A 57,671-nucleotide genomic window follows, 5' to 3' on the forward strand; every position below is an offset into this window, starting at 1 on the left:
TTCCAGCGCCGATGGTACTTGGACCGAAGGGTCCCGGGAGAGTAGGACGTCGCCAAGCGAACAACCGGAAAAACCACTATCGATTGCTCGATAGTGGTTTTTTTGTTTAGTGATATATTATGCTTTGGTTCAAATCGTAGCTGCGATCGGGGAATCACTTGCATTTTAATGAAACTCTTTCCTTTTTCTCAGAGAATTCTCATAAAACTTCGGTATTATTATAGAAGTACCTATTTCGAAGCAGAAGGAGAGATCGCAGATGAAGACATTATTAGCGATAACAGTAAGCGCCATCATGTTAGTTACAGGTGGGATTAGTGCAGTAAGTGGTGGACAGCAGGCACAAGCATCGGTGCAAAACACGTCCACATCCTCTTCGATTCAAAGTGGTGAACGCGCAAGCTCAACGGATATTAAGAAGTTGCCTGAATATGAGACCCTAAAGGTAAATATTGATTTATCCAACTACAAACCAGGAATTACTGAGGATAACGCGAATAAGCGCGTGATTCTGCTAAAGGATGACAACGGCCGTAACCGTTACAAAAGTGTGTATATCAAGAGAGAGAAGCGATTGGAAATAGTTGACTTTCAAGGCGGCCTAATCTTCAATGGCTATATTAAGAAAGAAACGGATACAACAACACAAACAACGAAAGAGGCAAAGGCCTCTATTCCAGATACTATTACTAAGCTTCCAGAGTACAAAACGTTGGCAGATAAAGCGGATCTATCCGGTTATAGCGCTCAGATCGTTGAAGACAATCGTGGTAAGAGAATCATTCTGTTTAAAGACGCGAGCGGACAATCTAAATATAAAACTATCTATGTAAAATCCACAAGCATGGTGAAGATTATCAATCTATAGATAATCATCCTCATCCTCATCCGAATAGGGATGGGGATGATTTTGTTTAATGAGATATTGACTAATATCTAGAATAAAGGTAATACCTAAATACATAAAATTTGAGTCATTTATTAGTACCAAGTACTAAGCCTGAATGATATAATGATTGAAAAGATGGAGGTGTACCTTGTGACTCAGTCCAAATCGAAAATTACCGCTATTGGGACTTATGTTCCGGACAAGGTCTTAACAAATGCGGACCTAGAAAAGCTTGTTGAGACGAGTGATGAATGGATTGTACAGCGGACCGGCATGAGGGAGCGCCGTATTGCAGAACCGGATCAATATGTATCTGATCTTGCGGTTGCTGCTGTTAAAGATATGAAGCTGCGTTATGGCGTTGAAGTAAATGATGTAGATATGATTCTTGTGGCTACGAGTACTTCAGAGTATTCCTTTCCGAGTACAGCGTCGCGGGTACAATCTCAGCTCGGGATTAAGAGTACTGGAGCGCTTGATCTTAATGCAGCCTGCGCAGGATTTGTGTATGCCCTCCAGCTTGCAGACGGCTTGGTTACAAGCGGAATGTATCATAAAGTGCTGGTAATCGGAGCAGAAACGTTATCCAAAATTACAGATTATACAGATCGGACGACATGTGTTTTATTCGGTGATGGTGCAGGAGCTGTTCTCGTTGAAAGAGATGAACAGCATTCAGGCTTCCTAGCTTCCTTATCTGGCACCTTCGGTGAAGGAGGCATCCATCTTTATAAAACTGCGCTTTCTGAGAAAATGGATGGACAAGAGCTGAAGGGCGGTTGCCTGGTTCAGAACGGCCGTGAAATATACAAATGGGCTGTTCGTAATATCCCTTCAGGAATGCGTCTACTGCTTGAGCAAGCAGGTATGCAGGCGAATGAAATAGATTGGTTTGTACCCCATAGTGCGAATTTACGAATGATTGAAGCGATTTGTGAACGCGGCCCGATTCCTCTGGATCGAACTTTAACGAGTGTTGAGTATCGTGGGAACACATCAGCAGCTTCCATTCCGCTTGCAATGCAGCTAGCCATTGATGAAGGCCGTTTAAAATCCGGTGATCAAGTGCTGCTGTATGGATTTGGTGGAGGCATGACTTATGCCGGCTCCATCATCCAATGGGCGATATAATAGTTAAACATACAAAATCCCCCACGTAGAAGGTCTGCGTCGTCCTAATGAACGACATTGACCTGATAACGTGAGGGGATTTTTGCATATGCGCTTAAGTAAGTTAGACTACTCGATTAAGAGCGTCCTTTTCTCATCGAACCCATAATGAGGCTGACGATAAATACAAGCACAACTGCACCGATCAAAGCTGGTATGATGTAGAAGTCGCCAATTTCTGGACCCCAAGATCCAAGCAGCAATCCTCCAAGCCATGCACCGATAAAACCAGCAATGATGTTACCAATGACACCACCAGGGATGTCACGTCCCATAATTAGACCTGCGATCCAACCAATAATACCACCAACAATTAATGACCAAAGAAAACCCATTGCAATCACCTCGTAAATGATTTATTTGTTTGTGCTTTACTATTAACCAAAGAGAGGATTTTTAAACCGATATGTGCCATAAACTGAGCAAGTAAAATTCATCCACCTTGTTGTAGCGCGGATTTTCAGGAATTTTTTGATGATGAGAAATAGGGAGCTGAAAAACAATTGACGAAAATAACTTTCATGTTATGATTATTAATGAAATTAGTTTTCTGATTATTCGCCATTATATTACATGGGAGTGCTTAGAATATGAATAATGCACGTTTGGATGCGCTTGGATTAAGTAAAGGACTGATTGTTTCCTGTCAGGCATTAGAGAATGAACCATTGCACAGTTCTTTTATTATGGGTAGAATGGCGGTGGCTGCTCGTCAAGGTGGAGCTGTCGGGATACGTGCGAATTCAGCTGAGGACATTAAAGAAATTAAAACCCAGGTGGATCTTCCAGTGATCGGGATCGTGAAGAGAGATTATCCTGATTCGAAGGTGTACATAACGCCGACAATGAAGGAAATCGAGGAGTTGGTTGGTGCAGGATCGGATATCATTGCTATGGATGCAACTAAGGATATTCGTCCGGGAGGGCTTGAATTACCAGAGCTGATGAACCAGATTAAAGCGAAATACCCAGAACAGCTGTTGATGGCGGATATTTCAACGGTAGAAGAAGCAGTAAAGGCGGAAGAACTCGGATTTGATTTAATTGGAACTACCCTGATCGGATATACTGAATCCACGGCTGGACAGAAGATGTATGATAATGACTTTGAACTGCTGAAAAATGTTCTAGAAGCGGTTAAGTCACCTGTTGTAGCTGAAGGGAATGTGCTTACTCCTGAAATGGCGAAACGCTGTCTGGAAGTTGGGGTATATTGTGTAGTGGTCGGTGGTGCTATCACTAGACCACAACAAATTACGGAAAGATTCGTTAAACATATTCAGTCTTAAATATACAGAAGCTGACGAATGCCGAGCGGCTTCGCTACTCATTAGGAGGCGAAGCCGTTTGGCTGCAGTCAGCTTTTTTTGCGATCTTCTTTTACTTTTTCGAACAGCGTTTCAAGTGTATTTTGACGTTTCCGGTACAATTCCTCATCATTTAGTAGAAGCATGGAAAGTACATCTAACACATAAATAATAGCCAGCTGGCTGTTAATAAAATGAGTATCTCCCATACGGTGCAGACTAGGCGTAAACAATGAAATATCTGAAATATCAGTAAGAGGCGTATGCTTATAGTTTGTAATGCTGATTGTTGTCGCACCGTTCCTTTTTCCGATTGTTAGGGCATCGATAATTTCTGTAGTTTGTCCAGAGTTCGATAACCCGATAATAAGGTCATTCTCATTCAGCAAGGCAGCGCTCATAATCATCATATGAGAATCAGTTATGGCATCTATCGTAATGTTCATCCGCATCAAACGATATTTAAATTCCAGTGCAGACAATCCGGAACTACCAAGTCCATAGACCTGAACACGGTGTGCATTTTTGATCATCTGAACGACGTTCTCAAAGTCTTCTTTATGCATCATATCTGTTGTCGAATTAATGATTTCATTGTAAATATACTGCACTTTTGTAAAGCTGTTGCTGTCCCCAGAAGGTTTGTCAGCCTCTCTGCTCAGACGGATTTTGAAATCGACAAAGCTGTCACATTGTATTTTTTTACAAAACCTGGTGATGGTGGAGGTTGATGAATGCGTGTGATCAGCTAATTCGCGTATATTCATATTTTGTATGGAGTTTTTATGCTGGACGATATAATCTGCGATCTCTTTTTCTTTCTGAGAAAGATCGTGATAATGAAGCTGGAGCTCGTCCAAAATACTTCGGTGCATCTTTTCACCTTCTATATTTTAATTAACTATTCGTAGTCCACTTATTATAGCGCTTCTTTCAGCATAAGGTAAGCGGGTGTAATTTTTGAAAACAAGATGTTAATTGGTTATGATGGAGAGATCGTCATAGAGTTTAGTCGCGATAAAATGGTAAACTTCAAGTTTACTTCAGAATAAGGAGATGTATACAAGATGACTGCTAAGTGGACAGAAACAATCATGATACAATCAGACGAAGTAGATTATAAATCAGATATTCGCTGGTCTTCATTACTGAGTATTATGCAGCGTACTGCAGACGGACATATAGAGGCGCTAGGTGTCAGTCGAGAGCAAATGGTGGAACAAGGTATGGGTTGGATGCTCATTACACTGGAATTGAGTATGTCCTCTTTGCCTCAGTATAAGGACACGATTGATATTACTACATGGAGCAGAGGAGCGAAGGGTGCGCTGTGGCACCGCGACTATCGTTTTTATAATGCTACAGGTGAAGAGCTGGGTACTGCAAGTTCGATCTGGGCCTTAGTGGATATCCATAAGCGAAAAATTATGAGACCGTCCGCGTTCCCTTATGAGGTACCAGTTCATGAAGAAATGGTAGGTAGTCCATTGGACAAGAAAGTGATCCCAGAGGGAAGTTTATTGAAAGAAGCATTCTCCCATACGGTTCGCTACAGCGGTTTAGACAGCAATGGGCATCTGAATAATGCACGATATGCTGATCTATGCTGGGACACGCTTACGGAAGAAGAGCTTGAACATAAGAGCGTGAGTAATTTCAAGATTACATATCATCAGGAAGCGAGAATGAATGACGAAATAATCATAAACCGTTCATCAGGTGAGAACCATAACATCTACGTACAGGGAATATCTCCTGAGGGAACAAACTTTTTTGAAGCGGCAATCGTTTTAGAATAATGTAGAGGCTGTTTTGAATACAAGCAAGGCGGGATACAGCCTGAAGTTTTGGAGAGGGAGCATGATTGTATGTACAAAGTCATGATCGTTGAGGATGACCCTAAACTTGCTGGAATGCTGGAATCTCACATTCGTAGATATGGAAATCAGGGTGTAGTCGTGCATGATTTCGATCACGTGCTAGAACAATTTCAACAGATAAAACCGCATATAGTATTGCTAGATGTGAACCTGCCGAGTTTTGATGGTTACTATTGGTGTAGACAAATTCGTTCAATATCAACTTGTCCTATTATTTTTATATCTGCCAGAAATGAAACGTTGGATCAGTTAAGAGCTCTTGAAAATGGAGCTGATGATTATATAACGAAGCCATTTCATTACGATATCGTGATTGCAAAGATCCACAGCCAGCTCCGACGAGTATACGGTGATTATGCTGCTGTTTCAGGGGAACGGACGGTAGAGAAAGATGGACTGGTTCTTTATCCTGAAAGGATGGAGCTTCAGTGGGGGGAACAAGTCATAGTGCTGACCAAAAAAGAAACGATTCTGCTAGAAACATTGCTGGATCGCAGCCCGCGACTTGTAAGCCGGGAGACAATCTTGGAAAAGTTGTGGGATGATACTTTTGTTGATGATAACACCTTGAGTGTTAATATTACACGCGTGCGTAAACGGTTAGGGGAGCTCGGGATTGAAGGTGCTCTTGAGACGGTGCGTGGTTCAGGTTATCGCTTAAATGCAGTATGGAAGACTGAGCGAATACAATGAAAAAGTTATTTTGGCGTGAACAGCTCCCGCTAATTCTCTTTAGTGTAGTTCAAATATTTGTCGTGCTATTGGTGTTTTGGTTCGATGGATATGATCATCCACTTACTGCTTCTTACGCAATATTCCTAGGATTGTTCATCTTATCAGGCTATTTACTGTACCGGTATTATAGTCATTGGAGATTTTATAAACAGTTGTCGAGACCCATGAGATCACTCGATGAATCAATACAGCATCATGAGTCGGCTCCTTTACCTGCAGCTCTAAGTAGACTAATGGAAGAGCAGTACCGCCAATATCGTAACCAGATGCAAGAGTGGGAACGGAAACGGAAAGAGCATTTGTTTTTTATGAATCAGTGGGTACATCAGATGAAGACTCCGTTATCAGTCATTGAGATGATCACGCAGGAAGAGGATAACGAGAACTATAAGAGTATTTCCGAAGAGTCAGACAGACTAAGGCGCGGTCTAGAAATGGTGCTGTATATGTCTAGACTGGAAACGTTCGAACAGGATTTTAGTGTAGAGCCCGTATCTTTACTGGAGATGGTAAAAGAAGCTGTGCATGAGAACAAGCGATATTTTATCTATAGTCATGTTTATCCTGAGGTGCTTGTTGATCCCGAAATTACTGTGCAGACGGACGCCAAATGGCTTCGATTTATCTTGCTTCAGTTGCTATCTAATGCCATTAAATATTCAGAGGGAAGCGGGCAAAAAGTTACATTATCTGCTTCAAAGATAGAACATGAGCGTGAAGTTTGGCTAGATGTAATCGATCGGGGGATTGGCATTCCTAAATCCGATCTTAATCGCGTATTTAATCCATTCTATACCGGAGAAAACGGGAGAAAGTTAAAGGAATCGACGGGAATGGGATTATATCTGGTTAAGGAAGTCGTAGAGAAGATGAACCATCGAATTGAGCTGGAATCTGAATCTGGGAAAGGGACGAGGGTCCGGTTAATATTCACGATATAAAGTATGGATTTTATGAAGAGAATTACGTTAAAGCAAGAAACCTTTCTAGGATAATGGTTTGTATGTGCATCCATTCTCTTAGGTAGGTTTCTTTTGCTATATCTAACTGACCCACATCGGAGTAGTGGAGAGGACAGAACGATTCCGGAGAAGCGGAGCGGTCGCCTTTGTCTCTGAATTTCATCCATGTTAATAGGTAATTAATAAGAAATTTGGAGACAACAGCGATCGGAAGAACGATCCATACACGTAGTGGCTTCATACTTAATTGTATTTTTAAATAAGCGGCTGAAACCTTACACCGATGTAAGGTACATGAAAGCATGATCGATAGGTGAAAAAGAGAAGTGTAGTTACACTAATAATATAGAAACGCAGATATTTAGGAGATGAGGGATTCAATATGGAAATATTATCGGTACGTAATTTAGGGAAAGTCTATAAGGGGGCTGTGTCTCATGAAGCCCTTTCTAATATAAATTTGAGTATCAACAAAGGTGAATTCGTCGGGATCATGGGTCCATCGGGTAGCGGTAAGACGACGCTGCTGAATATGATATCCACCATTGATCGCCCCACTTCAGGTGAAATTCGGATTGGTGGAGAGGATCCATTCCAGTTATCTCAAGATAAGCTGGCTATGTTCCGCCGTCGTGAGCTTGGGTTCATCTTTCAATCGTTTAATCTGTTGAATACGTTAACGGTTAAAGAGAATATATTGCTTCCATTAGCACTCGACGGTATGGAACTAAACGAGATGAATCGACGCATCGGGATACTTGCAGAAAAACTCGGTATTACATCCATCTTAAATAAACGAACCTATGAGATTTCAGGGGGACAAGCACAGCGGACAGCTGTAGCAAGAGCCATGATTCATATTCCCAAGCTGGTGCTTGCAGACGAGCCTACCGGGAATCTGGACTCCAAGTCAGCCCAAGACGTCATGGAAATCATGGAACGTAGAAACAAGGAGGATAAAGTGACCATGCTCTTGGTTACCCACGATCCGGTAGCTGCAAGTTATTGTAATCGGGTCGTCTTTATCAAGGACGGACAACTGTATAACGAGATTACTTGCGGTGAAAGCCGTTCGGCATTTTATCAAAAGATCATCAATGTACTATCGCTACTGGGAGGGTTAGGACATGAATTTTCGCCAGTTCGCGGTTAATAATGTTCTCCGTAGTAAGCGTACGTACGTCGCTCATTTTTTGAGCAGTGCTTTTTCTGTGATGATCTTCTTTACGTATGGACTGCTCGCCTTTCATCCCAACCTTAAAGATGGAATTGTATCCACAAGCGGCACACTGAGTATGCTCGGTACAATGGGGATGACGATTTCTCAGTATATCGTATTTATATTCTCGTTCTTTTTTCTACTGTATTCGGTAGGCGCTTTTATTAAGACACGTAAGAAGGAATTTGGCATTCTGCTAATATTGGGCATGTCACGCAAGCAATTGAACCGGATGTTGTTTATTGAGAACATTCTGATCGGGGCAGCTGCAATCCTTACGGGAATCGGAATTGGAGTCGTATTTTCAAAGTTGATTCTGTTAGTTAGCTCTAAGCTACTTGCTGTTGAAAATGGACTGCCGTTCTACTTCCCAGGGAAAGCGATGCTACTTACTGCAGGCTCCTATGCCGCGCTGTTTCTGCTGATTGCCGTATTCTCATCTGTCATGCTGAGAAAGGGTACACTCATTGACCTGGTAAAAGCGGAGGAGAGTCCGAAACCTCACCCTAAAGCTTCTCCTTGGCTTGCTATACTCGCTGTTCTGCTTATTGTAGCGGGTTATGGGATGGTTATGATATTTGCAGTGCGGCAGATATTTTCTCTAACGTTACTGTTCGGTGGTGTTGCGCTGGTTATCTTAGGTACTTACTTTCTCTTCACCCAGTTCAGTGTGTTCTTTCTGCGCTGGCTGCAGAAGAAACAGGGCTACTTCTACCAGAGAACGAATCTGCTCACAATTTCAGAACTTCTGTATCGGATCAAGGATAATGCGGTGATGTTCTTTCTTGTATCGATTATTTCGGCATCTGCCTTTACCGGAATTGGTACGACCTTGTCAATTGGCGATCCGGGACTGTCAGCGATGGTTAATCCATATGCATATACGTATATCAATTACGAAGAAGATCAATCAGCGAATACAAAGGAACTACAAAAGATCAGGAATGAATTGGAAAAGGCAGGGGTTGATTATACTGAGGCTTCGGTGACTCCTTCATATGATGATAACGGAAATAAACTGATAAAGCTTAGTGATTATAACAGCTTGCTTCGAGCACTAGGACGGCCAGAGGAAAGTTTATCAGAGTCCGAAGGGATCTTAACGCCCGGGACTGTATCAGGGAAGAACAAAAATAAGGTTAATGGTATCGTAAACGATCAGATTGAAGTCATAACTAAGGATGTGCAGCAAAATGTTAAGGTGATTAAAGCAGAAACGTTTATCGCCGTACCTCTTTCATATGGAGAGTCACTGGTCGTCTCTGACGGTTTGTACGATAAGATGATGAATGCACAAGAAGAGGAAATTCTCTACCAGACATACTATACATTCTCTGTAGCTGATTGGAAGAATACAGGTGAACTTTCAAAGGCGATAGTTAATTCGATTAACGAGGGTGAAACAGAATACGGATATTATTTTGAATCCCTCTATTTCTCATGGAAAAGCGCTCAGCAGCAAAACGGAATTCTGCTTATAGTTAGCGGGCTTATCGGTATTGTGTTCTTTACGTTTGCGGCAAGCTTTATCTACTTCCGCCTTTATTCCGACCTGTCTCGGGATGAGCAGCAATATCGCATGATTGCAAAGGTGGGTTTAAGCAAGCGAGAATTGAGAAAAATCGTAACCAGACAGATGATCATCATGTTCTTTCTGCCGATGCTTATTGCAGTAGTTCACAGTACAGTTGCCTTTGTGGCACTTCAACAGTTAGTGGATTTCTCCATCTTGTCCCATACGGTAAATATCTTTATTTTCTTCCTGACGGTACAGATCATTTACTTCTTCGTGACACGTTGGCGTTATCTGAACCGTCTATATAAAACGATTGAATAGAATAGCCCTTAATAGTAGAGGGGCTTAGAATATTGCACGGTACAGACGCATAAAAAAGCACATCAACTTTGTAAAAGTTGATGTGCTTTATATTTTAATCAAATGGTTATTTATAGTTTGTTATGATTTCCAAGAATAGTCGGATAGCTTCAGGAAAAACATCTTCATCAATATCAAACTTAGGATGGTGATGAGGATACATGCTTTTCTCGCCGTTCATGCCTACATAGATGAACGCACCAGGCTTTTCTTGTAAATAATATGAGAAATCTTCAGAGCCCATGATCGGGTCAACTAACTCGAATGCGTCATGACCGAAAGCTCTTTGAATAATCGATTCAGCAAACTCAAATTCCTTAGGGTCGTTCACTAATGGAGGTGTGCCAACGATGAAATTCACGGTAGCCGTAGCGCCGAAGGCACTACAAATTCCTTCGGAAATTTGAACAATTTGGTTCTGAATCGTCTGCACAGCACCGGGCGATAAAGTTCGGATGGTACCGATGATTTTGGCTGAGTCAGGAATGATATTATACGTTGTACCAGATTCAATTTTCCCGATGGAAACGACGCTGGCATCCATCGGGTTAAGCTTCCGGCTAACAATACTATTCAAGCCCTGGATGACATGTGAAGCTACATAGATAGGATCCACGGTTTCATGCGGCATGGAACCATGACCGCCATATCCTTGAATCGTAATCTCGAAGTCATCCACCGAGGCCATCGTAGGTCCCGGTCTTAAACCGATCTTCCCTTTGTCCATTCCTTGCCAGAGGTGGATACCAAAGATCGCATCCACATTTTTGAGGACACCTTGCTTGATGAGCTGGTCGGCACCACTCGGTGAAATTTCTTCAGCAGATTGAAAAATGAGTACGATATTAGGCTCAATCTCATCTGTATGCTGTGAAATCCATTCGGAGACCGCTAATAAAATGGCTGTATGGCCATCATGCCCACACATATGTGCTACACCAGGTTTTTGTGAAATATAAGGCTTGTCACCTTCTTCAGTAATGGGCAATGCATCGATGTCAGCGCGTAAAGCTATCGTTTTATCACCTTTCGTTCCCTTAACATAACCTACAACGCTAGGAGGCTGGAAATCTAGAATTTCAATATGAAGAGCTTCTAGACGATTGCGAATAAATTGACATGTCTCATATTCTTCGCCGGAAAGCTCTGGATGCATGTGAAGATGACGACGATCTTGAATTGCTTGTTTAACTAAATTTTCATTAACCACATTAAAAACTCCTTCTCTTTAAAACGGACCATATTGAATCAATTGTGCAATAATCAGTGCAATAATCGCAATGACAAACTGAAGGATAAAGAATGGAAGAAACCACTTGACCCATTTCCCATAAGAAATCCCACCGACCGCGAGTGCTGCAATAATGTTACCTGTTGGGAAGAGTGCTTTTGAAATTCCATCTCCAAACTGATAAGCAAGTACGGCTGTCTGTCTCGTTACGCCAATCATATCGGATAGTGGTGCCATGAGTGGCATGGTTAGAGCAGCTTGCCCACTTCCAGATGGAACGAAAAAGTTCAAGATTAATTGCAGAATAAACATACCGACAGCTGAAAACGTTCCTGGTACATTACCTAACAGATTTGAAGCATGATAAAGTAATGTGTCCATTAAGCCGGCCGTATTGAAAATGACGAGAATAGCTTGCGCAAGACCGATAATCATAGCACCGCCAAGCAAATCTTTTGCTCCAATAATAAAGTTATCAGCGATACTTGAAGGAGATAGCTTCCCTAAAACCCCCATGATAATAGCAAACAAGAAGAACAATCCTGCAATTTCGGTAATGTACCAGCCGTATTTTGTAACTCCAAAAATGAGAACAATGTAGCTAATAAGGAAAGCGATCAGAACGAGCTTATGGCTTGTTGTCATTTTTTCGTCTGAATTCGTTCCTGCTTTCACTTCACCTTGCTTATATTTACCGTAAATCCCGATCGAGGGATCTTTCTTTACTTTTGAAGCATAGCGATAAACATAAATAGCTGCTGCTAGATACAGCACGATAAAAAGAACGATTCGGAAGCCCATGCCGGAGAACGTTGGCAGTTCAGCAATCCCTTGGGCAATCCCAACCGTAAATGGATTCATAACCGCGGACGTAAACCCTACCGACGCCCCGATGGTGACCATTGCAAAGCCGGTCATGGCATCAAATCCTAGCGCAATGGTCAGTGGTACAAGAATGGCGATATACACAATAATTTCATCTGACATCCCCATTAAAGAACCGGCAACAGCAAAAAACAACATCAGGATGGGGATAAGCAGCTTTTCACGATTAGCCATCTTCCGAGAAATCATAGCGATGAATGCATCGAGCGCCCCAGTGGCTGCAAATACGCCAAAAGTTCCCCCAATAATCAACACGAAGAAAATCGTACTGGCTCCGTTCACCATACCTGTATGAACACTACTGAAAATATCTAACAACCCTAAGGGTTTAGTATCAATATACTGGAATGAATCTGCTTGAATAACACTTCGTCCGTCCACTTCTACTCTATCAAATTGACCGGCTGGAACAATATACGTTAGAATGGCGGATAGAATAATAAGGCAAAATATTAATACAAAGACATTAAAACTTTTGGGCTTTTTCTCTAGTTGATCTTCTAAGCTGCTCATCTTTAAACTCCTTGTCGACTTGTTATAATGTAATTTATTTAAGTAATATATATTAATACTGAGTGTATAAATTTGGTAAACGTTCGAGAATTTTCTTATATTTTATAAGGGATCAATTTTTGAACGACTTTATAATAATACAATCATTTATATTTTTATACAATGACTTTTTGAAACCTTAAATGGGGCATCTGTATATGTAGATGAGGATCATGAAAGGCTGTCCGAATAATAATAGGTAGACATACAGTTGATAGTCTTTTATTAAGAGCAGGCTTTCCGTGGCAGATATGCTATTGGAGGCCTGTTTTTTGTGGATAAAAGGGCGGAAGGTTATAATAGAAGTTACAGAGGAAGGGGAGGGCTATGAAAGCATTAGTATTGGCGGAGAAGCCGTCGGTTGCAAGGGAAATTGCGCGGGTCATGGGGAGCCGCGAGAAGCATAAGAATTATTTTGAAGGGCCGAAATATGTAGTTACCTGGGCGCTCGGACATTTGGTGGGTCTTGCTGAGCCAGAGGATTATGATCATAAGTATCAAACATGGGCATTGGAAGATTTGCCGATCCTGCCGGATAAGATGAAGCTGAAGGTGCTTCGAGAGACCAGCCATCAATTTAAAACAGTACAGGCACTGCTTAAGCGTAAGGATATCGGAGAGATGATTGTTGCTACCGATGCGGCTCGCGAGGGAGAGCTTCTGGCGCGCTGGATATTAAATATGGCGAAATGGAATAAGCCGTTTAAACGGTTGTGGATTTCATCCCAAACGGATAAGGCAATTAAGGAAGGCTTTGCTTCACTTAAGCCTGGCAGTCAATTCGATCGGTTATATGAATCAGCTCGCTGCCGGGCAGAAGCTGACTGGATGGTCGGACTCAATGTAACGCGTGCCTTAACTTGTAAATTCAACGCTCAACTATCAGCAGGCCGTGTTCAGACTCCAACACTGGGAATGATTATGGAACGGGAGAAGGAGATTACAAGCTTCCGCTCTCAGGAGTACGACACGATCAGTGTGGACTTAGGTCATTTTGAAGCTTCATGGCGTGCATCTGGTGGAGACGGACGTCTCTTTGACAAGAACCAATCTGAGAAGTTGAAGCAGAAGTTGGATGGCCGTACAGGGAAGATTACTAGCGTGAAGAAAAGCGAGAAAGTTGAGCCTCATCCACTGGCATACGATTTAACGGAGTTACAGCGGGATGCGAACCGGCGCTTCGGATTCTCGGCAAAGCAAACGTCCAATGTACTGCAGAAGCTTTATGAACAGCATAAGCTGGTTACTTATCCACGTACAGATAGCCGTTATCTTACTTCGGATATGGTTTCGACTTTGAAAGAGCGGTTGGAGAGTGTTGCTGTCGGACCGTACGCCGGGCTAGCTCGTCCGCTTCTTCGTAAGAACCTCTCACCAGGCAAAAGAGTTGTGGATGACAGCAAGGTTACCGACCACCATGCCATTATTCCGACGGAAGAGGCCGTTCTGCTGAATAAGCTGAGCACCGATGAACGGAAACTGTACGATTTGATCGTACGCCGATTCATCAGTTTATTCTATCCACCTGCTAAGTATGATGCTGTAACGGTTACCGTTCAGATTGAGGGAGAGACCTTCAGTGCTAAAGGAACGACCGTTAAAGATAGCGGATGGCGCGAGGTGTATGGCGGCGATTATGAGGATGAAGGTGACGACGACCATCCGGATTCGAGCGGCACAGGATCAACAGGAAGATTGCTTCCCGAGCTTTCGGAAGGCGAGAAAGTTACCGTTCGTCGCTGTATCGTAAAATCAGGACGGACACAACCGCCTAAACGCTATAACGAAGCGGCACTGCTATCCCAGATGGAGAAGCATGGTCTTGGAACACCTGCAACAAGGGCAGATATCATTGAGAAGCTTGTGAGCTCAGATACGATTGAACGTCAGGGGTCGGCTCTTCATCCTACAGGAAAAGGGAAACAGTTGATCGAGCTTGTCGCTCCTGCACTAAGAACACCAGAACTGACAGCACGCTGGGAGGCAGATTTGGAGCGGATTGCGAAGGGACAAGGCAAGTCAGAGCCATTCCTGCGCGGTATTCGTGATATGACCAAGGAGCTGGTGTCTGGTGTGAAAGGCAGTGATGCGGAGTACAAACCGCATAATGTCTCAAATAGCCACTGCCCTGATTGTGGAACAAGACTACTGGAGAAGAAGACGAAGCGCGGAAAGCTTCTTGTATGTCCAAGTGAGGATTGTGGATACAAGCGCTCTGGTGAGAAGAGATTGTCCAATCGTCGCTGCCCGCAGTGTCATAAGAAGATGGAGATGAAGGAAGGCAAAGCGGGACTTTTCGTTCAATGTCTGGGATGCGGGATTACCGAAACGCTGAACAAGGACAACAAGCGTATTAACAAGCGGGAAGAGCGTAAACTTGTGCAGCAATTCAGCAAGCAGGAATCAATCGGCTCTAACTTGGGAGATCTGCTTAAGGCAGCTTTGGAGAAGAGCAAATCGGAATAGATTGAGTTAAAGTATGAGAGAGTTCTGGGAAGATAAAGATTGAGGCATAACCTGTCGTGGAATAGTTCATTCTACGAACAGGAGGTGATATACCGTGCCGCATCATAAGTCGCGAAAAACGGAGAATCAACAGAACAAATCGAGCATTCTGGAAGAGAGTAAGACACTTAAACCTAAGAAAGCCAATGATTATGTTCCGAGTCTGAATGAAATTTCTAAACAGGATTCTTAAGCTTTGCTCTAAATAAGGTGAATGATCCGGCTACCCGCGAAAAATGGACACGAAAGACAATGTGATCGTTTTTCGTGGGTGTAATGCCGGTTAATACTGCAAAAATGGATCATTGTATTCAACAATTCATAGTTCTATAATATAGATAGAAGCTATGATACCTGTCAGATTTAAGGATTTGACTGGGGATTGGAGGTGCGGATCGACCTTGAGAACCGCGCTGGGTGTCTGGTTTATTTTTATTAATGCCGTGGCCTATCTGGTCATGTCCGAAGACAAGCGGCGAGCTCGTCTCGGCAGGGATCGTGTCCCTGAGAAGACGCTATTCTTATTAGCAGCTGTTGGAGGAGCTCTCGGTGTATGGGTTGCCATGTACCGTAAAAGGCATAAAACGAGGCATCTATCGTTTAAGATTGGCGTGCCATTATTATTATTTTTGAATGCTATTTTGTATGGGTATCTATGGAAGTGAACACAAGCCTACATAATTTCTGTTTCTAAGAACTCGCGGTAGAATCGTTTCATTTCATGTGTAATGGTTTAATGTTGAGCAGTTCGTCTTAACACACAGAGAAAGAGGTGGCCTGTATGCTATTCAACAAAATTTTGTTAGCCTATGACGGCTCTAAAGCTTCTATTAAAGCGCTCGGTCGAGCTGTTGAGCTTGCCAAAGTGACGCCAGGGTCTACTCTGGATATCGTTCATGCGTTTGAATTCCCACGTTTTTTTGTCGGTGAGGGTATTGCTCCTATTCCGGCGTCGGTAAATAAAGAAATTTATGATCTAGCCGAGCAAACAACGGAAGAGCTTAAAGAGCGGATGGCAAATGCACAGGTTGATGGTAGAGTTCAAATGATTCAAGGACCTCCTGCAGAAGTTATTCTGGAATACGCGAAACAAAATGAAATAGATCTAATCATTATCGGCAGCCGCGGTTTAGGCGGTATTCGGGAGTTTGTTCTCGGTAGTGTCAGCCACAATGTGGTTCAGCATGCCAAGGTCCCCGTACTGGTCGTAAAATAATATATTTTTCAAACACAAGGGATGCTTGAGAGCATCCCTTTTTGTTATAGGGCTCCAGGACTAAAAAACGAACAATATTTTTCGAGATTATCAGAATGTTCGTGTTTAGGTTGACATGGAGTGTCAGAGATTGATAAACTGGACTTAATTAAGTTCAATTTATCTGATGAAATGTAAATTAAGTAAATTAAATACTTCTCGTATAAAGCTGGGGATATGGCCCGGAAGTTTCTACCCGAAGACCTTAAATTTTCGGACTACGAGGGAATACGGCACTGCTACTTGGGGCAGATTTCTGCTTCGGTAGCGAAGCGCGAGGTGCTTATTTTGTCTCGATATGTGATGACATCGTGATGCCGAAGCGGTATTCCCCCGAAAGTCCGGTATCCCGCACATGAATGAAGGGAAATCGGACTTTATTTTTTACGAAGAGATTGTTTTGAATATTTTAATGAAAGCAGGTGCAATCATGGCGGTGCAGGTAGCGGTCATAATGGGAAGTAAATCCGATTGGGACACCATGTCTCATGCTTGTGAGGTGCTTGATGAGCTCGGGATAGCCTATGAGAAAAAGGTTATCTCAGCACACCGGACACCGGATCTGATGTTCAAGTTCGCTGAAGAGGCCGAAGGACGCGGCATTCGCGTCATTATTGCAGGCGCTGGAGGTGCTGCGCATCTTCCCGGCATGGTAGCTGCTAAGACAGTGTTACCTGTCATAGGTGTCCCTGTTAAATCGAAAGCGCTCAAGGGACTCGATTCGCTCCTTTCTATCGTGCAGATGCCAGGCGGGGTTCCGGTTGCTACCGTGGCGATCGGTAAAGCTGGTGCAACAAATGCGGGCCTGCTTGCGGCTCAAATTCTGGGTGCGGCAGATGCAGATATCCGTGCGAGAGTGCAGCAACGGCGTGATCGAACACGTGATGAGGTATTGAAAGGCAGTGACGATCTATGACGGAAAATGTGATTCGGCGTGTTCATAAAAGCGACGAGCCACTAGCTCCGGGATCGGTCATCGGCGTTCTTGGAGGCGGGCAATTGGGGCGGATGATGGCTCTTGACGGCACTCGGATGGGCTACAAGTTCATCACACTTGATCCGCAGCCGGATTCACCGCTTGGTCAAATATCGGAGCAAATAACTGCAGCATATAACAACGCGGATGCAGCTGGAGAACTCGCAGCTAAAGCGGATGTAATTACTTATGAATTCGAGAATGTGGATGCAGGCGTAGCAGCGCTGCTAGAAGAACGGTCCTATGTTCCGCAAGGGAGCAAGCTGCTCTATACGACACAGCATCGCCTTCGTGAGAAGGCGGCTATCGAAGCGGCCGGTGTCCCGGTAGCTCCATACCGGGAAATTACAAGCTTGGAAAGCTTGCAGAAAGCGGTAGCTGAACTTGGGTTGCCATGTGTGCTCAAGACGGCTACCGGTGGTTATGACGGAAAAGGTCAGGCCGTTCTCCGGCAGGAGGAACAGCTTGAATCAGCTTATAGAGAACTTGCCTCGACAGGCGCAGAGCTTGTTCTCGAGAAGTTCATCAAGTTTACAAGTGAAATATCAGTTATTGCGGCGCGTACGCCGGATGGCGAAGTGAAGAGCTTTCCGCCTGCTGAGAATGTTCATGTAAACAACATCCTTCATCTGTCTATTGTTCCGGCACGGATACCGACTGAGGTACAGCACAAAGCATGTCAACTCGCTGAGCGGGTGGCGAAAGGCTTAAATGCTGTAGGGCTTCTAGCGGTAGAGATGTTCCTTACAGAAGATGGTTCACTTTATGTGAACGAAGTTGCGCCAAGACCACATAATTCGGGACACTACACGATGGAAGCATGCGCTACCTCTCAATTCGAACAGCATGTCAGAGCGATATGTAATCTTCCTCTGGGAGATACAACACTGCTTAGTCCAGTTGTGATGGTAAATGTGCTGGGGCAACATTTGGATGAAGTGATCGGTAGATCCATAGTGCAGGATCAGGCGGCGATATCTCTTGGTATTGTTCCTAAGCTTCATTTATATGGTAAGAGCGACAGCAAGCATAACCGCAAAATGGGCCATATCAATCTGTTATGCGGTAATGTTGAAGATGCGCTCGAATGGGTAAAGCAAACTAATATTTGGAGGCATTAAAATATGATCGAACGTTACAGCAGACCGGAAATGCGGGCTATCTGGACCGAGGAGAATAAATTCAGAGCATGGCTTGAGGTTGAACTTTGTGCATGTGAGGCTTGGGCTGAACTTGGTGTTATACCTAAAGAAGATACAGTGGAGCTTCGCAAGAACGCTTCCTTTGATATCGAGCGCATCTATGAAATTGAACAAGAAACTCGGCATGATGTTATTGCTTTTACCCGGGCTGTTTCCGAAACTCTAGGTCCGGAACGCAAATGGGTTCATTACGGTCTAACTTCCACGGATGTTGTAGATACGGCTAACGGCTATCTTTTGAAGCAAGCGAATGAAATCCTGGAGCAGGACATACTTCGTTTTATCGGCATTCTGAGAGAGAAAGCTCTTGCTTATAAACACACACCGATGATGGGCCGGACGCATGGTGTACATGCAGAGCCAACAACCTTTGGTCTGAAGATGGCGCTGTGGCACGAGGAAATGATTCGCAATCTGGAGCGCTTCCGTCATGCAGCTGATGGCGTACAGTACGGTAAAATCTCTGGCGCTGTAGGCACATACGCGAACATTGACCCTTCGGTAGAACAGTTCGTCTGTGAGAAGCTGGGAACGAAGGCTGCTCATATCTCGACTCAGACGCTTCAACGTGACCGTCATGCTGAATATATGGCAACACTAGCGCTGATCGCCACTTCGCTTGATAAATTCGCTACGGAAGTGCGTGCGCTCCAGAAGAGTGAAGTGCGTGAAGTGGAAGAAGCTTTTGCTAAAGGTCAAAAAGGATCTTCGGCGATGCCGCATAAACGGAATCCGATTGGCTCCGAGAACATTTCAGGTCTTGCTCGTGTTATCCGCGGTCATATGGTTTCTGCATACGAGAATGTGCCACTCTGGCACGAACGGGATATTTCCCACTCCTCCGTGGAACGTATTATTCTGCCAGATGCGACGATGCTTCTGAATTACATGCTGAACCGCTTCGGTAATATTGTGAAGAACCTAACCGTATTCCCTGAGAATATGAAGCGCAATATGGCACGTACCTTCGGTGTTCCGTTCTCCGGCCGCGTGATGACGAAGCTGATCGACAAAGGCTTCAGCCGGGAACAAGCTTACGATACGGTACAGCCAAGAGCGATGCAGGCTTGGGAGGAACAGCGTCAATTCCGTGAGATCGTTGAGTCGACACCTGAAATTACGGAAGTGCTAAGCCCTGAAGAGATCGAGGATGCGTTTAATCCGAGCTGGCATTTGAAACATGTAGATACGATTTTCGAAAAATTGGGCTTGAACGAATAGTAGAGCAGTCGCTTCTCTATAACTGCCAAGATTACGGCCGCTGTTAAGCGGCCCCCGTTAACAAGGGAGTGAGATGACATGGCATTACCTGCGCTTTCTACGGCTGTTGATTTAGTTAATGCGCCTTTACTTTATAAAGGCAAGGTTCGTGAACTGTATGATCTCGGAGAACACATGCTGATCGTGGTCACGGACCGGATCTCAGCGTTCGACTATGTACTGGACCCGCCTGTTCCCGCTAAAGGAACGGTGCTGAACAACCTTAGTACGTTCTGGTTTGGGCTGACGGAACAGTTGATTGAGAATCATGTCGTTCATACCGATGTGGAGCGGCTCGGTTCGATCATTAAGGACAAGGAGTTGCTCGGTGGCCGGATTATGGTTGCCCGCAAGGCTGAGCGTATCGATATGGAATGTGTCGTTCGCGGATATATTACCGGCGGCGGCTGGCGTCAATACCAAACGACCGGTGAAGTGAATGGAATCAAGCTTCCTGAAGGTATGCGTAAGAACGAAGCTTTTCCTGAGCCGATCTTTACACCGGCAGCCAAGAATGATGTCGGTCATGATGAGGATATCTCGATGGACCGTATGAAGGAGCTCATTGGCGAAGAGCTGGCGCTCGAACTTCAGCAACAGAGCTTGATGCTATATCGGTTCGCACGCGATTATTGTGCGGAGCGAGGAATTATTTTGGCAGATTGCAAATTCGAATTTGGCCTGATCGATGGAAAAGTCATCTTGATCGACGAAATCTTCACCCCGGATTCATCCCGTTTCTGGGATAAGGCGAATTACGCGCTGGACATTGAGATTGACAGTATGGATAAAGAGCCTGTGCGTACATACTTGGCGTCATCGGACTGGGATAAGAACAGTAAACCTGATCCGTTGCCTGAGTCTGTCGTTCAGGAAACTACCAACCGTTATACCGATATTTACCGCCGGATTACGGCACCTAGTTTCACGAGTCAATCATAGCAGGCAATTATTCATATACGATACCGAGGAGGAACAGATAACGATGTTGAAAGCTAAGGTCTATGTCACCATCAAGCAAAGCGTATTGGATCCACAAGGGGTAGCAGTTCAAGGAGCACTTCATTCTGTAGGGTTCAAGGAAGTGGAAAGCCTTCGGATCGGAAAGTATATGGAACTCGAGCTGGACACTGATAACCGCAAGGAAGCGGAAGAGCGTCTGCAGCAAATGTGCGAAAAGCTTTTGGCCAATACGGTAGTTGAAGATTACCGTTATGAATTGGAGGGCTAAACATGAGATTTGCAGTACTCGTCTTCCCTGGCTCCAACTGCGATATCGATTGTTATAAAGCAGTGGAAGCTATGGGAGAATCAGTGGATTATGTGTGGCATACAGAAACAGATCTGTCGCCTTATGATTGCATCTTGGTGCCTGGAGGCTTCTCTTACGGGGATTACCTTCGGTGCGGTGCGATTTCCCGGTTCGCCCCGGTCATGAACGAAGTGGCCAAAGCGGCGGAAGAAGGAAAATTCATTCTTGGGATTTGTAACGGATTTCAGATTTTGACAGAAGCAGGCCTCTTGCCAGGCGCACTTCGTCGTAACGAATCTATGAAATTCCGCTGTCATGATAGTGTGCTTAAGGTCGTTAATCATGAAACACCGTTTACAGATAGTTATTCAGAAGGACAAGAGATTGTCATTCCTATTGCTCACGGTGAAGGTAACTATTATTGCGATGAAGCTACACTTCAGCAGCTCCGGGACAACCGGCAAATCGTATTTACGTATAAGGATAATCCGAATGGATCGGTCGCAGATATTGCAGGAATCTGTAACGAGCGCGGCAATGTGCTTGGCATGATGCCTCACCCAGAACGGGCTATGAGCAGCCTGCTCGGATCGGAAGACGGAAAGGCAATGTTTACATCCATCATTCAGACATGGAGGGATCGTCATGGCGCAGCAACAAGTGTCCGCTAAAGAACCAACCGCTGAACAGGTCGCGGAGTTTAAGTTATATGAGCAAATGGGAGTATCGGACAGCGAGTACGATCTGATCTGTTCGTTTATGGGACGTAAACCTAACTATACAGAGATTGGCGTATTCAGCGTTATGTGGTCTGAGCACTGTGCGTATAAGAACTCGAAGCCTTTGCTTCGCAAGTTCCCAACTAGTGGTCCGCGCGTTCTTATGGGCCCGGGTGAGGGAGCAGGTATCGTAGATATCGGTGATAATCAAGCGGTTGTGTTCAAAATCGAAAGTCATAACCACCCATCAGCTGTTGAGCCATATCAAGGTGCAGCTACGGGTGTAGGCGGCATTATCCGTGATATTTTCTCCATGGGTGCAAGACCAGTGGCCCTACTGAACTCGCTTCGTTTCGGTAAGCTGGAGAGTGACCGTGTTAAATATTTGTTCGAGCATGTTGTATCCGGTATTGCCGGTTATGGTAACTGCATCGGTATTCCTACCGTTGGCGGAGAAGTTGTCTTTGATGAGAGTTATGAGGGTAACCCACTCGTTAATGCGATGTGTGTAGGTATTATCGATCATGATAAAATCCAACGCGGTGTAGCAAAAGGTGTAGGGAACCCCGTGTATTATGTTGGTCCTCCAACGGGTCGTGATGGTATTCACGGTGCAACCTTCGCTTCCGTTGAGTTAACAGAAGAGTCTGAGGCTAAACGTACAGCGGTTCAGGTTGGCGATCCGTTCATGGAGAAGCTGGTTATGGAATCTTGCTTGGAGTTGATTGATACCGGCATCGTGCTCGGTATTCAGGATATGGGCGCAGCGGGTCTGACCTGCTCAAGTGCAGAGATGGCAAGTAAGGCCGGTAATGGACTCGAGCTATACCTTGATCAAGTACCACAGCGTGAAGAGGGTATGACCCCGTACGAAATGATGTTATCTGAATCCCAGGAGCGCATGCTGTTCGTGGTAGAACCTAAGGACGAAGCGCAGGCGCTTGAAATATTCGAGCGTTGGGGTGTCATCTGTGCAAAAGTCGGTAAGGTAACGGATGACGGACGATTGAAACTGATTCATCATGGTGAAGTGGTTGGCGATATGCCGGTTAAAGCGCTGGTGGATGAATGTCCGGTATATAACAAACCTTCAGCTGTACCTGCTTATTATGAAGCTCAAGCTGAGGTGGATACACTTCGTTATGATGAAGTGAAAGATCTTGGCGGCGCATTGAAGCAAATTATTGGATCCCCAAGCCTTGCAAGCAAAGCATGGGTTTACAATCAGTATGATTATATGGTTCGTACCAGCACGGCAGTTCGCCCAGGTTCCGATGCGGCAGTAGTTACAGTGGACGGTACACGCAAGGCACTTGCGATGACAACAGACTGTAATGGACGTTATGTTTTCTTGGATCCTGAGCTTGGTGGAAAAATTGCTGTTAGTGAAGCAGCACGTAACATCGTCTGCTCCGGCGCTGAGCCACTCGCGATTACCGACAATTTGAACTTTGGTAGTCCTGAGAAACCGGATATTTTCTGGCAGATGGAACGTGCAGTGGATGGTATGGCAGAAGCTTGCCATGAGCTGAACACGCCGGTTATCGGCGGAAACGTCAGTCTGTACAACGAAAATGCGAAGGGTGCTATTTACCCGACTCCGGTTGTAGGTATGGTGGGCTTGATCCATGATACGGATCATATTACAACACAAGGATTCAAGTCAGAGGGCGATGTGATTTATCTGCTGGGCGAGACATTTGCTGAACTTGGCGGAAGTGAATTCCAAGCAATCTTGCACGGAGTTTCGGAAGGCAGACCTCCTGAACTGAATCTGGATACAGAGAAAAAGCTTCTGAATGGCGTACTCACTTCCATTCAGTCCGGTTTTGTTAGCTCTGCTCATGATGTGTCCGAAGGTGGACTTGCAGCAGCCTTGGCAGAAAGCTGCATTAGCGGTGGCGTAGGAGCTAGCGTGAACCTGACTACAGAGCTAAGAAATGATATTGCACTCTTCAGCGAAAGCCAGTCCCGTATTATTCTTTCTGCATCCCCTGGCAAACAGTCGGATCTGGAACAGCTTCTGAAGGAAGCGGCAGTTCCATTCGCTGTCATCGGTCAGGTGGGTGGAGACCAATTAAGCATCAACATTAACGGTACTTCCGCTATTCAAGAACCGGTGGAGGCTTTGAAATCCGTCTGGGAGGATGCCATTCCATGCCGAATGAAATAATACCGGAAGGATTATGGACTGGCGATTACTATAACGAAGGAACAGGACAGAGCGATATTTTTGATACGCTCAAAGAGGAATGCGGCGTGTTCGGGGTGTTTGGACACCCTGATGCCGCTTCACTGTCCTACTACGGGTTGCATGCACTGCAGCACCGGGGAGAAGAAAGCGCCGGCATTTGTGTGGCAGATGGACGTGAGTTCAACTATCACCGGGGTATGGGGCTTGTAAAGGAAGTATTCGATAAGGATGTGCTGGAATCCTTAACTGGTGATATGTCCATCGGACATGTTCGTTACTCCACCAGTGGAGATAGTAAGTTATCCAATGCACAGCCGCTTATTTTTAAATACCGCGAAGGTAATCTCGCCATTGCAACGAATGGTAACATCGTGAATGAACCACAGCTTAGACAAGAGTTGGAGAATGCGGGTTCGATCTTTCAGACAACGAGTGACACGGAAGTAATCGCTCATTTGATCGCACGCTCACCGAAAGACTTTGTCGAGGCGGCCAAGGATGCAATGCAGCGCCTGGTTGGTGGATTCGCATTTTTGATTATGACCAATGATAAAATGCTTGTTGCTTCAGATCCAAATGGACTGCGTCCTTTAACAATGGGCAGGCTTGGTGATGCGTATGTGTTCGCTTCGGAGACGTGTGCGATGGAAGTGATCGGAGCTGAAGCTGTGCGTGATATTGCGCCAGGTGAGCTGCTTGTGCTGGATCGGAACGGCTTGCATGAAGACCGTTATACAGAGGCTGGTCAAAAAGCATTGTGTGCAATGGAATACATTTATTTTTCCCGTCCGGACAGTGACCTGAACGGTTCGAACCTGCATTCGGCGCGTAAACGCATGGGGAGCAAGATGGCTCTTGAATCATTCGTTGATGCAGATGTTGTAACGGGCGTTCCCGATTCCAGTATTTCTGCAGCCATTGGATACGCGGAGCAGACTGGAATTCCTTATGAGCTTGGACTTATCAAGAATAAATATACCGGCCGGACATTCATTCAGCCGAGCCAGGAGCTACGTGAGCAGGGCGTTAAGATGAAGCTGAGTGCCGTGCGACGTGTTGTAGAAGGCAAGCGTGTAGTTATGATTGATGACTCTATTGTTCGAGGAACAACATCACGGCGGATTGTGAATTTGCTGCGTGAAGCGGGAGCTTCAGAAGTACATGTTCGGATCACTTCCCCACCATTTAAAAATCCTTGTTTCTACGGAATTGATACACCGAATCGAAAAGAGCTTATAGCTTCCGAGAAAAGTATAGCGGAAATATGCAAGGAAATTAATGCAGACTCCCTGTCTTTCCTTAGCACGGAAGGGTTGATTGCGGCAATTGGTGGCTATGACGAGAAAAGCCCAAAAGGCGGACTATGTCTAGCTTGCTTTGACAATGAGTACCCGACACAGATCGATTTTAAAGGTGAAGAAAAGATGGGCTGTGGCTGCTAATTTTATTCATTCCGGAGAGGCCTTTTCGAGAATGATGGTTATCTCCGGATCCTTTTCATTTATCTGGTGAGTCATTAAGGGCATTGAATATAACATGAATTGATTCTTTCTATTTAAAAAGGAGTGTTAAGCACGTGTCTGATACTTATAAAAACGCCGGTGTGGATATTGCAGCAGGTAACGAAGCTGTTGAACGGATGAAAAAGCACGTTAAAACAACTTTCAGACCTGAAGTTATGACGGATCTGGGCGGTTTTGGAGCTTTGTTTCAACTGAATAAAGACCAATATGAAGAGCCGGTTCTCGTCTCGGGCACCGACGGCGTCGGCACAAAGCTGAAGCTCGCATTTGCAATGGATCGTCATGATACCATTGGAATTGATGCTGTGGCCATGTGCGTAAACGACGTCGTGGTACAAGGGGCAGAGCCGCTCTTTTTTCTAGACTATTTAGCGTGTGACAAAGTGATTCCAGCTAAGATTGAGTCCATAGTCAAAGGAATTGCGGATGGTTGTAATCAAGCAGGATGTTCCCTGATCGGCGGCGAAACGGCTGAAATGCCTGGTATGTACGCTGAGGGCGAATACGACATTGCTGGCTTCACGGTCGGTATTGTCGACAAGAGCAAGATGATCAATGGATCAACGATTACTTCCGGAGACATCGTTCTTGGTTTAGCATCGAGTGGTGTACATAGCAATGGATTTTCACTCGTTCGCAAGCTTCTTCTGGAGCAATCCGGATATGCACTCGATCAGGAGCTGCCGGAGCTTGGCGCACGTCTTGGAGATGTGCTGCTTGAACCAACAAAGATTTATGTAAAACCACTGCTTGCTCTTCTGAAAGAGATTCAGGTGAAGGGTATGGCCCACATTACGGGCGGAGGATTTATTGAGAATATTCCACGTATGCTTCCAGCTAACGTCAATGTCGACATCGAATACGGCTCATGGCCGATTCTGCCGATCTTTAAACTGATGCAGGAACAAGGCAGCATTTCGAATAAAGACATGTTTACGACATTTAATATGGGTATTGGCATGGTTATTGTCGTTGCAGAGCAGGATGCGGATACAGCAGTTCAGTTGTTACGTTCTGCAGGTGAAGAACCCTATGTTATCGGACGTGTTACGGAGGGTGAACGCGAGGTTACCTTTACAGGAGCGAATGTGTAATGGGAGTGTTCCGGATTGCGGTATTCGCTTCCGGTAGGGGAAGCAATTTTCAAGCGCTTGTTGATGCACAATCAAACGGTTTGATAGACGGAGAGATTAGTCTCCTCGTGTGTGATAAGCCGCAGGCGGCCGTTGTAGAACGTGCCCGTAAGGCGGGTGTTGATTGTTTTTTGTTTCAGCCGAAGGATTACGCTTCGAGAGAAGACTACGAGCGTGAGATTGCAGCAGAGCTCAGCAAACGTGGTATCGATCTGATCGTTCTGGCGGGTTATATGCGTCTTTTAACCTCGGTTCTGGTAGAACCATATAGCGGCCGTATGATTAATATCCATCCATCTCTGTTACCTTCATTTTCGGGTAAAGATGCCATCAAGCAAGCGCTCGATTATGGAGTAAAGATGACAGGGATTACCGTTCATTTTGTCGATGGTGGGATGGATACCGGCCCGGTTATTGCTCAGCGTGCAGTGGAAATCCTGGAAGGGGATGACGAAGACTCCCTTTCCCAGCGTATCCATGCTATGGAGCAGCAGTTATATCCTGAAGTCGTAACCTGGTTTACTAAGGGAATGGTAGAGCTGAATGGGCGTAACGTGGCGATTGCTGCACCTGCAAAACGATAAAACCGGACAAGAGACACCGACAACTCGACATGTTCGATATTTCTCGGGAAATACTTTAGGAATTATCTCGTATCGACAGCATTTACGTAACGCCTCAGTTGAGTATGCATTTTGCATAAACCTATAGATTGATTTGCGAATCAACAATATATTGATTGGAATGAATTGGTAGTCACTTATCCATCAATATATTGTTTTACAGAGCGTCTATAATCGAATAATGCAATGCTGAGACTTATGGGGAATTTTCCACAATGATAGGGAGGAAATGAATGTGAGTATCAAAAGAGCACTGGTTAGTGTTTCAGATAAGACGGGAATCGTAGAGTTTTGCCGCGAATTGGCTTCTCTTGGCGTTGAGATTATTTCAACAGGAGGAACAAAAAGCTTGCTCGCCCAAGAAGGGGTGCCGGTCATCGGGATTTCGGACGTAACCGGATTTCCTGAAATCATGGACGGACGAGTAAAAACACTGCACCCGGCTGTGCACAGTGGCCTTCTGGCTGTTCGTGACAACAGTGAGCATCAACGTCAGATGCAGGAGCTCGGACTCGATTATATCGATCTGGTCGTTGTGAATTTGTATCCTTTCCAAGAAACGATTGCAAAGCCGGATGTCGCATACGAAGATGCTATCGAGAATATCGATATCGGTGGCCCAACGATGCTTCGCTCTGCTGCGAAAAACCACGCATTTGTTAGTGTTGTTGTCGATGCAGGCGACTATGATGCGGTTCTGGAAGAGATTCGTGCGGATGGCGATACGACACTTGAGACACGTAAGCGTCTAGCAGCAAAAGTGTTTCGTCATACCGGAGCTTACGACACATTGATTTCCGAGTATTTGTCGAATGTGACTGGCGATCCGTTGCCTGAGCGCTTCAGTGTAACCTATGAGAAGATCCAGAATCTTCGTTATGGGGAGAATCCGCATCAGAAAGCAGCATTCTACAAAAAACCGCTGGCACCAGCGGGTACGCTGACAACTGCAGAGCAGCTTCACGGTAAAGAGTTGTCTTATAACAACATTAATGACGCGAATGCAGCACTGCAGATCGTGAAGGAATTTGATGAGCCGGCTGTTGTAGCGGTTAAACATATGAATCCTTGTGGCGTGGGTGTGGGCACAAACGTGCTCGAAGCTTTCAAAAAAGCGTATGAAGCAGATACAACTTCCATCTTCGGAGGTATTGTTGCAGCTAACCGTACGATTGATGGGGCGACAGCTGAGCTGCTGAAGGATATTTTCCTGGAGATTATTTTGGCGCCGGACTTCACACCGGAAGCATTGGAGCTTCTGACGAAGAAGAAGAATATCCGTTTGCTGAAGATGGGCGAATTCGGTTCTGCGAAAGAACGTAAAAGTGTGCTTGCCGTCACTTCGATTGAAGGCGGTATGATCGTGCAAGAGAGCGATGTCCACTCTCTCGATGTGGATGATTTGAAAGTTGTTACAGATCGTAAGCCAACAGAGGAAGAGTTGAAACAGTTGCTGTTCGGCTGGAAAGTCGTGAAGCATGTGAAATCGAATGCGATTGTATTGGCTTCGGATGACATGACTGTAGGTGTGGGTGCTGGTCAGATGAACCGTGTCGGTTCCGCGCGCATCGCGATTGAACAAGCAGGCGAGAAGGCAAAAGGCGCTGTACTCGCTTCGGACGCATTCTTCCCGATGGGAGATACGCTCGAAATCGCTGCAAAAGCAGGGATTACCGCTGTTATTCAGCCTGGCGGTTCAGTGAAAGATGAAGAGTCGATTAAAGTGGCGAATGAGAACGGCATTGCGATGGTATTTACCGGCGTGAGACATTTTAAACACTAGAGTTAGATAAAGGAATCGTATATTCGGGGTAGACCTGGCATGATGCTGATACCCCGGGCGGTTCCTTTGCTGTATAAATGATTCATTTCATTAACCTATGTAAATGATCTTTTCTAATGGAGGGGAAGCATGGATATTTTAGTAATCGGTGGCGGCGGACGTGAGCATGCAATTGTATGGGCGCTGTCCAAAAGCCCCAAGGCGGGAACGATATATTGCGCACCTGGAAATGCGGGCATTGCACAGATCGCAGAAGTTGCACCCATTGCCGTCAGTGAGTTCGAACAATTAAAAAGATTTGCTCAAGAGAAGGCTGTTGAACTCGTTGTAGTTGGACCAGATGATCCGCTGGCAGACGGTATTGTGGATGTGTTCGAAGAGGCGGGTATCCCGGTATTCGGACCTCGTAAAAATGCTGCTGAAATCGAAGGTAGCAAGACATTTATGAAGGACCTCCTTCATAAATACAATATCCCGACAGCATCCTACGAGAAGTTTGATGATTTCGAACAAGCGCTATCATATTTGCGTAGCAAACAGGCACCGATTGTTGTTAAAGCGGATGGTCTTGCCGCAGGGAAAGGCGTTACAGTAGCTCGGACTTTGGAAGAGGCAGAGCAGGCGCTTCGCGACATTATGCAGTCGAAGGTATTCGGAGAAGCGGGAAGCCGTGTTGTAATCGAGGAGTTCTTGGAAGGACAAGAAATGTCCATTTTGGCATTTGTGGATGGAGAAACGGTAAAGCCGATGTCAGCTGCCCAAGATCATAAACCTGCTTATGACGGTGACTTAGGACCGAATACGGGTGGTATGGGTACCTATTCTCCGCTTCCACATATTTCAGATTCTATTATTGAAGAAGCGATCGAAACGATTATTAAACCTACCGCGAAGGCAATGGTATCTGAAGGACGTCCTTTCCGCGGCGTACTGTTCGCAGGTCTAATGATCACACCGGATGGTAAGCCGAAGACGATTGAGTTCAATGCTCGTTTCGGTGATCCGGAGACACAGGTGGTCCTGCCGAGATTGAAGACCGATCTCCTGGAAGTATTCTTGGCTGCTGTAAATGGGACGCTTGCAGACCTTACACTGGAGTGGAGCGATGAAGCTGCAGTGTGTGTGATTCTGGCTTCAGGTGGATATCCGGCTTCTTATCCGAAAGGGCTCGTTATTTCTGGACTGGATACAGAGGATTCATCATCGATCGTGTTCCATGCTGGAACTGCGCTGGATGGGGAAGGCAGAATGATTACAAATGGCGGACGTGTACTTGGTGTTGTGGGACTAGGTTCTGATATAGCAGCAGCCCGTGCCAAAGCGTATGAGCGTGCTGAGAAAATCACATTCGAAGGCAAACAATTCCGTACAGACATCGCGGCTAAAGCGTTGATCTGAAACGGCACTTTCGCAGGATTTGTGGCTTTATTCTCTTATTCTAAATCGTATATTATTTTGTGATCTATGAAGGCCTGCATTTTATGCAGGCCTTCTGTGTTTATATAACTACGATGAAAAGCGCTAAAGTTGTAGACGAATTGTCAACATTTGGGTAATATTATGTGGTGCGTTCAGAAGAACATGCGCTTACTGTTGATGATATAAGTAATCCACGGCTTTCCTAGAAAGATTGGTTGTATAGGTACTTGAAACTGCTGTACTTCCGAGTATTCTAGTGTTTTTTTGTGCTATGGAGAGGGGGAACGATAGGAATGAGAATAAATAAGGTGATTGCATTTATTACAACGTTGGTTATGATATTATCAATTTCCGCTTGTGGTGGGAAAACAGCTGGTCCAGATAACGTACCACCAGCAGCCGTTGATGTTCCAGGAGGAGCCAATACTCCACCTCCGCCAGATCAACCAGATGGAGCTAAAACCGCCCCACCACCAGACCAATCAGGAGCTAAAACTCCACCGCCACCTGATGCAAATGGACCGGAATTCACTGCTGAAGCAGGTGCAAAGCTGGTTGTCTGGGAGAATAAAGGTGAGCAAGTTTTATCGGATGACTTCGTAAAGGAATTTGCTGATAAATATGGTGTCGAAGTCATCCGGGAAGAAGTAGAACTTACAGAGCAAGGAGATCGATTGACACAAGAGGGGGCATCTGCCGCAGATGTTGTTATGCTCTCTACCAGGGAGCTGGGGAAAGCCGTAGAAGCCGGACTTGTGCTGCCAAACGATACATTTGAAGTGGAAACGAGAAGTAATAATGTGTCTGCAGCGGTTCAAGGTGTATCTTATAAGAGAACGTTATACGGATACCCTCTTGCCGCAGAAACGTATTTGCTGTATTACAACAAAACTTTGCTCCAAGAAGCACCGAAATCTTTTGAAGATGTCATTGAATTTAGTAAGAAGTTCACGGATAAGTCAAAAGAGCGGTACGGATTAATGTGGGATATAGGAAATATATATTATAGTTATCCTTTCCTTGTATCCAGCGGCGGGTACATCTATGGACAGGATGGCACAGATATAAACGATATTGGATTGAACAGCCCAGAGGCTCAGAAGAGTATGGAGATATTGGCCAGATTAAAAGAGGTTCTTCCTGTTAAGACAGATAAGATCACGAAGGACTTTAAGGGCAGTCTGTTTACTTCTGATAAATTAGCCATGGATATTAATGATTTATCAGTACTTGGCGAGTATAAAAAGGCCATAGGTGAGAACCTAGGTGTTGCTCCGATACCCGTGATCGGCAAATACAATGCTATATCTTTCTCAGAGATTAAGGCTTATTACGTGAACGCAAAAAGCCAGTATCCCAACGCAGCACGTTTGTTTGCTCATTTTGCGTCAACGAAGGAAATGCAGCTTCAACACAGTGAGCGAACTGGAGATATTCCGACAAATAAAGAGGCACAGGCATCTGATCAGATTAAGAATGATCCATATCTATCAATCTTCGCCGAACAGTTGAACACCTCTCATGCCGTGCCATCTCTTCCTGAGATGGACAACGTATGGGAGCCTGTAGGTGCGGCGCTTACGGAGATATGGGATAACGATAAAGATATCAAAGCGGCATTGGATGATGCAGTGAAGCAGATTAAAGAACGGAACATAGCTAAGATCGCCAAGTAAGTAGCATCTAGGCTCTCATTATTCGAGATAGACCAAAGACTAGTTACAAGAACAATGATCTCGATACAACAAGAAGCACAATAATGAGAGATAGTTGTACACAGCAACCTAGGAGTAGAGTGATAGATAGGCGCAGTGCGGATGCCCTGTCACATGAGGGATGTCTGCATAATTATATTGATAGTGCTGTGAGAAAGGATACAGTTCCTACTGATATGGAATATTATCTAAACGAAATGATATTTTTTTGTGAAAACACCCAAAAATCAAGCTGACAGAGCGTTTATCTTTTGATATAATAAGGGAGTTACGGGGGAACACGTACGGTATTTACAGATTAGATATATAGAAGAGAGAAGGCCTTCCAATCATTTGGAGGGCCTTTTCCTATGACTAAGCTAGATTGCTTTGTAAGCTGGGGTTGTATTTTTCAGCAGTTGTGGTAATATAGATTAAAGAATCTTAATTTAAAGATAGTGTTATTCCGTCAAGTCTTTAATTCTAATATAGCCCCTATAGAGGGCGAGTTAAAAAGGAGATGTTAATTATGGAACATCATCATATTTATCGACAAGGGTCATCGTCCGATGCCCCAACCTTGCTGCTTCTTCATGGTACGGGAGGTAATGAGCAGGATCTTTTGCCACTGGCTGATATGATTTCACCTTCCTCCAACGTGCTAGGTGTTCGAGGAAATGTATCGGAGAACGGAATGCCGCGCTTCTTTAGAAGACTGGCTGAAGGTGTGTTTGATATAGAGGATTTGATCCAGCGTACTAAGGATCTGAAGGATTTTATTGATGAAGCTGCAGAAAAGTATGGCTTCGACCGGAACCGCGTCGTTGCGGTTGGGTATTCGAATGGCGCAAATATTGCAGCGAGTCTGCTCTTTCACTATAGTGATGCACTGCAGGGTGCGGTTCTTCACCACCCAATGGTACCGCTGAGAGACAAGGAGCTGCCGGATCTTTCTGGTGTGCCTGTGTTTATTGCAGCAGGTAAGCGTGATATGATGTGCCCTCCGAAGGAGTCGGAGGATCTGAACTCACTGCTGAGCGAAGCGGGAGCTGACGTGCTCCTCCACTGGGAGCAAGGCGGGCATCAGCTGAGCCGTACAGAAGTGGAAGCTGCAGCAGTATGGTTTAAAGAGAAGTTTGCTTAAGAAATATTCAGCGGGATATATTGCAAGGGATGACTTATTGTATAAGTCATCCCTTTTTGTGCTGTGAGAAAGAGTGTGCGTATTGAGAGAAAGAGAGACGTGTCGAGAGAAAGAGTGGACGTGTCGAGTGAAAGAGTGAACTTGTTGAGAGAAAGAGAGTTTAGATGCGCGGATCGAGGGGATACAAAACGACGTGAGTCGTGGAAGCACAGGGTGCATCTTTAGGAGAGTTCGCGGACGGACGATTCGTTATTTTAGCCATAATGGGCGATTTGAGAACCTTAACGGACAGAGGAGCCGTTATTACCTGTAAACTGAGTCGATTTAGGCGACTGATTAATGAATAGCGGATCCTGAGTCCTCCTAGTGCCAATAATGCGCTATATGTCATAAATAACGGATCGTGTGTCCGCAAAAAATCCTGTAGGCAAAAAAGAGCAAACAACCCTACACTCCAAATACCAAGAATAGGGTGTGGATGAGAAATCACCCAAGAATTTTCTGCAAAAAGTGATACAATAGGATAAATACAAGTTCAAGGGTAGACGGAAGGCATCCGCCACCCGGGCGGCGAAGTGGAGTGAGAATATGAAGGAAACGCAAACTCAGAAAAAGACAGTTGGCATGGAAGACATCGTACGTGCTCACCATGTGCTGCGAGAGGTGATCATTCGGACACCGCTACAGCGAGATGCGGTACTTTCTGCCAAATACGGTTGCAATGTATACTTGAAGCGTGAGGATTTACAGGTTGTCCGGTCCTTTAAGATCCGGGGTGCCTATAATATGATCCGTAGTTTAAGTGATACGGAACTTGCAGCAGGCATTGTGTGTGCAAGTGCTGGGAACCACGCGCAAGGTGTGGCTTTCTCTTGCAACGTTCTGAATATCCACGGCAAAATCTATATGCCAAGCACAACGCCGAATCAAAAGGTGAAACAGGTCAAGCGATTTGGCGGGAGCAGCGTGGAAGTTATTTTGACGGGCGATACATTTGACGATGCCTATGATCAGGCGATCAAAGCATGTAAAGAACAAGGGATGACATTCATCCATCCGTTCGATGAAGCCCGCATCATTGCCGGAAACGGGACGATTGGGATGGAAGTTATGGAGGAGATTGATTCTCCAGCAGATTATATGTTTGTAACCATTGGCGGGGGCGGCCTCGCTGCGGGTATATCTACTTACGTCAAAACCGTCAGCCCGATGACGAAGATTATTGGTGTAGAACCGCTTGGTGCAGCTTCCATGATTGAAGCGAAAGAACGCGGGGAAGTTGTTACACTGGATGAGATCGACAAGTTCATTGATGGTGCCGCCGTCAAAAGAGTCGGTCAGCTCACCTACGATATTTGTAATGAACTTTTAGATGACATTGTCATGGTGCCAGAAGGTAAGGCGTGCACTACCATTCTGGAACTGTATAATGAGAATGCGATTGTGGCGGAGCCGGCAGGGGCGTTAGCTGTAGCAGGGCTTGATCTATACCGAGATAAAATTCGGGGTAAGAACGTAGTCTGCGTCATCAGTGGCGGTAATAATGACATTGACCGGATGCAAGAGATTAAGGAACGCTCCTTAATCTATGAAGGATTGAAACATTATTTCATGATCAACTTCCCACAGCGTGCGGGGGCCTTGCGAGAATTCCTGGAGGAAGTGCTGGGACCGAATGATGATATTGCACGATTTGAGTATACGAAGAAACATAACAAAGAGAATGGACCGGCACTTGTCGGAATCGAGCTTATGCATCCGGAGGACTACGGCCCGCTAGTCGAGCGTATGAACCGGAAAGGCTTGGATTATACAGAACTGAATAAAAATATGAACCTGTTCAATTTGCTGATATAGTATCCGAATTGTCTGAACTTGTTCATAACGTGTAAGAAGCCTGCGATCTATTTCATAGAATGCAGGCTTCTTATATTAAACCCGAGCGTTACTTACCGGTTGTTGCTCGGAGCTGATTTTCCTTTGGTGTTTTTCTACCTGAGCCGTTAATTTGCAGCCGCTCCTGCTTTCATAGGGTCATTTTCGTGAAAATAATACCTTGGTTCCAATAAGGCCAGCGATGAAGAGCACTAAGCTTAACCAAGGCGGGATCACTAGAACTGGAAGAGCTCGGCCAAGCCATACTCCGGCAACGAGAATAACAACGACTACTGCTGTATAAATGCCAATGCCGCGAAGATGGATTTTACGTGTGTTCTCTTCTGGTTGAAAGGCTTCTCGATTTATTCGATTCATAATAAGCTTGATCAGAATGTAAGAACCACCGGCGATAAGTATAAGGGTAGATATTCTTACTTGAGATACATTTTCTACAGAACCACCAGTCCACACTGTAATGAAACCTATAAGGGCTTGGGCGAAAAAGAACCAGGTTAGCGCAACCCAGGGAATCATCAGATGGACTTGCATCTGGCTAATACCCTTAAGCTTTGGCAAGTTCTCTACAAGCTCAGCGCAATAAGCAGCTGGATCACTTCCGAATATATCTTCTGCACGCTTGCCTTTGCTCTGAGCATCCAGAAGATGCTGACCCATCTCCAGCAATAGCTCTTCTCCCCGCACTTGATTTACGGGACTTGTACGAATATAAACGACCATATCCTCGTAATATTTCAAGTTGGCAGGCGTCATTTGTTCCTGCAGACGATTATTCTCCCGTATCATCTGTTTGATCTTCATTTATTCGCTCCTCACTGTTCAAAATATGATCCACACTATACTTAAGGTTGCCCCAATGCTGTTTAAAAAGAGACAGTGAAGCCTGTCCTTTCTCCGTTAGAGTGTAATATTTCCGAGGGGGTCCACCAGAACCGGAATCTGAACGGAGCGTGCCGTCAATTAATTGCTCTTTCTGCATCCTCAGAAGAAGAGGATAAATGCTGCCTTCACTTACGAACGTCAGGCCGCTCTGTGCAAGAAGGGTACTCAGCTCGTAACCGTACACTTCCCGATTTTCCATTAGCGATAGGATACACCCCTCTAAGATTCCTTTTAGCATCTGGGTTTGCATCGTCATGAGAATCTCCTTATATTCAAGTAACTTGCATTACAATATAGGTTACATGATACTATATTGCATTGCAAGTTACTGTGAGTAAAGAGTGAACCTTTTGTCAAAAGCGAATAATCCACTGTTCGGATCTAAACAATATAAGCATTCTTTAATCAATCAAGTAAACATGAAAGGGGGATTATTCGTATGACACACGAGGAACATATCCGAAATGCAGCTGCAGATGAAGAACAAGTTCAATCTGGTTTGGGAATTAACAGTGTCATGAGGAACCAAGGGACATCTGTTGCAGCTAACCCACCCGTAGAGGAATCGGAAGCGGAGCAGTGGATGAGAGGAGGAATGGAGACATATTCCATGTTCCTTCAGAGCTACGATTAAAGAGGATACGGATAAGCTGACAATGAGCCTACCGTTATAACCAAACATCATTTCCTTATTTCATTGACAACAAGTATAGGTGATGCTAAGATAATTCCAATAATTCATATTAAACTTATCGGAATTATATAGTATTAGATATACGGAAAGTCATTTGGGGAGGAATGAGCATGGAGCGGCAAATTATAATCCGGCATCATCAGGAGGAGCTAACGGCAAGCTTACATTATCCGTCTAATGACGGACAACAGGAAGGTCAATATAATCGCGTTCCACTTGTTGTCATCTGCCACGGTTTTGTGGGGAGCCGAATTGGAGTAGATCGCCTGTTCGTGAAGACTGCAAGGGAACTTGCAGAGGATGGCTATATGGTTGTTCGCTTCGATTATATAGGCTGCGGGGAAAGTTCCGGGTCTTATGGAGCTGAGGGACTTGAGTCCATGATTGCCCAGACTCGTTCTGTACTGGATTATGCGCTTAGTTGCAATGATGTTGATCCTACCCGAGTGACACTCATCGGTCACAGTCTGGGTGGAGCGGTTGCTCTTCAGACGGCAGTTCGAGACCGGAGGGTCAAGAGTCTTGTTCTATGGTCTGCTGTAGGTTACCCATTTAATGATATTGTGACGATCACTGGTCGTACGGTATATGATGAGTCTGTGAAGTCCGGCAAATCAGATTATTTGGGATATGAATTCACTAGGACGTTTTTCGAATCGTTAGCAGCGGGACAGCCATTTCAGGAGGCGATAAAGTTCTCAGGTGATGTTCTTGTGATCCATGGAACTTCCGATGATATTATCCCTGTTGATTATGCATTCCTATTTCAGAAAGTGTTCTGGATGCGTTCGGAAGGTCGATGCGATAAAGAGATCATCTTTCAAGGAGATCATACGTATTCGGCAGGACCGCAGCGTGCTCAACTGCTGAAGCGGACGCGGGAATGGTTAAATGAACTCGATCGCAATCAGCAAGAATGGCAGCACTGGATCATATAATATGGGCTATACATGAATAAGACCTCCATATCACCTATACTCGGGTGACATGGAGGTCTATTCTTTTATCGTTCTGTTTGTTGTATTCGTATGGTTTCTCTATATATGGAACATTGGCTTTTAAAAATGATTTACTTTAGGCTGTTCTATGCTTATTGAATGTTTTCCGTTCGCCTTGGTGTGTCTTATGTCCGTCTTTCTTGAACAATCCGCGAAGGTAAGGGAGTACATAGCGATCGAGACCGATTTTTCCGGCATTAGCGGCTGCGACGATGATTAAGACTTCAAGCAGCAACATTTGTGCGTTGGTGCTCACGGTACCCGAGAAGAGGAACGCTGCGTTCATAACAAGTCCCATCAGTGCGGCAAAAGTAGTGAACGTTCCGAGAATAAGTCCGAGACCAACCAGAAATTCGCCAAGCGGTACGATGAAGTTGAATGCTTTTGCGCCTGGAAGTGCGACATTTTCTAGAAATGCAGCCCACCAGCCTTGTACTGCGGGATGATCGCCTGTCGATTTTGCAATGGCTCCTTGCAGGAACCCTGTGGTATCAAATCCACCCATCAGTTTGCCCCAGCCTGCAGTCAACCATTGGTATCCAACATAGACGCGAATTACGGTCAAAAGCCACATTGCGATTTTGTTCTCTCTTAGCCAAGTGTTAAACATATGAACCACTCCTTAAATAATTTATATAATTTTAGGTTATTTCCGTTGTGTGAGGAGCTTCTTGTTGTTATGTAAGATGATCATCTCTTTCATGTCTTTATTATAAGTGAAAAAAATCACATACATGTGTGATTAAAATCACAAATTTTAAATAATTATTTAAATAATTTTTTAAGTAAAATTTGAGGTGATTTTAGCCATGAATACAATCCTAGTGTTTTTCTGAGCATTTACGACAGACAAAAAATATGTTTTATGATTAAATGTAAAATATAGCAAATGTCGATAAGCCAAGCTTTTATGAAATATGAATTGGGAGTGTTATGAATTAGGGGGAAGCAATATGTCGAATAAGAGTAAATCGGTATGGAGGACAAGTGTCTTAACGATGACGGCATTATTCATGCTGTCTGCATGTGGTGGGGAGAAAAAAGCAGAACCTGTCGTTCCGGAAGTGCAGGCTCCGGTAGAATCACCGGTAGAGGCACCACCTGAGACACAATCCGCTGCATTTACCGCACCCCTTACAGGGATGCCGCTTGAGGAAGCATCTAACCGGAGACCGTTAGCTATTATGATCAACAACGCGCCTGCAGCACGGCCGCAGTCGGGTCTCAGCAAGGCCGATATCGTATATGAAGTGCTGGCTGAAGGTGGCATCACGCGCCTGATTGGTATTTTCCAGAGTCAGACGGATATTGAGAAGATTGGGCCTATTCGCAGCATCCGGCCTTATCTGATTAATATAGGGGAAAGTTATGGCGGTGTACTTGTTCATGCAGGTGGTAGTCCTGAAGCGTATTCTATTATAAAGAATCAAAGAAAACAGGATTTGGATGAGATCGGAAATGCAGGGGCATACTTTTGGCGTGATAAAGATCGCAAGGCTCCGCACAATCTGTACTCGAGCGATGAGAAGCTTCGTGAGGGAGCGGACAAGTACAAGTACTCAGAGGAAGTAACGATACCGCAGTACACTTTTATTAAGGAAGAGACAGGGGAAGCTGAGGCAAGTGATTCAGCTGCAGAGATACGAGCTGGTGAACCTGCTGCGAAAGTAGACATCACTTTTTTGCTGAAAAATTATGTCGTGGGATATACCTATGATCCAGAGTCCAAGCTGTACCAAAGATCTATTAATGGTGAACCGCATATTGATCTGAATGACAATTCCGTGCTTACCGCTGCTAATGTTGTTGTGCTTGGAGCGAATCACAAAGTGCTTGATGATGTCGGGAGATTGTCGGTCGATATTAACACGGGCGGGGAAGCCATGCTGTTTCAGCAAGGAAAGATGATTAAAGGACAGTGGGTTCGTTCTGAAGGAGATGCCATTCGTTTTATGAAAGACGGCAGCGAGGTTCCTTTAGCAACAGGCACGACATATTTTAATATCGTCCCAAATAGTCCTGAATTTGCAACACATGTGACCGTAACGAATCCTTAATTCCGCTTAATTGGGATAAACAACACCGAAGCGGGTAATGTAAAGTCATAGTGTTAAAAAACATACCTGAGCTACACCCTTTTAAATGTACGAAATTGATGATTTTAAGCAATCGTTTATGTACACCGCTTCTTAGGATGTGATAAGATAGTCAGGGTTGTCTTTCCTTTCATTTCGACGTTCTTGGCAATTTTACGTAAAGGGGTTAGAGTATGAAATTGAAGAAAAAGGATATATTCTTTCAGACTTTGGAGAATATGGCCGACACAATCGTGCAAGCAGCAGATTATTTCTCACAGCACGTTTCTAATCTAAAAGATGTCACAGAATTTGCTAATGAAATGAAAAAATTTGAGTCTCAGTGCGATACATATACGCACACGATCATTACTGAACTCAACAAAACATTTATTACGCCAATTGAACGCGACGACATCATGGATCTGACAACCAGCATGGATGATGTAATGGATGGTCTCGAAGCCACTGCATCCCGATTTTATATGTATCAGTTAGGACAACCTGACGAGTATATCGTACAGTTTGCCGAGATTTTGCGTCAGTCTTCGTACGAGATACAAAAGGCAATTCACTTGCTATCGCAAAAGAAATTACTGGCTATCCGTGAGTACACGATTCGCCTGAATGATCTTGAGAACCAAGGTGATGAATTGCTTCGTATTTGTATCAAAGAACTATTCGCTAAGGTATCTGATCCGATTGAACTGATCAAACGTAAAGAAATTTACGAACGTCTCGAAACTACCACGGACACTTGCGAAGACGTGGCAAATATGCTCGAATCCATCATTATGCGTAATTCGTAAGGGGTCCTGAACTATGGATACAACTATGCTCGTATTAGGGATTGTCGTATTTTTGGCACTCGCATTCGACTTTATTAACGGGTTTCACGATACAGCGAATGCCATTGCAACTTCCGTTTCGACAAGGGCCCTAAAGCCGCGGACGGCGATCATTATGGCAGCGTCGATGAACTTTGTTGGTGCAATGATGTTTACTGGCGTAGCAAAAACGATCGGCGGAAGTGTAGCGGACCCGACAACACTCGACAACGGGATTGAGGTTGTTATTGCAACCCTCATTGCCGCAATCATATGGAACTTGGTGACTTGGTGGTTCGGAATTCCGTCTTCTTCTTCGCACGCGCTGATTGGTGCTTTGGCAGGGGCCGTATTTGTGGGAGCGGGCAGTGATAAACTGAACTATTCCGGATTTACTGATATTGTGCTTGCACTCATTCTATCGCCTATCATCGCTTTTGTGGTTGGTTATCTGATTATGCAGCTGCTTAAAGTGATATTTGCCAAAAGAAGTCCGCATACGGTAAACAAAGGTTTCCGTTCCATGCAGATTTTCACGGCGGCACTCCAATCTTTCACGCATGGTACGAACGATGCGCAGAAAGCGATGGGGATTATCACATTTGCACTCGTGACCTCGGGTCAGCTTTCTGAAATGGAAGTTCCGCTCTGGGTTAAAATATCTGCAGCTACTGCGATGGCGCTTGGTACTTCAGTAGGTGGATGGAAGATCATCAAAACCATGGGTACTAAAATATTCAAAATTGAGCCGATTAACGGGTTTGCAGCCGACTTTACAGGGGCGACTGTTATTTTCTCGGCTACATTGCTTCATTTGCCAATCAGTACAACCCATGCCATTACATCCGCTATTCTCGGTGTTGGCTCAGCCAAACGCTTCTCGGCGGTTAAATGGTCTCTAGCGGGTCGTATTGTGGTGACTTGGTTTATAACGATTCCGATCACAGCCATACTTGCAGGGATTATCTTCAAGATTTTATTTTAGAATTTTGTAACACCTAGACATATAGATAAGATAGTTGTGGAGCCAATCATATAAGATTGGCTTTTTTTGTTTAATATAGAATAGAAGTAGGGATGATGAGAGAAACAAGGGATGAGGACCCAGGAAGTGGAGGGCAGAGTATATGATACGAACGTTAGCGGTTACTCGAAGCCATGAGGCGATTATCGGTCTACCTTTGGAAGAGATGAAGATGGAGGAATATGAATGGGTCTGGGTTGACTTTGTTGCTCCTACACCGGAAGAATCTCGAATGCTAGAGACATATTTTCATTTTCATCCCCTTGCTGTGGAGGATTGTCTCCATGTATTGCAAAGACCGAAGCTCGATTATTACGATGATGTACAGTTTCTTGTTCTGCATGCACTGGATCCGAATACTCTCCAAGCGGTAGAGGTTGATTTCTTCCTGTCTCCATCTTTGCTTGTGTCTTTTCATATGGAACCTTTGAGTGAAGTGGAGGATGCGTGGGAACGGGTGTCAGAGAGTGTGAAGAAAAGAGCTGTGAAGGCGAATGGAGCTACGTTTTCTGCGTATACGGTTATGGATAAATTGGTGGATCAGTATTTCCCCAGCCTGTTTGCGATCGAAGATGAACTAGCGGAGATTGAGAGCAAGGGCGGTAATGAATCCGTAGAAGACTTGATGCAGCAGGTGTTTGCCATACGATCCAAGCTTCTAAAGTTAAGACGGACAGTGGTACCTATGCGGGACCTGCTGTACCGGGTTGTCAACTCTCAACATGTGCAGAAGCATGGACATCACGCTTATTTTTCCGATATCTATGATCATTTACTGAAGCTAACAGATATGATTGAGGCGGATAGAGAAATGACATCGGATCTGAGGGACAGCTACATTTCTTTAAACTCCAACCGGATGAACAATATTATGAAGACACTGACGGTGATTACAACGATCTTTATGCCGCTTACGTTGATTGCTGGGATATACGGAATGAATTTTGATGTGATGCCGGAATTACATTGGCGTTTTGGATATGGGATGGTGCTTCTACTGATGTTTCTGCTCGGGGCGGGTATGGTGTTATGGTTCGTTCGCAGAGGTTGGTTTAAATAGATAATGGGGTCATTTTCGATTCACTCCTTCTTTATCGGGTAAAACGAGACATAGGGAGGATTAGACGATGATCAATAAGGCTCGAAGACATTTCAAAGGAAATCGTAAGCATCGATCAGGTGAGCCTCTACGTTCTAGAATGCTGCGAAGAGTAATTCAGAACACCAAACGAAAAAGAAGATTAACCGTGACTAATCGATATGAGACCGGCATGATCTTAAGCGAGATTGTGACGGGTTTGTTGTTTATATCAGGTAGTATACTGATGTTTTATCCCAACATGCGAAGCATTCCGACGGTATTGTATCTTATCGGCAGTATTATGATGCTGCTAAGATCCGGACTACGTGCATCCTATTGGTTTCGCCTTAAATCCCTGGATCATGATACTCCGGATGGGAATGAGGGAGCCACCGGGGGCGGAGATTGGAGCCGTTAATGATTTACGGTTGGATATATGTAATGAAGCACGGAATAGGCCAATCGAAACGGAAGGTCTATGACAGCCTTCTGTTTCGATTGGCCTATGTCCTGTATCAGTCTTGGCTGCTGTGCCATAAGACTTCATAACCTACGCACGGACCTATGGATAGAGGAATCTATTTAATAGCGTCTACGCTTCTGTCCTCTTTTTGAGGGTCTGCGTGAACCGGAGCGACGTTTAGCAGATGAGGAACGCCGTTTTTTTGGATGATATCCGCTACTATAGGAATCGAGCGATTTCGGGGAAGACCCCTTACCTTTTTTACCAAAAACACCGGTTAAAACTGACATCATGGGGGCTAGCTGCTGGAAACCTTGCATAACTTTCTGGACTTTGCCCACGTTTGCAACCAGACCGTCAATGCCGCCCATTTTCTCAATGATTCCTTTTACATCAAGGTTACTGAGGTTAAGTCCTCCGAGTAAGCTTGCTAAACCACCGGAACTGCTGCTCGAAGGAGCAGGAGCGACCGCCGACACAGGAACCGGATAGTTTCCTCCATACTCTGGTGAACCTTCGAAGGAGGTTATTGGAGGCTCTGCCGAATTGGAATAAGGAGAGAAACCGGAAGAATAATCCCCTTCTGTCGGAAAGTCAGCATATGGATTAACACCTGGATAAGGCGATGCAGGCGGCAATTCGCTGATTGCCCGCTGATTAGAGGGGCGGCGATGGTGGTGATAATGATAATGACCTGACATGTTTATCACTTTCCTTTGTTGTATGGTTTACTATACTGTATGAAATAGGCGGGCTAATGGATTAGGCTTATGCCCGTGTTTACGGGATAGGAGCGGAATCGGGCGGGTGCCTAAGAGGGAAAGTTTTTATTTTGATAGATTATTTTGACATAAAATTGTAAATGATATAGTCGTCCTGTAGTGCGTGAAATCGTTAATGCTTGAAAAGAATGCTTCTGCTCAGGTACAATGAAGGGGCGTACAAGTAACGGTAGGGGATGATCCAGTGCAGTTAAAGAAACTAAATGATAAAAGCATCGATCAATTATTTGAAGCAGTTCTGACTTTAAAGAGTGTAGAGGAGTGTTATGTATTCTTCGACGATCTCTGCACCGTCAATGAAATCCAATCTTTGTCTCAGCGGCTGGAAGTCGCGCGTATGCTCGGCAAAGGATCCACATACAACCAGATTGAAGCAGAAACCGGGGCAAGCACAGCTACCATCTCACGTGTGAAGCGTTGTTTGAACTATGGTAATGACGGATATAAAATGACGCTGGAACGCTTAGGGCGCTAAAATGAAGTTTGGAGTGCTCGTTATCAGTCATGGCTCCAGAGAAGAGTCGTGGGTAATGCTTGTGGACGAAGCTGTTAAGGAGCTAGCTAACCATGTGGATGTACCGGTAGTGGCTTCATATTTGGAGTTAGTCGAAGGTCGCCTCATTCAGGACGGTATATTTGCATTGGAAGACCAGGGTGTCACGGACATGCTGGTTATTCCATTGTTTGTATCTTCGGGCAGCACGCATGTCGATGAAATAGCATACGCTTTGGGTGTAAAGGCTGTTCCTGATAAGGAAACGGACCTTGAACCGTTTGAGGTGAAGGCATGTGTTCATTTTGGCACACCGTTCGACGACGATCCAGATGCTGCTGTTATGGTATGGGATAAGGTTCGTGAGCTGTCCGTAAAACCTTCGAACGAAGTGGTTCTGCTGGTTGGCCATGGCAGCCGTCATGAGTTGTTTCGCGCCCGCTGGGAACGGGGTATAAGTTCTTTAGCTAAGCGCGTAGCGGAAGTGAGCGGGTTGTCCGCGGATGCTGCACTACTGAATCCCGGGAATATTCGGGAAAAGGCAGTAGAGTGGGAGGAGCGCGGCTACGAGGTGATCGTGGCTCCGCTTTTTTTAAGTGAGGGATATTTTACAGAAAAGGTGATCCCGGAGCGGCTTGAGGGGATTTCGTGTCGTTATTCAGGCCGAACATTGTTACCCCATCCGCTGCTTCCGCAGTGGATGCTGCGCCAGGTTCATACTCTTCTGGAACCCTTGAAATCATGAGTACAGGTGGCGTATCGTAAATGAGAAAAGCGCGATTAATTTATAATCCCACCTCTGGGCGGGAGGAAATGAAGCGGCGACTTGCCGATATACTGCAGCGCTTGGATAGCGCGGGTATAGAGACCTCTTGTCATGCGACAACCGGTGAGGGAGATGCGACTCTCGCAGCCGCAGAGGCAGTTGAAAGAGGCTATGACCTCATTATTGCCGCCGGTGGCGACGGAACACTGAATGAAGTCATTAATGGCATGGCGGAGAAAGAGAATATACCACCACTCGGTGTGTTCCCTCTGGGAACAACGAATGATTTTGCTCGGGCGCTAGGCATTCCGAAGAACTGGGAGGATTACTGTGATTTGGTGATCCGGAATGAGACACGGCCGATTGACCTTGGTAAAGCGAATGACCGTTACTTCATTAATATTGCAGGCGGTGGCACGCTTACGGAGCTTACGTACGAGGTTCCAAGCAAACTGAAGACGATGATCGGCCAGTTGGCATATTATCTGAAGGGTTTGGAGAAAATGGTCAGTCTGACGCCGCAGGAGCTTATCATTAAGGCGAGCGGCCAGGAGACGATTCACGATGAGTTCATGGTATTCCTTATCGCGAATAGTAACTCGGTTGGCGGCTTCGAGAGGCTTGCTCCCGGTGCTAGCATTGATGACGGCTTGTTCGACGTTATTGCACTCCGAAAATGTAATCTTGCAGAGTTCGTTCGTGTTGTCTCACTCGCCCTGCGTGGAGAGCATATCAATGACAAGAAAGTCATTCACTTCCGTACCGATTATATGGAAGTTGTCTCTCCTGGACCGGTAATGTTGAATTTGGACGGTGAGTATGGCGGTATGCTGCCAGGCAAGTTCCGCAATCTGCCGCATCATCTGCGGATTTTTGCGTGAGATATGAATTAGATTGAATGTCACAAGAAGCTCCCGTATAATGATGGACAGAGCTTTTCGATAAGCTCCCTTATGGGGGCTTTTTGTTGTTTATATCCGAATTTTGATTATGGATGTGTAAGACTGAGGGAATATAGATTGATATAGAGTGAATCAGTGTATGATTCGTTTAAGTTGAAAAGGATGAAAAGCGATGTATGGGAGATGAACTCCCTTAGTGCGCATGATCATATACGAGGTTTTGGCTATACAAGTTGAATGGAAAGAAGTGAACAGTACATCATGAAGAAGAACGGCAGCGGACGCGGTCCGCGACGTAATAACAAACCTTCGCCGGTGATTGCCGGACTGCCGGTGGCCAAGAACGACGAGGTGGTCATCGATATTATCGGAATGAACCATGACGGAGAAGGCGTAGGCCGTGCCGAGGGATACACGTTGTTCGTGCAAGGAGCATTGCCGGGCGAGAAGGTACGCGTGAAAGTGCTCAAGACGAAGAAGCAGTACGGCTATGGTAAGCTCATGGAACTCGTAGAAGCGAGCGACGCTCGGACTTCGGCACCTTGCCCGATCTATAATCAATGCGGCGGCTGTCAGCTGCAGCATATGGACTATGCCGGGCAGCTGGCATGGAAGCGTCAGCTTGTCGTGGACAACCTGGAGCGGATCGGGAAGCTACGGGTAGCAGGGAGAGATGCTGAGGTCGGAGCAAGTAGAGTCTCAGAGGACACAACGGATTCCGGGGCTGCTCAGGCTGCGGGTGAGGAAGGGATTATTGTGCGTCCTACACTTGGAATGAGTGAGCCTTGGCGTTACCGTAACAAGTCGCAGGTGCCGATTGGTGTGACCGAAGGCGGTCTGGTCGGTGGTTTCTACGCCCGTGGCAGTCACCGTATTATCGATATGGAGACTTGCCTGATCCAGCATGAACAGAACGACATTGTGGTAAGCCGTGTGAAAGCGATTGGTCAGAAGCTCGGTGTAACGGCGTATAACGAAGAAACCGGACAAGGCCTGCTGCGCCATGTTGTCGTGAAGATCGGCTTCGCCACAGGTGAGATGATGATTGTCCTCGTGACAAACGGTGAGCGGATTCCACGTTTGAATGAGTGGATCGCAGCTATTCGGGAGGAGCTTCCAGCGGTTGTAAGCATTTGCCAGAATGTGAACACTCGTAAGACCAATGTTATTTTTGGGGATGTTACCCGTGTCCTGTGGGGACGTGAGGTTATCCATGATTATATCGGAGACGTGAAGTTCGCCATCTCAGCTCGTTCTTTCTATCAGGTCAACCCTGCGCAGACGGAAGTACTGTATGGCAAGACGGTGGAGTATGCTGGATTGACTGGGAACGAGACCGTTATTGATGCGTATTGTGGCATCGGTACGATCTCACTGTTCTTGGCACAGCATGCGAAGAAGGTGTATGGTGTTGAGATCGTGAAGGAAGCGATTGAAGACGCACGTGCGAACGCTGCGCTTAACGAGATGAACCATGTGGAGTTCGAGGTCGGTGCATCTGAGGATGTGATTCCACGCTGGAAAGAGCAAGGGATTGAAGCAGATGTGATCGTTGTCGATCCTCCGCGTAAGGGCTGCGATCCACGTCTCTTGGAGACTATTTTGGAGATGAAGCCGGAGCGTGTGGTGTACGTGAGCTGTAATCCATCCACGCTCGCAAGGGACTTGCGTGTGCTAGAGGATGGGGGATATCGTACGGTGGAGGTTACGCCGGTGGATATGTTCCCGCATACGGTGCATGTGGAGAGTGTGGCGGTGTTGGTGAGAAATATTGTAGATAACAAATAAACCCGTGCTATTCGTAATAAACTCGTGCTAAAAATCGAATAAAGACGTGATAAAATCGGGGAAAGGCAGAGTGGAAAGGGGAAAACCCAGCTCCAACAAGCCTTTTCCTCTGTTTTTATATAAAGAAATTATTCAGATTCTAATAAAGGCGTGATAGAAAAAGTTGGGGAAGAAATCGAGAAAATGACCGTATTGTAGCATGAGTTTATTTATATGGGCTACGGTGGAATGCGGGTTTGAGGGCTGTTAATAGGTTAAAGGGAGCATATGACAACCTTTTGACAACCAATGTTCTTATTATTTGCTGAATGTAGAAACTCGCCATCCTGAGAAAAATATATTTATAATAAGCCGAATGAGATTTCAGGAATAATACCTGAGTTTTCACTCGGCTTTTAACTATATAGTGATGGCTATTTCGGAAACCTTGTTATGCTATAATATGGAAATGCGAAAGACAAATCATTCAGGGAGTGATAGATATTGGGTATAAATTATAATTTTTCATCTTTTTTGGAGTGGGAGGGTTTGCAAGAACAATATGAGTTTAAAAAGGCGTATATTCCCGAAAAGTCTATTAACATTAATAAGATAACTATATCTCGTGACGAGGAATATAATATTAAAGGATTTATATACGGAGATAATAATCCTGACTTTCATAGTAATGATGCTAAGGGCATGGCGGGACAGAGAATTAACCCTTTGGAGATAACTGGGTCTGGAAAACATGGAATTCAGCAATTTAATCTTCGTCATTGTTACATAGGAGGGGTATCAACTTCTCATAAATTAGAAAGGGATGAACAATACACTACTCAATACCAAGCAGAGTTACGTGTCTTCGAAGTTGAAAAAAAAACATCAACTGAATCGGAAGCGAATTCATTAACGGAATGGTTCCTTAATGGTCCGAATCAGGATTTCTTATTTTGTAGATCTACCGAAAGGGTTTATTCAGAAAAATATCACCTTGAACGCTCTGAACTGAAAAATAAGGAAATAAACGGAGAATCAGTTTCGCATGATCGTGATTATTTGCTGGTCGAATTAACTGATTTCAAATTTATTATTCAACAAGTGCCGAAAGAATTAGGGCCTAAATGGTCGAATAACATTGGAATTGAATATAGAAAAGAGTTTGGCAGGATACCTAACGAAAGTGAGAGAGAAGGAATAAGTGAGATAGTTAGTTTCATTTTTGGAAAACATCTCTTAAAGGTAGGGTATACAGAATACGATGAGAACGGCTACCTTTTAAAGCAAATCTCCCAGAATCCGTGGGGAAATAATGTGGTGTCAAAATGCAGGAATTCAGGGTCTTACCCTATAAAAATAGATAATTATGACAGTTGGGGGAGGGCTGAAACTCTACTGAGTGAGTTAGTTCCGAAATACCTTGAATACAGAGAAGAGCTGAACTTGAAAAATGCATTATGGAGTTTTTGGATATCAGATGATGTGCCAGTCGGGACTAATATTCCAATAATAGCAAACGCTTTAGAAATTCTAAAAAAAGGATGGTTCAAATCGAATAAATCAAAAACGAAAGGCGTATACTTGCCAAAAAGCCAATTTGATCAATTGTTGAACGAAAGTTTTGAAGAAATTGAGAGGAAATTAAGCGGGCTTGAATATGCCGATCGAATGCTTAGAAGAATGAAAGGGTCTTTTAACATGGGGGTAAATGAGAGCTTAGATTTCTTTTTTGATGAAATAGGATTACCAATTGGAGATGTGGACAAAAAAGCAATTGCAGCACGTAATGCTATGATACACGATAAACATGGCACATCAGAAGAAGCATTAGATTTGATAATTTTCTATTCTAAAGTGTATAAGACATTATTCCATAGAGTTTTCCTGAAATTGTTATCTTATGATGGGAGTTATATTGATTATTCTATTATTGGATGGCCAGAGAAGCACATTAATGAAGTAACAAATGTAAAATAATCGATTGTTGAAAACCTTGCAGGAGAAATATAAATGTTGGAATAAGAGTGTCGAAGATTGCCTCGGTTCTTTTTTTGTAAAAAAGTGCAAATATGTGTAGTGCTAAGCAATATATATTAGTGATTTACACCTAATCTCGCACTTATGTAAAATAGATAATTATGCTGTTACAGTGCATGTGGAGTGTACAGTGTGGTTAAAATGGATGGGTAAGATTGATCCTTGTATAAGTTTTGAATGAGGAGTATTGTAATGTATCTTAATGCTTCCAAACTTTAATCTTCTGAATGATCATTTTGCTTGAGTATCCGCTCATCCTCGAAATCGAGATGTAGCAAATTCTTCACTTGTTTCTCAAAGACTTGGATGTTTGTATCCAAGTCTTTTCGTTTTTTATCTACTTAATCAATTCGGTATTTTGTTCAGAAAGTAAGGTGTTTTCATCTCGAAACCAAAGCATTTTGAGTACGCCACTTCTCTTGTGTAAACTCTCCCTCATTCAGGATCAGGTATTCTGTTTTTTTGCTAGTAAATCTAGTTTGCTTTCAACTTTTCGTAATTCTTTGTCATGGTTGTCAGCATTGCATTCTGATTCTTTTTTGAATATTCTACGAGCTTAATGGGTATTAGTCTAGTTTCCAGCAGTCAACAAGTCTAGATGCCGTTTCACTTTCTAGGGCAGGTCGCCTGTCTTTATAGTGAGAGTTAGAGCACTTTATTTATATAAATTCCCAGAAGTATATCCGCCCTATCCTTTTTAAAGTGCATTCCTATTCTGCGCAATCGCACACAGCGATGTGTTCGTTGAAGAATAGCTAAATGCTGATCCAAGCTTCTAAAGTTCTTTTGCCACAATCATATTGAACTTTTTAGCCTTAACATTGGCTATAAGTCGCTTTATAACGAGATGTTTTGAAGTTGTTCTTGACGTGATTTCAACATGAAAGTCGGAGACAGTCCAACCTCTTTCCAAAAAACATTTGAGAAGAGATTCTTATGATATTCAAGCGAATATTTCTGTTCTTTCTTTGTCAGTAGTACATACGCATCTTACCTAATTTACAGAAAAATGTCCTGTCTGGGAGGGGTGAAAGGAAGAGTGTACAGTGCATAAGTACTAGCAAAATCTTATACAAGAGAAGTGCACTAATGTGCATCTAAACTAGTTGAGCTAGAGATATGCAATGCAAACGGACAGAATGATATTTTAGGAGAATGTCCTATATGTAACTTAAACAGATCAATGTTCGGATTACTTTTTCTTCAAGAATTAATATAGTTAAAATTACCCACAAAAGAGGTATAATAGAAAAAAGGAGATGTTCATTTTAAAAAGATATTGTTGAAAGAAAACGAAATACTAGAGAAAATTAGGGGGATGGTATTAGTTGTCAGAAGTAATTGATTTTTATGTCAGTCTCTTGGACGATAAAAGTGCAAATCAAATCATAAATAAATTTAAGGAGACAGTTCCGGGGTTTTCAAAGCAGCCTCCATTAAAGTTGAAAAAGAAGTATATTAACCAGATATTTAAACGTCAAACACCTAAAACAAAAAAACTGAAAGTCGACCCATTTCTTCAACACTTTTATAATGGTCATGATCTTAATGATTTATCAGAAGTGACATCAAATGAAGAGTTTTTAGCACGTATATCTTCTAAAGACATACCTGATCATTTAAAAGTAGCTTTGACTATTAAATATGATATTAAGCTTGTTGAAGAGATATTGCCTGAGTTGCAGCGAAAATTAGAAAACAGTGAAAAACTATTCGATTTTACTTTAGAGGTCAAAACAGATGAGGAAGCACTTAAGTTATTAAGTCAGGATCTCTATCTTAGTGATCAGCAAAAAGAATATCTTTTTAAGTCAGCTTTATTATTATTGTCGAGTGAACAATCTAAACAATATAAGATAGAGCTCAATAAAGTAAAAAAGATGTCACCCAAGGAATTTTACGCTTACTATAAGAATATTCAGAATCATGGTTTATCCTCAATTGCTTATGCAGTTCAACATGATAGTTTGGATTATATTATTAGTTATGGCTTAGTTTCAAATTTTTTATATGAAATAGCTAGAAAAGGGAAAGAAGCGGTTGACGAATTAGAACAGTCACAGGTTCATAAGACTAAACTTCAGGAAGTGGAAAATTCATTAAAAGAACTTAAAGTGAGACTGAAAGCAGCGGATGAAGCCAATAAAAATATTGTTGTTGTAAAAAAAACAGTTAATACCCTCCAGAAAGAACTTGAGAATATGAAGGAAATGATTGTCGATAAAGAACTGGAAATTGCACAGTTAGTTGACATCAATAAGTCTCAAATGGAAGAGCAAAAGGTGCTATATCAAACTATGATTCAAACAAAAGATCAAGAAATTCTTAATCTGCGTCGTCAATTAGAGAGTTGGAAGGTAGATGTAACAGAAAAAATTAATGGTTTTTGTGTGCTTTACGAGTCATCAGACGTATCATTAGCCCAATATCTATTTCCCGAGGTGATTTTTGTTACTTTTAAGGATTGGGAAAAACAAAAAGATTCTCTTATTAAGAATGGTCTCACTCGAATATATATTCAACAAAATGGAGTATCCTCAAAAAAGTTGTTCGCTTTACAGAAATCGTTAAAGGGAATGAACTGTTCCACTTTTGTTTTACATGATCATAAATCATTAATTGAACTTTTATCCATTTGGAAGCGGGGAGAAGAATCGAATGTTTAGACTTGATCCAGAAGAAAAAAGACGGTATTCCAACATATCGCAATGCTTGATGCTTGGTACGTTGACAAGTAAAGACAATTTGAATGGCCCTACAGATGAACCGGTCATGCCACGGGGTCATTCTAATAATCCCCAATTTTTTATTAAGCCAGTATCTCCAGAACCAGTTCCATTATTAGAATTAAACGATATGTTACTTGAACGTAACTTAAGTCCACTTTATATCGGTTTAACTGATAATAACCTCAGGTTTCCACGTAATTTCTATCCAGCGGGATATACCTATACTTATGATCTAGACAAACGTATTGAGTCACTAAGAAGTCGATTAGAAAACAAATTAATTGTATTTCGCCCCCAGGTTAATTACATGACGGCTGCAGATGGGTACTCGGAGAAAATATTTAAAAATTTGGAGATAAAAAATATAGATGAGGGTTATAAAGAGGGGGCCGAGTATGTATCTGTTCCAAAACTCACGATGGGTATAAGTTCATGGGAATCCTCTCTTCAGTCTGGTAAGGCTCTTCGCTTTCAGGATTATTATTTTCATGCGGAAGGACCGAAGTATGTAATTTGTGGTGAGTATCTATATAAGCTGAATGGTAATTGGAAAGACTCAGTTGATCAAGGATGGGCTTATGAATCATTACTTGAAACCGTAGAAAGAGTTAAAATTGATCCGGATGCAATTTCCGAGTTTCAAATTTATGGTAGCGATAATTTAGTTTTCCTAGATAGAAAGTATTTATATGAAATAAATTCTACCTTTACTCAGGTTGGAAACTCAGAAAAGGAACGTTTGGAAGTTAAACAAGACATCACAATCGGTACTTCTTCTCAACAGAATAATGAGGATGAGGTTGATCAAGATGAAATTAATTATGATGATCTAGAAAGCCAGTTCCTCGAGCACTTGAAAACTTTGGGAGAATCCAAGGGACTGTTCTATCACATGAATGACCTTGTGAATTTCCACGTAAGTGTGAAAACTAATCCTATAACCGTTCTTGCTGGCATGTCGGGTACTGGAAAATCTCAACTAGCTTTACTGTACGCAGAGGCCATGGGACTTAAACAGGAGAAAAACACTCTTCTGGTATTACCTATTAGTCCAAGTTATACAGAACCAAGCGACTTACTGGGATATCTGAACGCTTCTACAGGTCTTTACGTACCTTCAGATACAGGCTTTGTTGAGTTTTTAAAACATGCTAAAGATCACCCTGAACAAATGCACATAGTTGCTTTTGACGAGATGAATCTAAGCCAGGTAGAATATTGGTTCGCCCCATTTATTAGTATTTTGGAGTTACCGGAAAACCAGGAACGGAAACTGAGGCTATACAATAAAGAGACGGCAACGTGTCACAATCGAGCTAATTATCCTGATTCGATTGGAATAGGAGATAACATTGTATTTATCGGTACTGCAAATATAGATGAAACAACAAAGAATTTTTCAGATCGTTTTTTAGATCGTGCTAATATCGTAACACTACGAAAATTATCTTTTAGCTCTCTGTTGGAGCGGGAGTTTGTCGAGCCTACAAAGCCACTTATTTCATTTGGGTCAAAGGATGTCTTTACAAATTGGAGTAGTAAAGATCTTGCGATAAGTGCATTTAGCTTAGAAGAGTTGAAATTTTTCGATGAGATTCATGACATAATTCAACAGTATGATTATCAAAAGGGAGTATCTCACCGTGTTATTCGAAAAATAGGGGAATACTTAAACTCTATACCACTAAATCAACAAGGCAAGCCATATTTAGATCGTAAGATAGTAATTGATCTCCAATGTAAACAACGTATTCTTACTAAAATCCGTGGTTCTTCTGAACAATTTCAGAAGTTAATTGGAGTTGCGAGTGAGAATCAAGGCAACGTGCAACAAAGTGAATTGTTTGATCTTTTCACGAGTGATAGAGCAAGGGAAATAAGCGATTTCGAGTTTACACTTTATGAAATACATCGGAAAGCTCGGGAGATGGCAATCCATGATTATGCATCCTAAAGTATTCATTGGTAGACGCTTTAATCATGAGAATTGGAGAGACGCTGAACTTACATTATTAAAATACGAAACCGGAAGTTTATTTCCATCTGTAGAAATAAATGAATATCAGGCAATCCGGATTAGGTTTGAATCTAACAGTACTTCTGATCGATTATATGTCGATCGATTTGACAGTGACGATATATTAATTCTTGAACCTGGAAGTGAAGAAGAGTTAGTTCAAATCCGTGATATTGATCACATGCCTGCCCCTGGTCATTACATGGTTCGCCTTGAAACGACGCAAGGAATTTATCATGGAATGTATACTATTAGAGGTAGCAACTTCGATGAAGATCGATTGTTTTATCTTAGAAACTATTTAGAACAAAAGATTTCAGGGTTATCTTATGATCTTGTAACAAGACGTTTTGGTGCCTACATAGACGAAGGTCAATCTTCTGTTCATATACTCAACGTATATCGGCACATACAAGAAAATTACTCGAAATTAAAGCACGCCCTTGAATCAATAATAGAATCACCTTCTGAACACATCATGCAGCAGTATAACATTCGCTCTGTATCTAAGAAGCCAGATATAAAAAGTCAGCGTTGGCTTGCTATGAAGGGTGGTAGGAACAACTCAAATCTAGACCGTCCTGAACATTATTATGAAAGACATGCCGTATTAACAACGAATGTTCTTGAGAACCAATGGCTTAAATGGTTCCTTGTATTCTTAAAACGCAACGTAAAGGGCCTTGAGAATGGATTTAGAAAGCGATATGAATTGCAAATAAATAAAATCGACCTCTCAAAAAGTCGCCTTCAGCAAGTGAATGATAGTTTATATCGATATGATCAAACTACAGTGAAATACGGAAATGAGAGAGTGGTGAGACAACTTAGGAATGAAAGGGATGGTATAATAAGAACGTTAATACAACAGGAAGACGAAGTTGCTAAAATAAAAAATGAACTTAGTAAAATATTGAAAATGGTCAGTATGTTTTCAAGGTACTTAGAGGATAGTTGGTTAAGCGATATCAAATATATACCAGTGTTTAAAAGACCCCCAACATTTGTGCTCCGAGATCAACGTTATTCAGTGCTATATCGTTTGTACAAAGAAATTCATCTTCAGATGAAACGGAATTCTTCAAATAGGGAGAGCACGTATCCATATAATCGCTCTTCAAAATTGATGGAGGTTTACTCCACTTGCTTAGTAATTGATGTTTTCAATGAATTAGGTTTCGAATGGGAAACAGGATGGCTTGCTGACCACTCCCAGGAGAGATTTATTGGGGAATTGCTTACAGGTGAGAAGATGACCTTTGTTAAAAATGGCTACAGGGTGGATCTTGTATATGATCAAGAGTTACCAAGGCGTCTGAATGAAGATGAGTATGGATTTATAGCGAATATTCATAATAGACCTGATATTCGATTGGATATATTTGATACGACAGGTAAGCTTGTTAAGGCCTTAGTTATTGAAGTCAAATATCGTAAGTACAGATATTTATGGAATACACAGTTCAATCGAGAGACAGATGATTTTATTCAAATAAGTGATTATAATCGGATACTGTATCGTTGTCCCATTGAGAGGAACCGTACCGGTAAAATAAGTAAGGTTATTGCACTCTATCCCAAACAATTAAACGGAGTTGCTTTTGAGCATAAGCACGATGGAAGTGTAACTTTTATTCAGATAGAACCCGTTGATCCAACTACGAAAGAAGTACCTTTTGGATATAATTATCTAAAGGATGAGATTAGTCAATTTATCAATCAAAACATCCTCATACACAAAAATGATGAGGTAGGAGGAGTTTTATTGTAGTTCTATTTAAAGGGTACCAGTAACAAGGGTACCCTTTAAGATTAGCTGGTAAAGTGATACGGTAAACCGTAATACCACAAAAACACCTAATTTTGTGTAGAATAGAAGCATACAAATATTTAGTTATATTAATTTAGATAATTGTAGACCTAACAAAGGCTAGATCATTAAAAAGTACGATTTGGCAGACTTAGGGGCATATTGTATAAAGTTTGTTCTCACTGTCTACTCCACACATGTGGAGAGTGTGGCGTTGTTGGTGAGGACTGAAACAGATAAGTAAAACTCTTATTATTGGTTTTCTCAGTATAAAAAAAATCCGAAATTAGCAAAAATTGCGTAGCCAGTCTTCTAATGAAAGAATATCTATATAATTTTTGCTGATAGATACAGCAGAATATTCATCTTCACATTCGTTCATTTTTCCATTAGGCTGAGTATTTTAGTTTGGTGTCATAAAATTTTTATTGAGTAATATAGATAACTTTGTTAAGATGTCTTTTGGAACAATTACCTTTAATACAGTCCAGAGAGGCTGAAAAGGGATACTTGATATGTGAAGTTATTATCTTATTAATACTTTGTTTATTCATGCCCTTTTGTCTAATCTGACGAAAGGGTATTTATTTTGCACGTTAGCTGTGATGACACAACTAGCGTATCTCTTTTAAAGGAAGTCCAGAGAGGCTGAAAAGGAGAATGGAAAATTTGGTTTTTTACAGGTACATCCGTTCATTCGTAAATAAAAGAGAATTATTTCATCTAGAACATACTTGGAGGATCGTAGAATGGATTATCGTAAAAAAACCGTGGTCGCATCGGTAGCTGGTTTAACATTAGAAGGCATGGACATCATGTTTATCTCATTTGCGATGACAATGATTATTTCAGAATTTAACATTGATTTAGCAACTGGAGGACTGATTTCTTCTATAACGAATGTAGGGATGCTATTAGGAGGAATTATTTTCGGTATTTTAGCAGATAAGTTTGGAAGGGTAAAGATCTTTACATATACTGTCTTCTTGTTTGCAATTGGTACAGCTTTAACTGGACTCGCCACTAACATTGAACAAGTA

Annotated in this window: 51 protein-coding genes and 1 riboswitch (1 of these 52 running past the window's edge); of the genes, 43 read left to right on the forward strand and 8 right to left on the reverse strand. The window is 43.5% G+C overall.

What is annotated here, in order from left to right:
* Window positions 1-259: 259 nt before the first annotated feature.
* Both ACFQV5_RS00850 and ACFQV5_RS00855 read left to right on the forward strand, forming a co-directional pair.
* Window positions 260-868 carry a hypothetical protein gene (locus ACFQV5_RS00850; protein ID WP_379242654.1) on the forward strand — a complete coding sequence of 203 codons (609 nt, stop codon included), beginning with the start codon at window positions 260-262 and terminating at the stop codon, window positions 866-868.
* A gap of 171 nt (window positions 869-1,039) precedes the next feature.
* Window positions 1,040-2,020: a ketoacyl-ACP synthase III gene (locus ACFQV5_RS00855; protein ID WP_379242656.1), complete on the forward strand. Its 981-nt coding sequence runs from the start codon at window positions 1,040-1,042 to the stop codon at window positions 2,018-2,020.
* 116 nt (window positions 2,021-2,136) lie between these two features.
* Here ACFQV5_RS00855 and ACFQV5_RS00860 read toward each other — a convergent pair whose 3' ends face one another.
* Window positions 2,137-2,394, reverse strand: a complete 258-nt coding sequence (locus ACFQV5_RS00860) for a GlsB/YeaQ/YmgE family stress response membrane protein (RefSeq protein ID WP_379242658.1) — start codon at window positions 2,392-2,394, stop codon at window positions 2,137-2,139.
* Window positions 2,395-2,649: 255 nt separating this feature from the next.
* On the opposite strand from ACFQV5_RS00860, the gene ACFQV5_RS00865 reads away from it, so the two are divergent.
* Window positions 2,650-3,348 carry an N-acetylmannosamine-6-phosphate 2-epimerase gene (locus ACFQV5_RS00865; RefSeq protein WP_379242660.1) on the forward strand — a complete coding sequence of 233 codons (699 nt, stop codon included), beginning with the start codon at window positions 2,650-2,652 and terminating at the stop codon, window positions 3,346-3,348.
* A gap of 68 nt (window positions 3,349-3,416) precedes the next feature.
* On the opposite strand, the gene ACFQV5_RS00870 is transcribed toward ACFQV5_RS00865, so the two are convergent.
* Window positions 3,417-4,241, reverse strand: a complete 825-nt coding sequence (locus ACFQV5_RS00870; protein ID WP_379242662.1) for a MurR/RpiR family transcriptional regulator — start codon at window positions 4,239-4,241, stop codon at window positions 3,417-3,419.
* A 192-nt stretch (window positions 4,242-4,433) separates the two neighbouring features.
* Between ACFQV5_RS00870 and ACFQV5_RS00875 the strand changes: the two genes are divergently transcribed.
* The 5 genes from ACFQV5_RS00875 to ACFQV5_RS00895 all read left to right on the forward strand — a co-directional run bounded on the left by ACFQV5_RS00875 (window position 4,434) and on the right by ACFQV5_RS00895 (window position 9,999).
* The gene (locus tag ACFQV5_RS00875) at window positions 4,434-5,165 is read left to right on the forward strand and encodes an acyl-[acyl-carrier-protein] thioesterase (RefSeq protein WP_379242665.1); all 732 of its coding nucleotides are present in this window, start codon (window positions 4,434-4,436) and stop codon (window positions 5,163-5,165) included.
* Window positions 5,166-5,234: 69 nt separating this feature from the next.
* Complete coding sequence (locus tag ACFQV5_RS00880; RefSeq protein WP_379242667.1) at window positions 5,235-5,939, forward strand: response regulator transcription factor; 705 nt, start codon at window positions 5,235-5,237, stop codon at window positions 5,937-5,939.
* Window positions 5,936-6,922, forward strand: a complete 987-nt coding sequence (locus tag ACFQV5_RS00885; protein WP_379242669.1) for a sensor histidine kinase — start codon at window positions 5,936-5,938, stop codon at window positions 6,920-6,922. The genes ACFQV5_RS00880 and ACFQV5_RS00885 overlap by 4 nt, the downstream gene beginning before the upstream one ends.
* A gap of 403 nt (window positions 6,923-7,325) precedes the next feature.
* Window positions 7,326-8,096 carry an ABC transporter ATP-binding protein gene (locus tag ACFQV5_RS00890; RefSeq protein WP_379242671.1) on the forward strand — a complete coding sequence of 257 codons (771 nt, stop codon included), beginning with the start codon at window positions 7,326-7,328 and terminating at the stop codon, window positions 8,094-8,096.
* Entirely contained in the window at window positions 8,071-9,999 is a 1,929-nt protein-coding gene (locus ACFQV5_RS00895) for an ABC transporter permease (RefSeq protein ID WP_379242673.1), read from the forward strand. Before ACFQV5_RS00890 ends, ACFQV5_RS00895 begins: the two co-directional genes overlap by 26 nt.
* 106 nt (window positions 10,000-10,105) lie before the next feature.
* Here ACFQV5_RS00895 and ACFQV5_RS00900 read toward each other — a convergent pair whose 3' ends face one another.
* The gene (locus ACFQV5_RS00900; RefSeq protein WP_379242675.1) at window positions 10,106-11,248 is read right to left on the reverse strand and encodes a M20 metallopeptidase family protein; all 1,143 of its coding nucleotides are present in this window, start codon (window positions 11,246-11,248) and stop codon (window positions 10,106-10,108) included.
* 18 nt (window positions 11,249-11,266) lie between these two features.
* The gene (locus tag ACFQV5_RS00905; RefSeq protein WP_379242677.1) at window positions 11,267-12,667 is read right to left on the reverse strand and encodes a YfcC family protein; all 1,401 of its coding nucleotides are present in this window, start codon (window positions 12,665-12,667) and stop codon (window positions 11,267-11,269) included.
* 366 nt (window positions 12,668-13,033) lie between these two features.
* Between ACFQV5_RS00905 and ACFQV5_RS00910 the strand changes: the two genes are divergently transcribed.
* The 19 genes from ACFQV5_RS00910 (at window position 13,034) to ilvA (ending at window position 35,245) form a co-directional block, all read left to right on the forward strand.
* Window positions 13,034-15,172, forward strand: coding sequence for a DNA topoisomerase III (locus ACFQV5_RS00910; RefSeq protein WP_379242679.1), 2,139 nt, complete (start codon window positions 13,034-13,036; stop codon window positions 15,170-15,172).
* A gap of 94 nt (window positions 15,173-15,266) precedes the next feature.
* Window positions 15,267-15,404: a hypothetical protein gene (locus ACFQV5_RS00915; protein WP_379242681.1), complete on the forward strand. Its 138-nt coding sequence runs from the start codon at window positions 15,267-15,269 to the stop codon at window positions 15,402-15,404.
* 208 nt (window positions 15,405-15,612) lie between these two features.
* Window positions 15,613-15,876: a DUF1294 domain-containing protein gene (locus tag ACFQV5_RS00920; protein WP_379242683.1), complete on the forward strand. Its 264-nt coding sequence runs from the start codon at window positions 15,613-15,615 to the stop codon at window positions 15,874-15,876.
* Window positions 15,877-15,992: 116 nt separating this feature from the next.
* A complete protein-coding gene (locus ACFQV5_RS00925) occupies window positions 15,993-16,427 on the forward strand; it encodes a universal stress protein (RefSeq protein ID WP_379242685.1) in 435 nt (144 codons plus the stop codon).
* A gap of 178 nt (window positions 16,428-16,605) precedes the next feature.
* Window positions 16,606-16,707: riboswitch (purine riboswitch) on the forward strand.
* Window positions 16,708-16,896: 189 nt separating this feature from the next.
* Window positions 16,897-17,382 carry a 5-(carboxyamino)imidazole ribonucleotide mutase gene (gene purE, locus ACFQV5_RS00930; RefSeq protein WP_379243135.1) on the forward strand — a complete coding sequence of 162 codons (486 nt, stop codon included), beginning with the start codon at window positions 16,897-16,899 and terminating at the stop codon, window positions 17,380-17,382.
* Window positions 17,379-18,563, forward strand: a complete 1,185-nt coding sequence (gene purK / locus ACFQV5_RS00935; protein WP_379242687.1) for a 5-(carboxyamino)imidazole ribonucleotide synthase — start codon at window positions 17,379-17,381, stop codon at window positions 18,561-18,563. Before purE ends, purK begins: the two co-directional genes overlap by 4 nt.
* A gap of 3 nt (window positions 18,564-18,566) precedes the next feature.
* Window positions 18,567-19,865 carry an adenylosuccinate lyase gene (purB, locus tag ACFQV5_RS00940; RefSeq protein WP_379242689.1) on the forward strand — a complete coding sequence of 433 codons (1,299 nt, stop codon included), beginning with the start codon at window positions 18,567-18,569 and terminating at the stop codon, window positions 19,863-19,865.
* Between the two features lie 78 nt (window positions 19,866-19,943).
* Window positions 19,944-20,846, forward strand: coding sequence for a phosphoribosylaminoimidazolesuccinocarboxamide synthase (locus ACFQV5_RS00945; protein ID WP_379242691.1), 903 nt, complete (start codon window positions 19,944-19,946; stop codon window positions 20,844-20,846).
* Between the two features lie 43 nt (window positions 20,847-20,889).
* Window positions 20,890-21,135 carry a phosphoribosylformylglycinamidine synthase subunit PurS gene (purS, locus tag ACFQV5_RS00950; protein WP_379242693.1) on the forward strand — a complete coding sequence of 82 codons (246 nt, stop codon included), beginning with the start codon at window positions 20,890-20,892 and terminating at the stop codon, window positions 21,133-21,135.
* 2 nt (window positions 21,136-21,137) lie between these two features.
* The gene (gene purQ / locus ACFQV5_RS00955) at window positions 21,138-21,827 is read left to right on the forward strand and encodes a phosphoribosylformylglycinamidine synthase subunit PurQ (protein ID WP_379242695.1); all 690 of its coding nucleotides are present in this window, start codon (window positions 21,138-21,140) and stop codon (window positions 21,825-21,827) included.
* Window positions 21,802-24,048 (forward strand): phosphoribosylformylglycinamidine synthase subunit PurL, encoded by a 2,247-nt coding sequence (gene purL, locus ACFQV5_RS00960; protein WP_379242697.1) that lies wholly within the window; start codon window positions 21,802-21,804, stop codon window positions 24,046-24,048. The genes purQ and purL overlap by 26 nt, the downstream gene beginning before the upstream one ends.
* Entirely contained in the window at window positions 24,033-25,511 is a 1,479-nt protein-coding gene (gene purF / locus ACFQV5_RS00965; RefSeq protein ID WP_379242700.1) for an amidophosphoribosyltransferase, read from the forward strand. Before purL ends, purF begins: the two co-directional genes overlap by 16 nt.
* A gap of 134 nt (window positions 25,512-25,645) precedes the next feature.
* On the forward strand, window positions 25,646-26,686 hold the full coding sequence (gene purM / locus ACFQV5_RS00970; RefSeq protein ID WP_379242702.1) for a phosphoribosylformylglycinamidine cyclo-ligase: 1,041 nt from the start codon (window positions 25,646-25,648) through the stop codon (window positions 26,684-26,686).
* On the forward strand, window positions 26,686-27,309 hold the full coding sequence (gene purN / locus ACFQV5_RS00975) for a phosphoribosylglycinamide formyltransferase (protein WP_379242704.1): 624 nt from the start codon (window positions 26,686-26,688) through the stop codon (window positions 27,307-27,309). The genes purM and purN overlap by 1 nt, the downstream gene beginning before the upstream one ends.
* A gap of 274 nt (window positions 27,310-27,583) precedes the next feature.
* A complete protein-coding gene (purH, locus tag ACFQV5_RS00980) occupies window positions 27,584-29,131 on the forward strand; it encodes a bifunctional phosphoribosylaminoimidazolecarboxamide formyltransferase/IMP cyclohydrolase (protein ID WP_379242706.1) in 1,548 nt (515 codons plus the stop codon).
* 129 nt (window positions 29,132-29,260) lie between these two features.
* Complete coding sequence (gene purD, locus ACFQV5_RS00985) at window positions 29,261-30,529, forward strand: phosphoribosylamine--glycine ligase (RefSeq protein ID WP_379242708.1); 1,269 nt, start codon at window positions 29,261-29,263, stop codon at window positions 30,527-30,529.
* A 314-nt stretch (window positions 30,530-30,843) separates the two neighbouring features.
* On the forward strand, window positions 30,844-32,226 hold the full coding sequence (locus ACFQV5_RS00990; protein ID WP_379242710.1) for a sugar ABC transporter substrate-binding protein: 1,383 nt from the start codon (window positions 30,844-30,846) through the stop codon (window positions 32,224-32,226).
* A 547-nt stretch (window positions 32,227-32,773) separates the two neighbouring features.
* Window positions 32,774-33,388 (forward strand): alpha/beta hydrolase, encoded by a 615-nt coding sequence (locus tag ACFQV5_RS00995; RefSeq protein ID WP_379242712.1) that lies wholly within the window; start codon window positions 32,774-32,776, stop codon window positions 33,386-33,388.
* Between the two features lie 588 nt (window positions 33,389-33,976).
* Window positions 33,977-35,245, forward strand: a complete 1,269-nt coding sequence (ilvA, locus tag ACFQV5_RS01000) for a threonine ammonia-lyase IlvA (protein WP_379242714.1) — start codon at window positions 33,977-33,979, stop codon at window positions 35,243-35,245.
* A 177-nt stretch (window positions 35,246-35,422) separates the two neighbouring features.
* Here ilvA and ACFQV5_RS01005 read toward each other — a convergent pair whose 3' ends face one another.
* Both ACFQV5_RS01005 and ACFQV5_RS01010 read right to left on the reverse strand, forming a co-directional pair.
* On the reverse strand, window positions 35,423-36,085 hold the full coding sequence (locus ACFQV5_RS01005; protein ID WP_379242716.1) for a DUF1129 family protein: 663 nt from the start codon (window positions 36,083-36,085) through the stop codon (window positions 35,423-35,425).
* Window positions 36,054-36,416: a PadR family transcriptional regulator gene (locus ACFQV5_RS01010; protein WP_379243137.1), complete on the reverse strand. Its 363-nt coding sequence runs from the start codon at window positions 36,414-36,416 to the stop codon at window positions 36,054-36,056. Before ACFQV5_RS01010 ends, ACFQV5_RS01005 begins: the two co-directional genes overlap by 32 nt.
* A 189-nt stretch (window positions 36,417-36,605) precedes the next feature.
* On the opposite strand from ACFQV5_RS01010, the gene ACFQV5_RS01015 reads away from it, so the two are divergent.
* Window positions 36,606-36,800, forward strand: coding sequence for a hypothetical protein (locus tag ACFQV5_RS01015; protein WP_379242718.1), 195 nt, complete (start codon window positions 36,606-36,608; stop codon window positions 36,798-36,800).
* Window positions 36,801-36,970: 170 nt separating this feature from the next.
* On the forward strand, window positions 36,971-37,798 hold the full coding sequence (locus ACFQV5_RS01020) for an alpha/beta hydrolase family protein (RefSeq protein WP_379242720.1): 828 nt from the start codon (window positions 36,971-36,973) through the stop codon (window positions 37,796-37,798).
* Between the two features lie 136 nt (window positions 37,799-37,934).
* Here ACFQV5_RS01020 and ACFQV5_RS01025 read toward each other — a convergent pair whose 3' ends face one another.
* Window positions 37,935-38,468 carry a DoxX family protein gene (locus tag ACFQV5_RS01025; RefSeq protein WP_379242723.1) on the reverse strand — a complete coding sequence of 178 codons (534 nt, stop codon included), beginning with the start codon at window positions 38,466-38,468 and terminating at the stop codon, window positions 37,935-37,937.
* A gap of 343 nt (window positions 38,469-38,811) precedes the next feature.
* Between ACFQV5_RS01025 and ACFQV5_RS01030 the strand changes: the two genes are divergently transcribed.
* From ACFQV5_RS01030 to ACFQV5_RS01050, 5 genes are all read left to right on the forward strand, one after another.
* Entirely contained in the window at window positions 38,812-39,915 is a 1,104-nt protein-coding gene (locus ACFQV5_RS01030; RefSeq protein ID WP_379242725.1) for a DUF3048 domain-containing protein, read from the forward strand.
* Window positions 39,916-40,127: 212 nt separating this feature from the next.
* Window positions 40,128-40,742 (forward strand): DUF47 domain-containing protein, encoded by a 615-nt coding sequence (locus ACFQV5_RS01035; RefSeq protein WP_379242727.1) that lies wholly within the window; start codon window positions 40,128-40,130, stop codon window positions 40,740-40,742.
* Window positions 40,743-40,755: 13 nt separating this feature from the next.
* Entirely contained in the window at window positions 40,756-41,745 is a 990-nt protein-coding gene (locus ACFQV5_RS01040) for an inorganic phosphate transporter (protein WP_379242729.1), read from the forward strand.
* A gap of 142 nt (window positions 41,746-41,887) precedes the next feature.
* A complete protein-coding gene (gene corA, locus ACFQV5_RS01045; RefSeq protein ID WP_379242731.1) occupies window positions 41,888-42,844 on the forward strand; it encodes a magnesium/cobalt transporter CorA in 957 nt (318 codons plus the stop codon).
* A 67-nt stretch (window positions 42,845-42,911) separates the two neighbouring features.
* A complete protein-coding gene (locus ACFQV5_RS01050) occupies window positions 42,912-43,283 on the forward strand; it encodes a YrhK family protein (protein ID WP_379242733.1) in 372 nt (123 codons plus the stop codon).
* A 164-nt stretch (window positions 43,284-43,447) separates the two neighbouring features.
* Here ACFQV5_RS01050 and ACFQV5_RS01055 read toward each other — a convergent pair whose 3' ends face one another.
* Window positions 43,448-44,029, reverse strand: coding sequence for a Rossmann-fold NAD(P)-binding domain-containing protein (locus ACFQV5_RS01055; RefSeq protein WP_379242735.1), 582 nt, complete (start codon window positions 44,027-44,029; stop codon window positions 43,448-43,450).
* Between the two features lie 265 nt (window positions 44,030-44,294).
* Between ACFQV5_RS01055 and ACFQV5_RS01060 the strand changes: the two genes are divergently transcribed.
* The 9 genes from ACFQV5_RS01060 to ACFQV5_RS01100 form a co-directional block, all read left to right on the forward strand.
* Window positions 44,295-44,585 (forward strand): YerC/YecD family TrpR-related protein, encoded by a 291-nt coding sequence (locus tag ACFQV5_RS01060; RefSeq protein ID WP_169506230.1) that lies wholly within the window; start codon window positions 44,295-44,297, stop codon window positions 44,583-44,585.
* Window position 44,586: 1 nt separating this feature from the next.
* Window positions 44,587-45,348, forward strand: a complete 762-nt coding sequence (locus ACFQV5_RS01065; RefSeq protein WP_379242737.1) for a sirohydrochlorin chelatase — start codon at window positions 44,587-44,589, stop codon at window positions 45,346-45,348.
* A gap of 20 nt (window positions 45,349-45,368) precedes the next feature.
* Entirely contained in the window at window positions 45,369-46,250 is an 882-nt protein-coding gene (locus ACFQV5_RS01070) for a diacylglycerol kinase (RefSeq protein WP_379242739.1), read from the forward strand.
* Between the two features lie 282 nt (window positions 46,251-46,532).
* A complete protein-coding gene (gene rlmD / locus ACFQV5_RS01075) occupies window positions 46,533-48,059 on the forward strand; it encodes a 23S rRNA (uracil(1939)-C(5))-methyltransferase RlmD (protein ID WP_379243139.1) in 1,527 nt (508 codons plus the stop codon).
* 483 nt (window positions 48,060-48,542) lie between these two features.
* Window positions 48,543-50,015 (forward strand): hypothetical protein, encoded by a 1,473-nt coding sequence (locus ACFQV5_RS01080; RefSeq protein ID WP_379242741.1) that lies wholly within the window; start codon window positions 48,543-48,545, stop codon window positions 50,013-50,015.
* Between the two features lie 1,388 nt (window positions 50,016-51,403).
* Window positions 51,404-52,741, forward strand: coding sequence for a hypothetical protein (locus ACFQV5_RS01085; RefSeq protein ID WP_379242743.1), 1,338 nt, complete (start codon window positions 51,404-51,406; stop codon window positions 52,739-52,741).
* Window positions 52,734-54,758, forward strand: coding sequence for an McrB family protein (locus ACFQV5_RS01090; RefSeq protein ID WP_379242745.1), 2,025 nt, complete (start codon window positions 52,734-52,736; stop codon window positions 54,756-54,758). Before ACFQV5_RS01085 ends, ACFQV5_RS01090 begins: the two co-directional genes overlap by 8 nt.
* Window positions 54,742-56,592, forward strand: coding sequence for a DUF2357 domain-containing protein (locus tag ACFQV5_RS01095; RefSeq protein WP_379242747.1), 1,851 nt, complete (start codon window positions 54,742-54,744; stop codon window positions 56,590-56,592). The genes ACFQV5_RS01090 and ACFQV5_RS01095 overlap by 17 nt, the downstream gene beginning before the upstream one ends.
* Window positions 56,593-57,380: 788 nt before the next feature.
* Window positions 57,381-57,671: the start of an MFS transporter gene (locus tag ACFQV5_RS01100; protein ID WP_379242749.1), read on the forward strand. The gene runs 918 nt beyond the window's last position; the window shows 291 of its 1,209 coding nt (coding positions 1-291); it begins with the start codon at window positions 57,381-57,383; the stop codon falls past the right edge of the window.

Source organism: Paenibacillus sp. GCM10028914, assembly GCF_042666275.1.
Classification (GTDB): domain Bacteria; phylum Bacillota; class Bacilli; order Paenibacillales; family Paenibacillaceae; genus Paenibacillus_AQ.

Coding starts and splice junctions, on each gene's coding strand:
- ACFQV5_RS01030 (WP_379242725.1), top strand. CDS start 38,812: ATGTCGAATAAGAGTAAATCGGTATGGAGGACAAGTGTCTTAACGATG.
- ACFQV5_RS00885 (WP_379242669.1), top strand. CDS start 5,936: ATGAAAAAGTTATTTTGGCGTGAACAGCTCCCGCTAATTCTCTTTAGT.
- ACFQV5_RS00945 (WP_379242691.1), top strand. CDS start 19,944: ATGGCATTACCTGCGCTTTCTACGGCTGTTGATTTAGTTAATGCGCCT.
- ACFQV5_RS01005 (WP_379242716.1), bottom strand. CDS start 36,085: ATGAAGATCAAACAGATGATACGGGAGAATAATCGTCTGCAGGAACAA.
- ACFQV5_RS00880 (WP_379242667.1), top strand. CDS start 5,235: ATGTACAAAGTCATGATCGTTGAGGATGACCCTAAACTTGCTGGAATG.
- ACFQV5_RS00925 (WP_379242685.1), top strand. CDS start 15,993: ATGCTATTCAACAAAATTTTGTTAGCCTATGACGGCTCTAAAGCTTCT.
- ACFQV5_RS00910 (WP_379242679.1), top strand. CDS start 13,034: ATGAAAGCATTAGTATTGGCGGAGAAGCCGTCGGTTGCAAGGGAAATT.
- ACFQV5_RS00875 (WP_379242665.1), top strand. CDS start 4,434: ATGACTGCTAAGTGGACAGAAACAATCATGATACAATCAGACGAAGTA.
- purQ (WP_379242695.1), top strand. CDS start 21,138: ATGAGATTTGCAGTACTCGTCTTCCCTGGCTCCAACTGCGATATCGAT.
- ACFQV5_RS00990 (WP_379242710.1), top strand. CDS start 30,844: ATGAGAATAAATAAGGTGATTGCATTTATTACAACGTTGGTTATGATA.
- ilvA (WP_379242714.1), top strand. CDS start 33,977: ATGAAGGAAACGCAAACTCAGAAAAAGACAGTTGGCATGGAAGACATC.
- ACFQV5_RS00860 (WP_379242658.1), bottom strand. CDS start 2,394: ATGGGTTTTCTTTGGTCATTAATTGTTGGTGGTATTATTGGTTGGATC.
- purN (WP_379242704.1), top strand. CDS start 26,686: ATGGGAGTGTTCCGGATTGCGGTATTCGCTTCCGGTAGGGGAAGCAAT.
- ACFQV5_RS01015 (WP_379242718.1), top strand. CDS start 36,606: ATGACACACGAGGAACATATCCGAAATGCAGCTGCAGATGAAGAACAA.
- purK (WP_379242687.1), top strand. CDS start 17,379: ATGACGGAAAATGTGATTCGGCGTGTTCATAAAAGCGACGAGCCACTA.
- ACFQV5_RS01020 (WP_379242720.1), top strand. CDS start 36,971: ATGGAGCGGCAAATTATAATCCGGCATCATCAGGAGGAGCTAACGGCA.
- ACFQV5_RS00865 (WP_379242660.1), top strand. CDS start 2,650: ATGAATAATGCACGTTTGGATGCGCTTGGATTAAGTAAAGGACTGATT.
- ACFQV5_RS01040 (WP_379242729.1), top strand. CDS start 40,756: ATGGATACAACTATGCTCGTATTAGGGATTGTCGTATTTTTGGCACTC.
- purL (WP_379242697.1), top strand. CDS start 21,802: ATGGCGCAGCAACAAGTGTCCGCTAAAGAACCAACCGCTGAACAGGTC.
- ACFQV5_RS01065 (WP_379242737.1), top strand. CDS start 44,587: ATGAAGTTTGGAGTGCTCGTTATCAGTCATGGCTCCAGAGAAGAGTCG.
- ACFQV5_RS00890 (WP_379242671.1), top strand. CDS start 7,326: ATGGAAATATTATCGGTACGTAATTTAGGGAAAGTCTATAAGGGGGCT.
- purE (WP_379243135.1), top strand. CDS start 16,897: ATGGCGGTGCAGGTAGCGGTCATAATGGGAAGTAAATCCGATTGGGAC.
- ACFQV5_RS01035 (WP_379242727.1), top strand. CDS start 40,128: ATGAAATTGAAGAAAAAGGATATATTCTTTCAGACTTTGGAGAATATG.
- ACFQV5_RS00995 (WP_379242712.1), top strand. CDS start 32,774: ATGGAACATCATCATATTTATCGACAAGGGTCATCGTCCGATGCCCCA.
- ACFQV5_RS00870 (WP_379242662.1), bottom strand. CDS start 4,241: ATGCACCGAAGTATTTTGGACGAGCTCCAGCTTCATTATCACGATCTT.
- ACFQV5_RS00850 (WP_379242654.1), top strand. CDS start 260: ATGAAGACATTATTAGCGATAACAGTAAGCGCCATCATGTTAGTTACA.
- ACFQV5_RS01095 (WP_379242747.1), top strand. CDS start 54,742: ATGATTATGCATCCTAAAGTATTCATTGGTAGACGCTTTAATCATGAG.
- ACFQV5_RS01025 (WP_379242723.1), bottom strand. CDS start 38,468: ATGTTTAACACTTGGCTAAGAGAGAACAAAATCGCAATGTGGCTTTTG.
- purB (WP_379242689.1), top strand. CDS start 18,567: ATGATCGAACGTTACAGCAGACCGGAAATGCGGGCTATCTGGACCGAG.
- ACFQV5_RS00895 (WP_379242673.1), top strand. CDS start 8,071: ATGAATTTTCGCCAGTTCGCGGTTAATAATGTTCTCCGTAGTAAGCGT.
- ACFQV5_RS01055 (WP_379242735.1), bottom strand. CDS start 44,029: ATGTCAGGTCATTATCATTATCACCACCATCGCCGCCCCTCTAATCAG.
- purF (WP_379242700.1), top strand. CDS start 24,033: ATGCCGAATGAAATAATACCGGAAGGATTATGGACTGGCGATTACTAT.
- ACFQV5_RS01010 (WP_379243137.1), bottom strand. CDS start 36,416: ATGCAAACCCAGATGCTAAAAGGAATCTTAGAGGGGTGTATCCTATCG.
- ACFQV5_RS01090 (WP_379242745.1), top strand. CDS start 52,734: ATGTTTAGACTTGATCCAGAAGAAAAAAGACGGTATTCCAACATATCG.
- corA (WP_379242731.1), top strand. CDS start 41,888: ATGATACGAACGTTAGCGGTTACTCGAAGCCATGAGGCGATTATCGGT.
- purS (WP_379242693.1), top strand. CDS start 20,890: ATGTTGAAAGCTAAGGTCTATGTCACCATCAAGCAAAGCGTATTGGAT.
- ACFQV5_RS01070 (WP_379242739.1), top strand. CDS start 45,369: ATGAGAAAAGCGCGATTAATTTATAATCCCACCTCTGGGCGGGAGGAA.
- purD (WP_379242708.1), top strand. CDS start 29,261: ATGGATATTTTAGTAATCGGTGGCGGCGGACGTGAGCATGCAATTGTA.
- ACFQV5_RS00905 (WP_379242677.1), bottom strand. CDS start 12,667: ATGAGCAGCTTAGAAGATCAACTAGAGAAAAAGCCCAAAAGTTTTAAT.
- ACFQV5_RS01050 (WP_379242733.1), top strand. CDS start 42,912: ATGATCAATAAGGCTCGAAGACATTTCAAAGGAAATCGTAAGCATCGA.
- rlmD (WP_379243139.1), top strand. CDS start 46,533: ATGAAGAAGAACGGCAGCGGACGCGGTCCGCGACGTAATAACAAACCT.